The organism is Phytohabitans kaempferiae, from assembly GCF_042433955.1.
Lineage (GTDB): Bacteria > Actinomycetota > Actinomycetes > Mycobacteriales > Micromonosporaceae > Phytohabitans > Phytohabitans kaempferiae.
On sequence record NZ_JBHLUH010000060.1, the window covers coordinates 226,014 to 283,684 of the forward strand.

The following is a 57,671-nucleotide window of genomic DNA, read 5'->3' on the forward strand; positions in this document are numbered from 1 at the left end:
TTGCCCGTCGTCGCGGCCCAGACGAGCATGTCCTCGGCGCGGACCAGGCTCGGTCCAGACCCGTGCACGAGCACGTCGGCGGCCGCGAGCGCCGCGTCGAGCTCCGGGGTGGTCGCGCCGTCCGGACGGAGTTCCCCGTCGACGATGTCGACCTCGGGGAAGGCCGTCGCGAACATGTTCCGCTCGCGCTGGTCGATCTGCACCGGCCAGAGGATCAGCCGGGCGCCGGGTGCGTGACGAGCGATGGCTCGCAGGGCACCAGGCGAATGTGCCACGTCACCGATGTTGGACGTCTGCCAGGACGATCGCAGCAGGATCGTTGGTCCGGTGCTGTCCTGGTCGACCACCTGATCTCCTCGGCTCGTGGTGAGGGCTTGATGTCACGTTGCATCAAACGTCAGCGACAGTCGGTCTGTCAATGGGAGATCACGGAACGACGACTAGGTTGTTTCGCGGTGCAGGATGTGTGGCGGCGGGTCCTTGATCACGTACGACTCGAAGGTCTCCCCGTCGATCGCCTTCGCGGCGAGCTTCGTGCCCGTGTAGCCCAGCTCGTACATCGGCATGCGCACCGCGCTGATCGCCGGGCTGACCTCGGAAAGCATGTCGATGTCGTGGATCGCGATCACGGCCAGGTCGTCGGGCACCCGCAGGCCGGCCGCGATCGCTCCGCCGACCAGACCGATCGATGTCGTGGCGTTGTTGACGACGATGGCCGTCGGCCGGTCACGCAGGGCTGTGAGCTGCTTGACGGCCTCGCGGCCGGCGTGTGCGGTGTAGTCGGTCTCGATCACGTAGTCGGTCCGTGGCTCGATGCCCGCGGCGCTCAGCGCCGCCTGATATCCATCGAGCCGGCGAAGGTTGTTGTGGCGGAAGCCTTCCAGCGGCTGGAACGTGGCGTGCGCGTGGAACCAGCCGCCCAGGTAGCCGATGCGTGTGTGCCCGCGCTCGAGCAGGTGCTCGGTGGCGACCCGACCGGCGGCGACGTCGTCTATGGCCAGCCAGGGCTGGGCGAGGTCGGGCACCTCGTCGAGCACGACGATCGGCGCCTGTCCTCGGAACACCGACCGCACGCCGGCCGAGTCGATGCCCGAGCTGGGCCGCAGGATGGTGCCGTCGACCTGGCCGTGGCCGAGGATCCGCTCGAGCATGCGTGAGCCGTCGACCAGCCGGGTGGCCTCGGCGAGCATGATCACGTATCCGCTCTCCTCGGCGGCGTCGTGGATGCCGTCGAACATCGGCGCGAAGACCGGGTTGCTCAGCTTGGGTGCGACGACCGCCAGGACGCCCGAGCGGGACGTGCGCAGGGAACGCGCGGCGAAGTTGGCGGTGTAGCCAAGTTCTTCGATCTTGGCGAGGACCTGGGCGCGGGTCGCTTCGCTCATGCGCACGTGCCGGCTTCCGTTGAGGACGGCCGACACCACCGACGGGGAGACGCCAACAGCCGCGGCGATCTCCTTCACCTTGACCATTGCTCGGATCCTATTCGTTCCGTTCACTTCGGGGCCACAGCGCTTGCGCGGGGCCCCACCCTTGACACGGATAGGTCCTGGCTGCAAGCTGATGCAGCGTTACATCAACGCAACGCCCACGTTACCAGGGAGCCCTGGCGATGGCCCCTGCGCGGACCCCCTCAAACCTCCTGACGGCGTCCCCCCACCACCGCATCAACGAGGAGGATCATGGACACGAACGGCACATCCGATGCGAACCTGACCCGCCGGACGCTCATGGGCGTCGGCGTATCCGCGATGGCGGGTCTCGCACTGGCTTCGCAGGCCGCGGCACCGGCCGCGGCGCAGCCCGCGCCCGCCGCAGACACCCTTCCGCCGGTCGACCCGTTCGACCCGCAAACCCTGGTCCGAAGCCAGTTCGACCCCGCCGAGCAGCGGCTCGCCCGGTACCTGGTCACGCTCCCCGACCTCGCCAACAAGATGGACACCGAGAACGAGGCGACGTTCGGCTGGTTGACCGGCGGGTACTGGCGAACGCCGCTCGTTCCGTACAACGCGCGGATCCAGGAGAGCGTCTACACGATGGCCTGGTTCTACACCCAGCAGCGGGAGTGGAACCCCTACTACCGCGACCCCGCCTTGCGCGACCGGATCTACGCCGCGATGCGGTACTTCATCTCGCTGCAAGGCGAGGACGGTTGGTTCCCAGCGTGGAGCTATGTCGACCGCAACCGTGACGTGACCGCGTACGCCCTGCTGTTTCTCGGCGAGGCCGCCCTGCTGATGGAGAAGGTCGGCTGGGCGGACGACATCCGGTCGGAGGTGATCGGTTCCCTGGTCCGCGCCGCGGACTACTTCCTCGACCCCACGAACGAGGACGTCTGGATCATCGGGCCGGAGTTCTCGAACCAGGTCATCCCCGGCCTCATGGGCGTCTGGATCATCAGAAGCCTGATGCCCAGGCGAATCATGGACCGGTATCACGAACGGATGACGTTCTTCGTCAAGCACGCACAGAGCCAGGACGCGGGCTACCTCTACGAGGGCGGTGGTTTCGACGCGCACTACGCGCTCTACGTCACCACCCGGATGCTCGCGCGGCTCTACGAGCTCAACGGCGACGAGCGGCTCAAGCGGATGCAGCTCAAGCACTTCGACTGGTGCCGCTACAACTACCTGTGGGAGCCGGACGGCGCGGGCTTCACGGTCAACGGCATCTCTACCCGGCTCTCCATGCGTTCCCTGCCCGCCCTGCGGTCCAGCGACGAGAGCAGCTATCCCGACCTGCTCAACGTCTTCGCCCGCGACAGCTCGGTCGCCGTGGCGTTCAACTGGCACCGCGAGCACGTGAACGAGTTGCGCACACGATGGGCGGTGGAGACCCAGCCACTGGCCCCGCTCGGCAACCCCGTCGACCCGATGAACATCTGGTACGCGGCGAAGAAGCAGACGTTCCCGACGTACGACCAGCGGATGCGCGCCATCCGCGCGTTCCCGTACTTCGGCAACTCGTCGTTCGTCGTCACCCGTACCGACGAGCGGTTCGACCAGCACTACGTCTTCGTCAAGCGGCCCTCGTTCTACTTCGCCAGCCACCATGGAAACGTACCCAAGGGAAGCACCGTCCCCAAAGGACCGTCCTTCTTCTACCATCACACCACCGGCGCCTTCGTGGCGACGCAGATGGCCACGAACAGCACCTGGGCCACCCGCCTGCCCAACGGCTTCGTGGACGCCGAGTCCCGCGTCTTCCGGATCCGAGGCGTCATCTCCCAGACGCGCCCCTTCGACTACACCTACTACGCCTACCGGCCCAGCGGCGGATTGGTCGCGAAGACCTTCCGCTTCGAGGCCGAGCAGCTCGCGGTCGACGTCGAAACCGACAGCTCCTCTTTCGTCGAACGGCTTCCGCTGGTCGTCGGCCCGCACGACAGCCTGAGCTGGCTCACCCAGGCCGACCCCCTGCCGGTACGGGTGGGAACCGCGGTCGAGGCGGTCGGTATCCGGATCGAGCGTCCCGGCGGCACATTCGAGCTCCGCCTGGCAGGGCCGACGCGGCTGCTGCTGTCGGCGACGCAGACCACGCTCTTCAGCGGCGCGCAGCAGCGAGTCATCCACAACTTCGACATCTCGTCCACCGCGGCGAATCTCACGTACACCCTGCGGATAACCCCGCGATAGCCATGGCACACCGGCAAGGAACAGTCGTCGGCGTCGACATCGGCACGTCGAGCAGCAAAGGCGTACTCGCTGGGCCGGACGGCACCGTGCTGCGGTCGGCGGTACGGCAGCACACGGTACAGCGCCCGGCGCCCGGCATGGTGGAGATGGACGCGCGCGTGTGGTGGGACGAGTTCGTCTCCATCACCCGCGAGCTGCTCGGTGGCGCCGAACACGACGTGACGGCCGTCGGCGTCTCCGGCATGGGACCGTGTGTACTGCTCACCGACCGGGACGGCGAGCCGCTGCGACCGGCGATCCTCTACGGAGTGGACACCCGCGCGGGCGCCCAGATCGAGCGGCTCAACCGGGAGCTGGGCGCCGAGGCGGTGCTCGAGCTGTGCGGGTCGGCACTGTCGGCGCAGGCCGCCGGGCCCAAGCTCGCCTGGGTCGCCGACGAGGAGCCCGAGGTGTTCGCGAAGGCGCGGCGACTGTTCCTGCCGAGTTCGTGGCTGGCGTTCCGTCTGACCGGGACATACCTGCTGGACCACCATTCCGCCAGCCAGTGCACGCCGCTCTACGACAGCGTCGCGCTGCGGTGGTACGACCCGTGGCACCAGCTGATCGCGCCCCACATCGAACTTCCGCCGCTGCGGTGGCCGGGCGAGCCCGCCGGCACCGTCACCGCCGAGGCCGCCGCGGCGACCGGCCTCCCGGTGGGAGTTCCCGTGACGACCGGCACGGTGGACGCGTGGGCCGAGGCGCTCAGCGTGGACGCGCACGGCGTGGGCGACCTGATGCTCATGTACGGCACCACGATGTTCCTCATCCACACCGTGCCGGAGCGGATCACACATCCGGCGCTGTGGGGCACGGTGGGCGCGCGGCCCGGCACCCGCAACCTGGCCGGCGGCATGGCCACCTCCGGCGCGGTCACGCAGTGGCTGCGCGAGCTGCTCGGTTCCCCCGACTACACCGAGCTGCTCACGGCCGCCGACGCCGCCGGCGTGGGCGGCAACGGGCTGCTGATGCTGCCCTACTTCGCCGGCGAGCGGACCCCGATCCTGGACCCGCACGCGCGGGGCGTGCTCGCTGGCCTGACCGCGTGGCACACCGCCGGAGACCTCTACCGGGCGGCGCTGGAGGCTACCGGGTTCGCCGTCCGGCACAACATCGAGACGATCGAGGCCGCCGGCGGCGACGTGCGGCGCGTGGTCGCAGTCGGCGGCGGCACCCAAGGCGGGCTCTGGACCCAGATCGTCTCCGACATTACCGGCCTGCCACAGGAGATCCGCGAGGTATCGATCGGTGCGTGCTACGGCGGTGCGCTACTGGCCGCCCAACTCGTCACCGACGTGTCCATCGAGGACTGGAACCCGGTGGCACGGATCGTCACGCCGCGCCTGGAAACCGCCGCCGAGTACGGCGACCGCTACGACCTCTACCGCCGGCTGTATGCGAGCACGGCCGACATCGTGCACGCGCTCGCCCGCCGGCAATCCAGCAGTCACGAGGAGCTGACATGACCGCGTACGCGTTCCCACCCGCCACCGAGCCACGGGCCGGCGAGCCCGACACTGTGTACCTCGTGGCAAGCGGTGACCTGCGGCAGTCCGCGAACGTCACGTGCTGGCCAGCGCAGCAGCGGTTCGAGGCGGATCTGACGGCCGCCGTCGGGAAGCTCGGCCGGTCGGTGCGCCGCGCGCACGACCCGGACCCGGCCAAGGAACACGGGTTCATCGACAGCCAGCGCGCCGGGATAGAGGTGTTCGCGCGGATCCCGCGCGACGCGCCGGTCATCGTGGCGGAAGCGGTCTGGCAGTACTCCCACCATGTGCTGGCCGGACTGCGTAGCCACGGCGGGCCCATCATGCTCGCCGCGAACTGGAACGGAGAGTTCCCCGGACTGGTCGGTCTGCTCAACCTGACCGCCAGCCTGACCAAGGCCAGGGTCGAGCACGCCACGCTCTGGAGCGAGGACTTCACCGACGACTGGGCGGTACGCCGCCTCGAAACCTGGCTCACCACCGGCCGGCTCACGCACGACACCAGCCACGTCCGCGAGCTGCCCGAGCTGCCCGACACCGCGGAGGTGGCGCTCGGCCAAGCGCTCGGCCGGCAGCTCATGACAGACAAGGCGATCATCGGGGTCCTCGACGAGGGCTGCATGGGCATGTACAACGCGATCATCGACGACGAACTGCTGAACCCACTCGGCATCTACAAGGAGCGGTTGTCGCAGAGCACGCTTGTCGCCGAGATGCGCACCGTCAGCGACGCCGAGGCGGGCCAGGTCCGCGCGTGGCTCGACAAGGCCGGCATGAAATTCCACGTCGGAACCGACGAGGCCACCGAGCTAACCGAGGCACAGCTGCTCAGCCAGTTCAAGATGTACATCGCCGCCCTGCGCATCGCCGACGACTTCGGCCTGGACGCGATCGGCATCCAGTACCAGCAAGGGCTCAAGGACACCGTCCCCGCGTCCGACCTGGCCGAAGGCCTGCTCAACGACGGCAACCGCCCACCGGTGCGCAGCCGCGACGGCTACCGCGAGCTGTACCCGGGACGGCCGCTGCCGCATTTCAACGAAGTGGACGAGGGGGCTGCCGTCGACTCACTGGTCACCAATCGGGTCTGGACGGCGATGGGCCTGGACCCCGCCACCACTTTGCACGACGTGCGCTGGGGCGCCGACTACGACGGCGAGTTCGTCTGGGTGTTCGAGATCTCCGGCTCGGTCCCGGCAGTACACAACGGCGGCTACGACAAGTCGTACAGCATGCGACAACCGCCGATGTACTTTCCGCTCGGCGGCGGCACCCTCAGCGGCGTGGCCAAACCCGGCGAGATCGTCTGGTCCCGAGTCTTCATCATGGATGGATCGCTGCACGTCGACCTCGGCCGCGCCACCGTACGCGAGCTGCCGGCTGCGGAAACTCAACGCCGGCTCGACGCGACCACTCCACAGTGGCCAATCATGCACGCCGTGCTGCATGGGATCAGCCGCGACCAATTCATGGCCCGGCACAAGGCAAACCACCTCAACGTCGCCTACGCCCCCGACGCGCGGACCGCCGATCGGGCGCTTCTGGCCAAGGCCGCTCTCTTCCACACCATCGGCCTCACCGTCCACCTCTGCGGCGAGGTACACATCTGACGACGCCTACGGCGGCGCGCCCGGGCGCGAAGGTGCCTTCTGAGCTGGGAGGATGGGAGTTGCTGAAGCTTCCATAACCCAAACCAGGGGTGAGATCACTGCCGCTTGGATCTGGTAACACGTTTACCGGCACCCCGTCAGGGCGGCTCGGGCGGGGGGTGTAGGAGTTGTGCCAGAGTTGGCGATCGAGTCCTCGGTGGCGATGAAGCTCTCGGTCACGAACTTGAGGCCGTTTTCCGCGTAGAGGAGGTTCGTCACCTCGTAGCCCTGCGACTCGACGATGACCGACTCGTTCGTCACGTACGCGAGGAAGCCGTCGACGTCGCCGGTGAGCAGCGGTGACGGGTCGTACTCGACGGGCACGAAGTGCCGCCGGCCAAGCTGAACGTGCCGAGGCTGCGCCACCTGCCGCCGTTTGTCCGCTGGTCGACGTTGATGGTGTGGGGGCGGTCGCTGGCGACGACGAGGTGTGGCGCCGAGCTGTTGTAGCCGGAGTTCGCCGGATACCAGACCTCCACCCGGTACGTCCCGGCGCTGGGAATGGTGCCAACGAACCACGCGGGGTCGCTTGCCGCGACGGGGTCGGCGTAGCGGTGGTCGGTGCCGTAGCGCTCCGCCGAGTAGCTCGACGTACCCCGGCTCGTGCTGGCGCTGGTGGGCCCGCCGCCGGCCGGCCCGACGGTCTTGCCGGCGCTCGCCGCCCCTTCGTGGTGAAGCCAGTCCAAGGCGGCGGCGTAGTAGGTGCAGGTATCGCCGGCTCCGGTGTCGGTGTAGGACGTCGAGCGGGTGTCTTAACGATGCCCCGACTTTCATGACGCCCTGCTCTGCGTCACAGGTGGCGGACAAAGATGTTTGCAGGTTGTGTCGTCATATGGAAGGAAAGTTTCCAGGCGTCGACACCCGACCAGACCGGCTACCAGCATCGAGACAACGATCACCACGAATCCATTCCGTGGGAGGCTCGGCGGCGGCGGATTTTGCCAGGGCCGTCCCGGCGGCGACCGCGCGTAGTCGTGTTCCCGTCAGTTACGTATCAAGGCCGGTGGAGGCGGTGGCGACGATCGGTGGATCGCCGCTATGCCCCGCTCACAATGGTTGTCATCCAAAGAGCTGATCATGAAAGACGTTCGCGCGATGTCCACAAGCGACCGCTCATCTTGAATGGTGGTCCGGCATATGAAGAGCGGGGGGTGTGTCGTGGACGGATCACCACGGATCGGGGGCGGCGTGACGGAAGGGCCGGCGCGATGAGGGCCGGCTTCCTGCTGTTCCCGTTCTCGGTGGAGCACCAAGGGGCCATCCAGGCCCCGTCGATCACCACCGAGGACATCGGGTACACGGCGGCGCCGGCGCCCGGCAGCCCGTACCCGCAGGCGCTCCGGCTGGGCTTCCGGCTGGCCGGAACGACCGTCCCGCAGATCCGGCCGCTGCTGCCGGGGAAGCTGCTGTTCATCCCCCGACGCCACGGCGCCAGGCACGACCCCGGATCCCGATGACGTCCAGTTCACCGCCGCCGCCTACGCCGGCTGGCGGACCCTCGGGACACTCCGGCTGGAGGTCGACATGGCAGCGGTGGCCGCGCTCGGCCAGTTGAACACCGGCTTGGAGGTGGTGCCGAACATCCTGTGGTACGGCCCGATGCGCATCTCCCAGGAGTTCCTGTTCGACACGCTCCGAAACGGGCTGCGCAAGGAACGCGTCGGCGGCACACCCTCGATCGGGCCGAACGACGCCCGGTGGCCGAAGCACGCGGTGGCGGCCTTCCTCGCCGGGCGGTACGAGCCCGCGCTACGGGCCGGCGCCAGCGCCGCGGCGGACGACCGGATCGCCCACGCGATGCCACTGGTGCACCCCACCGGCGCCGACAACACCGTCTCGCTGGTCATCACGGCCGCCTGCCGGCGCAAGCCCAAGGACGGCGGCGAGGCCGAGCTCAACCAGGTCAGCGCCGGGGTGAGTGAGGACGACCCGGCAATCTACGCCGAGATCTCGACTCCGTCCGCCACGGCCTGACCCTGCCCTGGAGCTCCGGCCCGGTCGAAGGCAACGTCAACCGCATCATTCTGTGGAATCAGAGATGTCGATGTCATGTGGTGGATCGCCGATGAGTGTTGGCAGGGCGTCACGCCAGGCGGTGTTCTTGTCGCGGCAAAGCCGATGGAAGCTGGTGAACCAGTCGTGTTCTGGCGGCGACAGTTCTAGCGACCAGGTGCCGAGGACGCAGCTGTATCGCGCCCGCCAGCCGTCGCTGCGTTCGAATAGGCGGCTGCCGCTGAGCTTGCCGCCGCGCGAGTGTTCACGGGTGGCGAAGCCGTGCTCGTGCAGCCATGCGGTGGCGCTGGCAACGTCCGCGGGTTCAGGCAGGAGGCCATTGGGGTCTTGGTCGGAGGTGGTGGCGGCTTCGATGGCTGCCGCGGCGTCGGCGTCGATGAGGGTGAAACTGCCGTCGTCGTCTGGGCGGCTCACCGCGACATGGCGTGTTATGCCGTCCGGGAACCGGAGCGTGAACATCGGGTCCCAGTTGTGGATGTCTCTGAGATCTTCGAGTGCGTCCAGGTCGCGTAGCCGAGCGTGGCTGGCGTCGGTGCTAACGTGCACTGGCCACGGCCCGATGCTGAGGGTGCTGTTGAGCTGCCATTCCAGGTCGGCCTCCACGCCGACCATCATGCATTGCTGTCGCGTGGGTAGGGGCGTCAGGCGCTGGGTGGAGGCAGAACGGTCAGGGGCAACGGTTTGCCGGGTTCGGCGCGTACCTGGTTCGGCGTCGGGCCGGCTGGGGTGGCGACGTTGACAAGGGCCATGGACAGGTTTCTGGGGTTGTAGAACTGTTCCCAATCACGTTCCTGGGGCGAAGCGTCGTACCTGTTCTTGCAGCTCGTGCAGGGTCACTCGCTATTGAGACCATCCTCGGCACCGTGCGGGCGTTCTCCCGCTCCCGCGTGCGACACGCCCACCTTTGCGGCAGCAGCGGGATGTCGGTGGTCCCGGTTAAGGTTTCTGCCGTACCTCTCCGGTATCCGACTGGCTTCACGCCACCCACCGAGAAGGAGTAGAGCCGCATGGGCTCTCGAAGTCTGCTGCGCCGCACCGTCGGCGAGATCCTCCAGACCGACAGCAACCTCTTCGTCGCCGAACTGGAGCAGGCGTTCCGCCTCCAACTGGGTACCCGCCCGGACGCGAGTGAGATCCGCTCCTGGCACCGCAGCATCCCTACCATCACGCAGGCTCTCGCCGCCGAAGGGCTCCAACAGGTTGTAGTGCTCGTTGAGCTGCGCAGTCCGCTCACGAACAGCCGGATGGACCTTGTCCTCGTGGGCTCGCACCCAGCCGACGGCCGGCCGAGCGTCGTCGTGGTGGAGAACAAGCAGTGGTCGAAGGTTGAACCAGTACCCGCCTCCGAGCTCGTCAAAGTACCCGGGCTGCCCGCCAATTGGGAGAGTCAGGTACACCCGGCCAACCAGGTCTGGGCATACTGCAACACTCTCACCAACTACCTGCCGGCCCTGGAGAACGCCCACGTCTACGGCATCGTCAACATGCACAACGCCTCCTCGGAGGACCTCCATCAGATCCTGCCCGCGGTACAGGGTCTTGATTCCGACGTGTGCCAGAATGTCCGCATCTTTGGCGACGACCAACGCGACGACATGGCCCGGTTCTTCCGCGCGGTGCTCTCCGCGACCGACGCGGCCAGCAACGCCGACTACCTGCTCAAATCCCCGGCGCGGCCTACCCGGGCGTTGATGTCCGCGGTCAGCGACAGCGTGCTGCGCCGCAACGTCTTCACTCTGCTCGACGACCAACGCCTGGCGTACGACCACGTGTTGCGGGCGGTCCACGAGAGCCAAGCCAACGACCACAAGGAGATCATCCTGGTGATCGGTGGCCCGGGTACGGGCAAGAGCGTCATCGCTATCGAACTCCTCGGCGCGCTTAGCCGGCTGAACACGAGCGCGGTCCACGCCACCGGCAGCAAATCATTTACCCAGACCCTGCGCGACCAGCTTGGCACCACCAATCGGAGGGCCAAGCAGGTCTTCACCTACTTCAACAACTACGCACACGTGAAGCCAAACGACATCGACGTCCTCATCGCTGATGAGGCACACCGGATCAGGCAGAACTCCAACACCCGCTTCACACCACGCGACCGCCGATCCGACATCGCCCAGGTCGAGGAGCTGATCCGCGCGGCACGCGTGCCAGTGTTCCTACTCGACGAGAACCAGATCGTCCGCAAGGGTGAGGTCGGCTCCATCGACCTGATCAGGCAAGCCGCGCAAGCTCGCGGGATCAAGGTCACAGAGGTACACCTCCGCGACCAGTTTCGATGCGGCGGTTGTCAGGAGTACGTCGACTGGGTCGAAGACCTCCTCGGCCTCACCATCAACGGGCCGCAGGTATGGAAGCCGCAGGACAGCTTCGAGCTTTGGCTCGCCGAGACGCCGGAAGCGATGGAGCATCACCTGAAGGGGAAGCTTGACCAAGGACTCCAGGCCCGGATCGCCGCCGGATACTGCTGGCCCTGGAGCGACGCCCGCCCCGACGGCAGCCTTGTGAACGACATCGTGATCGGCGACTGGCGGCGACCCTGGAATTCTCGCGCCGACCGGACGCTCAACGGAATCCCCCCGGCCGACCTCTGGGCCACCCACGAGGGCGGATTCCACCAGATCGGCTGCGTCTACACCGCTCAGGGCCTGGAATACGACTACGCCGGCGTCATTCTCGGTCCTGACCTCGTCTGGCGCTCCGGTGCCTGGACCGCAAACGCAAAGGCGAGCCACGACAGCAAAGTCAAGGGCGCCCAAAACTTCGACCAGCTGGTCCGCAACACCTACAAGGTCCTCGCCACCCGAGGTATGCGCGGAGCAGTCCTCTACTCAGTCGACCCTGAAACGCGGGCCATGCTCGCTGGCCTCGGAATCCCCAAGATCTAAACGACCTCGCACCCGGGCTTGAGCGGCGGCGCTCTGACCTTCAGGGTTCATGAGGCCGAGGGCGTTTCAAGTCAGGCTCATTTGCTGGTCACCCAGTGCCGTGGCAGGGCCCGATGGGTCCTGCCACGCGCGGATTGTCGTCGGTGGCTTCTGTGACCGAACGTCGCCGTGTCGATCCCGGCGACGTCCTGGATGCTGGCGTCTCAGATCCTCTTGAATGAGGATGGACGAGCGTGCTCGGCCTGCTCTGTTCGAGGCGCCTTGCGCGGATGCGGCGAGAACTAGCAGCGCCTTTCCGTCCTGGGCCGAGGCGCCGCCACTGGATCGGTCCTGCTTACAGTCTTGCCGGAAGCGGTCGGCGAGGTGATCAGCGTCCGGCTAGGCAGGGATCGTGGACGGGTAGGGCAGCACAGGCGATGCTCCCGGTCGGGGCATCGGATCTTGGTCGACTGCTGTCTCACCTGGAGCCTTACCTTCATCGATATCCGGCCCCTCTTGCCGTACCAGCAAAGTCGGGTTGTAAATGGCTCGATGAGGGCCGCCATGAACAGCGCAGCGAAGGCGAGGTCCCCGGTAGCGGCGGGTCGCAAGCGCACTCGCCAGCCCCAAGGACGGTGCTCGAACGTCGCTGGCCATTGCTTTTCGCCTCCGACACTCCCGAGTCACACGGTCGTGTCACCGGTAGGCGTCTTGGCCTGCTTGGCGCGCTCCAGTGCCTCGGCGATCGCGGCGAACTCGCTGAGCGCAGCCTCCAAGTCCTCGACGATCTCCCGCACGATCACCTCAGGGGGCAGCAGCGCGTCGGTGTCATCGAGGCTGGGGCTCTTGCGCCAGATGATGTCGAGGTTGACCTTGTCATTGGCCAACAGTTCGTCATAGGTGAACGAGCGAAACCGCTGTTGTCCGACGCTCGGCGTGAGTACGTGGGGGGTAGGAGCGCGTCGTTCGGCGTGAGCGGGTTGTGGGCGGCCCTGATGGCTCAGTTGCCGTTTTTCGTGTGCGACATCAACGTGAGCGGGTCTGGTAGGCCAGCGGCCCTCCCGGTCTTCTTTTGGCGGAGCGTCCGGGAGGGCCGCGGTGTGGTGCTCGGAGGCACCGATGCTCACGGTAGGCAAGGACGCGGGTGAGGTCGGGCCGATACCTCAGGTGCTGGACGTGGCCACCTGTTGATGTGAGATGGTTCCCCGCAGGATCGTCGCGACAACCCTGTGGGAAAACCGATGTCCGGCGAATGGCGTGTTGCCGCTGCGGCTAAACCGCTTGTCGGGATCGACTACCCAGTTGCCGCCGCTGTCGACGAGGCAGAGGTTCGCGGGCGCACCGACCTCCAACTGGCGACCGTGCAGATGGGCGATCCCGGCGATCGCGGCGGGACGGTGTGACATGCAGGCGGCGATGTCACCCCAGCTCATCGCGCCACCACTCAGCATCACCTCGGCGACGACGGCCAGAGCCGTCTCAAGTCCGGTCATGCCGACCGGGGCGGCGGTCCACTCCTGTGCCTTGTCCACCATGGGATGCGGTGCGTGGTCGGTGGCGACGACGTCTATCGTGCCGTCGGCGAGGGCGGCCCGCAGCGCGACGACGTCTTCGCGGCTGCGCAACGGCGGGTTCACCTTGAACCTCGTGTCCGCTTCGGCGGTCCGGGCGTCGGTCAGCATGAGGTGGTGCGGCGTCACCTCGGCGGTGACCCTGATTCCTCGCTGCTTGGCCCAACGAATGACGTCGACGGTGCCGGCTGTGGAGACGTGACACACGTGTAGCCGAGCGCCGGCGTCGCGAGCCAGGAGGCAGTCCCGCGCCACGATGACCTCTTCGCCGACGCTGGGCCACGGCTGTACGCCCAACAGGCGCGCTGCCTCCCCCGCGTTGGCCTGCCCAACGCCGGCCAGATCCTGGTCCTGCGCGTGTTGTGCCACGACACCGTCGAGGGCGGTCGCGCGCACGAGTGCGGAACGCATGATAACCGGGTCGGATACGCAACGCCCGTCGTCGGAGAAGATCCGCACCCTTGCCCGCGACTGGGCCATGCCTTCGAGGTCGGCGATTTCGGTCCCCGCCAGCCCGAGAGTGACGGCCCCGACGGGCATCACGTCACAGTGACCGTCGCGCCGGCCCAGGTCGTACACGTGCTCGACGCGTTGTGGTGTGTCGGCGACCGGGTCGGTGTTGGCCATGGCGTGGACCGCCGTGTATCCGCCCCCGGCGGCGGCGCGGGTGCCGGTGGACACGGTCTCGGCGACTTCGCGACCGGGCTCGCGCAGATGGGTATGCAGGTCGACGAGACCGGGCAGGGCGACGAGCCCGTCCGCGTCCAGCACCGCGTCGGCCCGCGTTCCCGGCAGCGAGCCCATCTCCACGATGATCCCGCCGCGGATGAGCAGATCGGCCGGGCGGCCGCCGAGGATGCGAGCGCCGGTGACGAGGAGGCTGCTCACGCGGCTCGCGCCGTCCGCACGCGAATGCTTCTCGACTTCGCGTCCATCAGCAGCATGCTGGCCGCCAGGGCGTCGATCCCGGCGACGATCTGGGCCGGCTCAGTCCACTCGGTGTGGACGTGGCTGAGGCCGGACCGGCTCGGTACGAAGATGAGAGCGCTGGGGACGACAGCGTTAATCATCTGACAGTCGTGGCTGGCGCCGCTCGGCATCGTGCGATACGACAAGCCGAGGTCACGACACGCGCGTGTGGTCAGCTGCCGCAGGCGGGCCGGGAGCACGACCGGCGAAGTGTCGGCGAGCAGCCGCAGGTCGACGAGGACATCGCGACGGGCTCCGACCGACCGTGCCGCATCGATGATTTCAGCGGCGACGGCCCGCTGCCGATCGCTGTCCACGTCCCGCACGTCCACCGCGAACGTCACTGTCCCCGGGATCGTCGTTATGCTGCCCGGCTCCACGACCAGGCGGCCGACGGTGGCCCGGGTGCCTCGGCACTGCGGCCGGTTGGCCAGCTCCTCGACGGTGAGCACGACCTCGGCTGCGGCGGCGAGCGCGTCCGAGCGCAGGTGCATCGGCGTGCCGCCGGTGTGCGACGCCTGCCCCCGTACGGTCAACTCCAGCCGGGTGCTGCCGGAGACCACGTCAACGAGGCCGATGGACGTGCCTGCGGTCTCCAGCACCTGGCCCTGCTCGATGTGCAGCTCGACAAAGCCGGCCCAGTCCTTGCCGTCCCACGCCGCCTCCGCCAACCGGTCCGGTGACAGGCCCACGGCGCGCATCGCGTCACCGAGCTTGACGCCGCCGGCGTCCTGTAGCTCGTCCAGCGCGGCCGTTGTCAACTGTCCCGCAGCGGCCTTGCTGCCGATACAAGCCTGACCGAAGCGGGCGCCCTCCTCGGCGGCGAACACCACGAACCGGAACGGATGCGCGTGCTCGATGCCCTCGCCCACCAGGCGCCGGGCCACCTCGACCGCCGCGACGACGCCGACGATGCCATCGAACCGGCCGGCCTCGGGCACGCTGTCGAGGTGGGAGCCGGTGCCGATTGCCGGTAACCCGGGGACCTGACCCGCCCGCTCGGCGATGGTATTGCCCACCGGGTCGGTGTACACCTGCAGTCCGAGCTCCTCGAACCAGCCGGCCACCAGGCGGTGCGCCTCGCGCTCGCTCTCGGTGTACGCCAGGCGCGTCACCCCTGGACCCGAGCCGGTCGTTATCTGTGCGATGCGCTGCAGGCGCTGCCACACCTCGTCCGGGTCGTTTCTCACCGCGCCGCCTCCCCCTCGTGCAGGAATACGGCGTCGGCGGTGCCGGCGATCTCGGCGGTCACCGCGGGCGTGCGAACCAGACCCGCGACAGCAGCCAGCGTGGTCCCGGTCTGGGCGAGCAGCGCCGACAGTGGCACCAGCTCGCCGGGTGACTCGAAGGCGCAGGCGACCACCGCCACCCGGGCGGACGGTGGGAAGGTGCCGCTGAGGTAGAGCAAACCGGAGACCGACTCAAGGCGGACCACCGGCAAGCCCAGTTCGGCGGCCAGCACGAAGCCCAGTACGACGTCGTCCGGCCGCTCCCAGACCAGCAGGTGGCTGAGCTCCCGGTGACGCAGCAGGTCGCCGAGCGCGCGGCCCAAGCGGTGCGTGCACCTCGTGTCGGCCAGCAGGTCGAACCGCGGTGCTTGCCCGTTCCCGGCGAATCCCGCCATGGCGAGGTCATCGTCGACGGTGCCGTCCACGGGGCGTAGCGGGCGCAGGTCGTCAGCCGTCAGCACCGGGCGAAGCCGGTATCCCCCGGCGGCGACTACCTTCGCACCGCCACGCCCGAGATCCAGCGCGCACACCACAGTGTCCACCCGGGCACCCACCGCTCGGATCGCGTTCGCCGTGTCCCGGGCGGTGTTTCCGCTGAGGACGACATCCTCGATCACCAGCACCCGCTCGTCGGTGTGGATCTCACCGTCCACGATGGAGTATCCGTCCGAGCCGGCCCCCGGGTGCAGTGTCGCGAAGGGCAGCCCAGTCGCGAGGGCGACCGCGGCGAGCAGCGGCGACGCGCGTCCGGCGAGCCGGTCGACGTCCGGCTCCACCAGCGCGGCCAGCTCGCTGGCGAGCCGGCGCAGGATACTGGGCCTGGTGAGAAAACTCGCGGTGTGCAGGTACCAGTCGGGCTGGCCGTCCTCGATGCCGGCGCCGGCGGCCAGCAAATCGTGCGCGAGCTCCCGGCGGTGACCGGCGTCGTCCTGCTTACGCAAGGTGTATTGGAGTTGGCCAAGCATCGGTTCCATCCTTTGAAAGGTGCGTGCGCGCCCGGGGTGGGCGCGGTCAGTCGGCCGCGGCGGCGACCTCGACCGAGGTCCGCCGGGAGGGGACCGGGTGTGGCCGGCGCATGCCGTCGTGGATCCGGCGGGCGGTGCGCCGGACCGCCTCGATCACGGCGGACCGGCTCTCCAGTGTGGAGATGCGGTCCGCGGGTGCGGCCAGGGTGACCGCGCCGAGGATCGCGCCCGAACCGTCGAAGACCGGTGCGGCCGCCGCCCAGACCCGGTCGTCAAGCTCGTCGTCGCAGACGTCGTATCCGCGCTTGCGCACCTGCTCGAGATGCTCCAGCACGTCGTCGATGGTCTGCGGGGTGCCGGTGGTGTAGCGGGTCATCCGTTGGTTGCCGAGCAGCGCGTATATATCCGACTCGTCGAGGAAGGCCAGAATCGCCCGCGCTGACGCCGCCGCGTGCCAGGGCAGGTGGTGTCCGGTGTAGACGGATAGGCGGAGAGGGCGGCGGCTCTCCACCATGCTCACGCAGACGGCCCGGTCGCTGATCCGCTCGGTGAGGAACACGGTTTCGTCGAACCGGTGCCCTAGCTCGCGCAGGTATTGGTCGGCCAGCTCGGGCAGGCGGTGCGGGCGGCCGCCGACGGCGAGGTCGAGCAGTCCGGGCCCGGCGAAGTAGCGCCGGGTGGTGCTGTCCCGGGACAGGTAGCCCTCCTCCGTGAGCACGGCGAGGAGGCGATGGATGGTCGCCGGTGCCAGCTCCAGCTCGGCGCTGAGATCTGCCAGGGACTTACCGTCGTCGGCGGCGGCGACGGTGCGCAAGACCGTCAACGCCCGGACTACGACCTGCATGTGCGTCCTTCCGTGACACGGAAGGTCAACTTCCGCATTATGGAATTTACAACGAGGACTCATCCTCGCTACGACGATGACCACCGTCAAGTGTGGAGTCCGCGGGTAGCAGCGGATACTGCACGCGCACGGTCTCGGCCACCACCGCTCGCACGTGGTCCCGTACGAGAGCAAGGTGCGCAGGGTGGGCCTTGTAGGCGTCGAAGCCGGCCTGGTCCGCGAAGTCGAGGATCAACGCCGCGTCCCGGTTGCCCGCCTGGCACCCCATGTCGAAGCCGCAGGACACCTGCCGAATCGAGGGGATTTGCCCGGGCAGCCGGGCCAGCGCAGCAAGAAACTCCGTTCGCCGGGTCATCGATGCCGCTTCATGGAAGCGAAACAGCGCCACATGACGGAACACCCTGGTCTCCTCTCTCCCAGCGACCCGCAGCACGTCGCACCGCCTGGCGAGATTCCCAAGTCAGGGCCTAGATCACCCCTTGACAGCCGCGAGCCGGGCTCACCATACTCCATTTTCATCACACGAAACTGATTTTCTCCACATGGAATTTTCCGGCCCGCTGGATGCCGAAAAGGGGTCCTACATGCGTCTGAAAGGCATGCTCCCGGTCGCCGTCACCGCAGCGCTGTTGTTGAGCGCCTGCGGCGATGACGCCTCAACCGCCACGGTCCCCGAAGGGGGGACCATCAAGGTCGGCATCGAGGCCCCGTGGGACCTCGCCTACGTGCCGACGTCGCTGGCTATCGACAAGATGAAGGCCAAGGGCTACACGCTGGAAGCGGTGCAGTTCTCCGAGCCCGACGCGATGGCTCAGGCGTTGCAGTCCGGCCAGATCGACGTCGCTACCAACAGTGCCGGCCAAGTGCTATCAGCCATCGACGCCGGGCTGCCGGTCAAGGCGTTCCTCGGCCTCACCGATCCCACCTTCGTCATGGTCGCCAAAGCGGAGCTGTCCACCTGCGCCTCCCTGAATGGCAAGAGGGTCGCCGTGCAGGGACAGGCGGACTTCATCGCGGCCTCCACCGCACAGTGGTTGGCCAAGAACTGCCCTGGCACCAAGCCGGACATCGTGGTAATCCCAGGATCCGAGAACCGGGCCGCCGCCCTGCTGGCCGGCCAGATCGACGCCTCAGGCCTGCACATCTTGCGCTTCCGGCAACTGCAGAAGGAGCAGCCGGGCAAGTTCGTCGCGATCGACGGCTTCGGCGCGCCGGAGAAGGTCACGTCCGGATGGTTCTACGCCAAGACCGAGTGGCTGGACAACAACAAGGATCTCGTCAAGACCTTCGTCGACGCGTACAGCGAGACCGTGGACGACATCTATGCCAACCCGGAGAGCATCCAGGATCGCGCTGTCCAGCTCATCCCGGACGTCGACCCGACCCTGCTGCGTGAGGTCGTCGGTGAGTGGGCCGAGCTGAAGGCGTGGCCAGCCAAGGAAGGCGTGCAGCGGGACGTCTTCGACGCGACGCTCACCTTCTACAAGGGATTCACCACCTACAAGAACGTCAGCGGCTACGAGCAGAGCATCTATCCGCCCAGCTGACGTACGAACGGACAGTGACCGGCCAGCGGACAACGAAGGGACGACCGTGCGAAACGGACCATTGGCGGTCCCACCTGCCGCCCGCACCCAGTCAATGGGCAGGGTCGCGCTGCGGTTGGGCTTCCTCGCCATCGTGCTGGCCGTCTGGCAGATCGGTGGCGACGACTCGACCCGGCTCGGGCTACCCACCCTTACTCGCACGCTGTCCTCGGCCTTGGACCTGACGACGACAGGTGAGTTACCCCGCGGCCTGGCGCAGAGCAATCTGGCCATGGTCGCGGGCTACCTGCTGGCCCTGCTGGTCGCGGTGCCGCTCGGGCTGGCGATGGGAAGCCTCGGCTGGGTCGGCCGACTCACCCGCCCGTACCTGGTCGCCCTCATCGCCATTCCGATGATCGCGATCCTCCCCCTCATCCAGGCAATCTTCGGCCTCGGACTGGGCTCCCGGATCGTCGTGGTGTTTCTGTTCGCGTTCGTCTACATCGCACTCAACGCCGAGGTCGGCGCCCGCACCGTACCCCCGCAGCTGCGGGAGATGGCACACAGCTTTGGCGCCAGCCGGAGCCAGGTGCTACGCACCGTGGTCCTGCCGCACGCGTTTCCGGTGATCATGGCGGGGGCCCGGCTCGGCCTGGGCCGCGCCATCACCGGCATGGTCCTGGCGGAGCTGTTCCTCGTCAGCTCCGGCATCGGCAGCGTGCTGTCGTTCTACCGGACCCGCTTCGACAGCGGAGCCGTCTTCGCCATCATCCTCGCCCTAGTACTTGAGGGAGTCGTCATCATGGCCCTTGCACGCATGCTGGAGCGCCGCCTCGTCCGGCATGGAGACGGCCGGTGAGCGGCGGGACGGCCATCGAGCTGCGCGGCGTCGGCAAGCTCTACCACGACGAAACCTCCGGCCGGCAGGTCCACGCGCTGTCCGAGGTGGACCTGACGGTACGCACCGGTGAGTTCGTGTCGCTGATCGGCCCCAGTGGCTGCGGCAAGACGACCCTGCTGAAGATCCTGGACGGGTTGCTGCCCCACGATCAGGGCGAGGTACTGATCAACGGAGCCCGTTCGACCGGCCCGGGTCCGGAGCGCGCCATGGTCTTCCAGTCCTTCGCGCTGCTGCCGTGGCTGAATGTCTACGACAACATCGCCTTCGGGCTGAGGATACGCGGTGTCACCGGCAAGCAGGCCGAGGCGACGGTGCGCCACTACATGGACATGGTGGGCCTGCGCGGGTTCGCCGACAGCTACCCGGCCCAGCTCTCCGGTGGCATGCAGCAGCGGGTGGGTATCGCCCGCGCGCTCGCCGTCAACCCCGCGATCCTGCTCATGGACGAACCGTTCGGCTCGCTCGACGCGCAGACCCGCAACCTGCTGCAGGTCGACCTGGAACGGATCTACGAAGCCGACAACAAGACGGTCGTCTTCGTCACCCATGCCATGGACGAGGCTGTCTTCCTGTCCGACCGCATCGTCATCATGAGTCCACGGCCGGGTCGCATCCACGAGCTCATCGACGTGGACCTGCCCCGCCCGCGCAACGACGAGACCCGGCGCGACCCACGCTTCATCGAACTCTCCTCCTACGTGTGGGACACCCTGCGCGGGATGATCGTCCGGGAGCCGGCACGGCCATGACGACCACCGCAGAGCAGACCGGCACCCGCCAGGACGCCGCGCCGGCCGCGCCCGCCGCGCCGCGCTGGCACGAGCACCTGCCGTCCATCGCCACCCTGCTCGGCCTCGCGGTCGTCTGGGAGATCGCCGGCCACACCCTCGACTACGCCTACCTGCCGCCGCTCAGCGACGTCTTCGTCCGCCTGTGGGAGCTCGTACTCGACGGCACCATCCCCCGCGAACTTGGCGCGAGCCTCACCGCGCTGGCCGTCGGCATGCTGATCGCGGTGGTCGCCGGCGTCCTCATCGGCCTGCTCATGGGTGCGTTCCCCCTGGTCAGATACACGCTCGACGTGTACGTCGACGCGGTGATGGTGGCGCCGGTGGTGGCGTTCGTACCACTGTTCATCCTGCTGTTCGGCCTGGGCTTCCAGACGCGGGTCGCCACAGTGGTCCTGTTCGCGATCTGCCCGATCATCGTCAACACGGCCGCCGGTGTGCGCAGCGTCGACCGCAATCTGGTGACGATGGCCCGCTCGTTCCAGGCCACACCGGCACAGACGTTCTGGCAGGTTCAGCTCCCCATGGCGTGGGGACACGTCCAGGCCGGACTTCGCCTCGGCGTGGCCCGCGGCGTGGACGGCGTCATCACCGGTGAGGTGCTCATCGCGGTCGTCGGACTCGGGGGCCTGATCACCCGGTTCGGCGACGCGTTCAGCATGGACCGTCTCTACGCCGTCGTGTTCGTCATCGTCGCGCTCGTCGTGCTCTCCACGCGCCTGGTCGACCTCGCCGGCCGGCTGCTCGTGCGCGGACGGCACGAACGATAGCCCGCAACCGACCACCTCTCCGTAACCCCACCGCAAGGAGAACGATGAGTAGCCAGGACGAGGCTTTGAAGACGGTTGCCGGCTGGCTGGACGAGCACCGGACGTTGGGCACGTCGCTGTCCGACCGCATCTGGGAGCTGGCCGAGCCGGGCCTGTGCGAGCAACGATCCGCCGAAGCGCTGTGCGAAACGCTGGCGGACAACGGCTTCAGCGTCGAGACCGGTGTCGCGGGGATGCCGACCGCCTTCGTCGCCCGATACGGCACCGGGTCGCCGACGATCGCGCTGATGTGTGAGTACGACGCCACGCCCGGCGAGTCCCAGCTTCCGGTGCCGTATCCCGCTCCCGTCTCCCCCATCGCGGCGGGCTTCACGGACCTGCACAACGGAATCGGCGCGGCCAGCGTCGCCGCCGCGGTCGCGGTGCGGCAGGCGATGGCGGAGCACGGACTCCCCGGCTCGATCACGGTCTTCGGCACGCCCGCCGAGAAGCTCTGCGTCGGCAAGCCTTTCCTCGCCCGGGACGGTCACTTCGACGGCCTGGACGCGGTAGTGGCCTGGCACCCCCGCCCGTACTCCACGGTGGAGTGGGACGACGGCCCCGGCTGCTACCAGGCGGAGGTCTACGACTTCGGGGGCACCAGCACATACGCCTCCAAGCCCTGGACCGGGGTCAGCGCACTGGACGCGCTCACCCTGATGAACGTGATCGTGCAGTTCCTGCGCGAACACATCCCGCCGGCGTACCGCGCCTCGGTGAACGAACTGGTCTCCTCCGGCGGGCAGCACCCGACCGCGCTGCCCAACCACGCCCAGGCGTGGTACGTGCACCGGTCGCTGACCCGGGAGGGCATCGACCACGTCGCCGCCGCGCTGGACCGGGCGGCCAGCAGCGCGGCCACCGCGCTGGGTGCCACTTACTCCCGGCGGGTCGTCGCCGCCACCCGGCCCTGGCTGCCGAACCACTCCCTCGCCCGAGCCGCGTACCGCGGCCTGGAGCGCGCCGGTGCGCCCGCGTTCCCCGCACCGATGCGCGACCTCGCGGCGCAGGTGCTGCAGCGGCTCGGCCGCACGGACATCGACCCGCCGTTCGACGAGACGCTCACCCCGCCGCAGTCCCGTATCACCCGGGAGTTCGCCGGTGGGGCCGACGACGTCACCGAGTTCTGCTGGCACGCGCCGACGGCCCGGATCTACGTCGCGTACGGCATCGCCGCGTCCGGCCTACCCAACTGGGCACAGGGCCTGTTCTCCGGGACACCGGTCGCGCACCAGACCGTGCACACCGCGGCCAAAGCCATCGCGTTGACCACAGTGGAGCTGCTGACAAGCCCCGAGGTGCTGGCCGAAGCCGCCGCCGAGTTCCAGGAGCGGGTCGCGCAGGCCGGTCCCATGCCACCGCTGCTTGACCCCGACACCCGCCCGCCGGTGGACCCGGGCAGCGCCCCGCCGTACGTGCGCGAACACCTCGTCGCCCAGATGGGTCGCGCGACGGAGGTGCCGGCATGAGGATGACCGGAGGCGACGCGCTCGTCCGGCAGCTACGGCTCGAAGGTGTGACCACCATTTTCGGGGTGCCGGGTGTGCAGCTGGACCACGCGACTGACGCGCTTGCCAGGTTCGGTGAGATCCGGTACGTCATGACCCGGCACGAGCAGGGCGCGGCGTACATGGCGGACGGATACGCCCGCAGTTCCGGCGAGGTCGGTGTCTGCATGGTGGTCCCCGGCCCGGGGCTGCTCAATGCCATGGCCGCGCTCGCCACGGCGTACTCCTGCTCGTCGCCGGTGCTGTGCATCAGCGGCCAGATCCCGTCCGACATGATCGGCCGCGGGTACGGGATCCTTCACGAGATTCCCGGCCAGTCCGACTTGCTGGGTTCGGTGACCAAGTGGCACCGGCTGGCGCGCCGGCCGGCCGACATTCCCGCGCTGGTCCACGAGGCGTTCCGCCAGCTGCGTGGCGGCCGGCCGCGCCCGGTGGCGCTGGAGATTCCGCCGGACGTGCTCGGGGCCAGCGACGACATCGAGCTGGTTACCGTGCCGGAGCCCGACGATCCGCGGGTCGTACCGGATCCGGCTCTGGTCCGGCGGGCGGCCGGCCTGCTCGCGCGGGCCGAACGGCCGGTGATTTACACCGGCTGGGGTGTGCAGAACGCCAACGCCGGCGAGGAGTTGCGCGCGGTCGCCGAAGCCGTTCCGGCACCGGTCGTGATGAGCCGCACCGGCCTCGGCTCGCTGCCGGACCGGCACCCGCTCGCCGCCTCTAAGCTCGCCGGCCGCCAGCTGATGCCGGATGCCGACGTGGTGCTCGCTGTGGGCAGCCGGTTCATGGGGTTTGGCGGTAAGCCGCTGCCCGTGGCGGCCGGGGCGGCGGTCATCCAGATCGACGCCGACCCGGCGAGCATGGGCCCGCCCCGCGCCCCGCGTGTGGCCCTCCACGGCGATGCCAAGCTCACCCTCGCGGCGCTGCACGCGGCATTGGGTGCGACCGGCCCGGACCGGTCCGGCCGCGACCGGGATGCGCTCGCCGCCGCCGTCACCCGCGCCCGTGGCTGGGCCGACGACCAGGTCCGGGAGGTCGAGCCGCAATACGGCTTCCTGCGGGCGATCCGGTCCGCGCTGCCCGACGACGGCATCCTGGTCAGCGAGCTGACCCAGGTCTCGTACCTGGTCCGGGTCGCCTTTCCCTTCCACCTGCCGCGCACCAACATCACCCCCGGGTACCAGGGGACGCTCGGCTACGGGTTGCCCACCGCGCTCGGAGCGAAGGTGGCCAACCCCGGCCGGGCTGTGGTCTCGCTCAACGGCGACGGCGGGTTCGGCTGGTGCCTGCAGGAGCTGGCTACGGCCCGCAAGTACGGCATCGGCGTGGTCAGCGTGGTGTTCAACGACTCGGCGTACGGGAACGTGCGACGCACCCAGCGGGACCAGTTCGCCGAACGGTACCTGGGCACCGATCTGGTCAACCCGGACTTCGTGGCGTTGGCTGGCGCGTTCGGCCTGGCCGCGTCCAGGGTGGAGGGTCCGGATGCGCTGGCCGACGCGCTGCGCAAGGCCATCGCAGCAGACGAGCCCACCCTCATCGAGGTACCGGTCGGCGAGATGCCCGACGCCTGGCACCTGCTCGGATAGACGGGAAGACGCTGTGATCGAGTACGACACTCTCTACATCGACGGCAAGTGGGTGACGCCATCCGGGCAGGACCGCCGGATCGTCATCGACCCGGCCACCGAGCTGCCCATCGGCGAAGTGCTCGACGGCGACGCGACGGATGTCGACCGGGCGGTGGCTGCCGCCGTCCGCGCGCAGGAGCCGTGGGCGGGTACGCCGGTCGGGGAACGGGCCGACCTGCTCCGCGCCGTGGCCGCCGCGCTTCGGGCTCGGTCGGACTGGCTGTTGGACCTGCTCATCCGCGAGGTCGGCACGCCGCGTGGGCTCGCCGAGGTGATGCAGTTCGCCGCCGCGGTCCAGGTGTTCGACGACGCCGCCGACCTTATCGGGCAGGTGACCGCGCCGGAGCCGCTCGGCAGCGCGCTGGTCACCGCCGAGCCGATCGGCGTGGCCGGCCTGATCACGCCTTGGAACTACCCGCTCTACCAGGCCGCGCTCAAGGTCGCTCCGGCCCTGGCCGCCGGCTGCGCGGTCGTGCTCAAGCCGAGCGAGCTGGCTCCGCTCAGCGCGTTCACGATGGCCGAGGTGATCGACGAGGCGGGCGTACCCCCGGGGGTCTTCAACCTCGTGCCGGGTGTGGGTGCCGTGGCCGGCGAGGCGCTGGCCGGGCATCCCGATCTGGACATGGTGTCGTTCACCGGCTCGGTGCGCGCCGGGCAGCGCATCGCCGCGCTGGCCGCGGGATCGGTCACCAAGGTCGCGCTGGAGCTTGGCGGGAAGGGCGCCTCGATCGTGGTCGACGGCGGCGACCTCACCGCCGCGGCACAGCACGCGGCGGCGAGCTGTTTCGGCAACGCGGGGCAAACCTGTGCCGCGATGACGCGGCTGGTGGTCCCCCGGGACCGGCTGGCCGAGGCCGAGTCGGCCGTGCTCGAGGCGGCGGCCCCCTACGTCCCCGGTGACCCGCTGTCGCCGCGGACCAAGCTCGGCCCACTCATCTCCGCCGAGCAGCGCGCGCGGGTGCGCCAGCACATCGCCGCGGGCATCGCCGAAGGCGCCGACCTGCTCGTCGGCGGCGTGGAGACGGACCTTCCACCGGCCGGGTTCTACCTTCCCGCTACCGTCTTCTCCGCCGTCCGGCCGCAGATGACGATCGCGCAGGAGGAGATCTTCGGCCCGGTACTGTCGATCATTCCTGTCGACAGCGAGCGGGAAGCGGTCGCCGTGGCCAACGGCACCCGCTACGGCCTGACCGCCGCGGTGTGGGGTGAGCCCCAACGCGCTCGGCGGATCGGCGCCAAGCTCCGGACCGGGTCCGTGATCGTCAACGGTGCCCGGATCAATCCGTCGGCCCCGTTCGGCGGGCGTAAGCAGTCCGGCTACGGCCGCGAACGTGGGCGGTTCGGGCTGGAGGAGTACCTCACGTCCAAGGTCTATCACCTCTGAGGCCGGCACCGGCCCACCGCGAGCCCTTCCGACACACCCCACGACGCAGGAAAGACACGACCCATGCCTTGGCCTGACCTACGGACCTTTCTCGCCGCCCTCGAGGCCGACCGCGACCTGCTGCGCATCGACGAACCCATCGATCCGCGGTACGAGGCGGTCGCGCTGACCCGCCGCAGCTCCGACGTCGAGGGTCCGGCCCTGCTGTTCACCCAGATGAAAGGCAGCGAGTACGGGTGCGTGAGCGGGCTGTTCGGGGCCAGCCGGCGCGTCGCCCGGGCGCTCGGCCACGACTACCCGTACCTTCTGCGTCACTTCGCCGAGCTTGAGGCGCGCCGCCTCGAGCCGGTGACCGCCACCGGGCCGGCGCCGTGCCAGGAAGTGGTACGCCAGGGCGCGGACGTAGACGTGCGCACGCTGCCGATCCTGCACCACTACGAGCTGGACGCCGGACCGTACGTGACCGCCGGGCTCCAGGTCGCGCGCGACCCTGGCACAGGCACGCACAACGTCTCCATCCACCGGATGCTGCCGTTGGGCGCCCGCGAGCTGACCGTCTTCGCCCCGCCCGGCCGGCACCTGCGCACCATCATCGACCGCACCCACGAGCAGGGCCGCGGCGCGGACATCGCGGTGGTGATCGGCGCCGAGCCAGCCACGCAGATCGCCTCACAGGCACGGGTGCCGTACGGCGTGGACGAGTACGAGGTCGCCGGCGGGCTGCGCGACGAACCGGTCGAGCTGGTGCGTGGCGTCACCGTCGACGTCATGGTGCCGGCGACCGCCGAGATCGTCGTCGAGGGGCGCACCGTCCCCGGAAGGCTGGAACCCGACGGCCCGTTCGGTGAGTACCCCGGCACGTACAGCGCCGCCAAACCGGCGCCGGTCATGCAGGTCACGGCGATCACGAGCCGGCGCGGTGCGCTGTACCAGAACACGCTGACCGGCGTACCCATGACCGAGAACCACTGGATGATGCAGCCGAGCGCGACGGCGATGGCCTACCGCGAGGCACTGCGGATCACCCCGGAGATCCACCGGGTCCACGTGACGCCGGGCGGCACCGCACGCCACCACATCGTGGTCTCGATGACCAAGCGTCACCCGAGCGAGCCACGCAACGTCATGCTCGCCCTGCTCGCCGCCCCGCTGGGCGCCAAGCTCGTCACCGTCGTGGACGCCGACATCGACGTGGAGGACCCGGTCGACGTCGAGTGGGCGGTCAACACGCGGATGCAGCCGGACCGAGACGTCGTGATCGTGCCCGACCTCTACAGCCCCACCCTGGATCCGTCGGCACCGCACCCACGCGCCAGCGCGAAGATGGGCGTCGACGCGACCGCGCCGCTGGGCCAGGAGCGGCTGATGTACGAACGACCGCGCATCCCCGGCTTCGACAAGTGGTCCCTCGACGGATACCTCGACCGCGCTGGGCTCACCCGATGACCAGGACCGTGGCCCGGGTCGGTCTCGTGGTGCCGGCCGACAACGCCGTGATCGAGCCGGAGCTCTACTCGGTCGGTGTGGCTGGCATGAGCTTCCACGCGTACCGCATCACCGAGACCGAGCCGTCCCGGATGCGCGCCCAGGCGGTCGACTTGGCCGGCAGCTTCGGCGAGCTTGGGCTGGACGCGGCGGTCTACGCGTGCGCCGAGACGAGCTTCGAGCCCGGCATGCGGGGCAACGCCGGGCTCGCCGCCGCGCTGCAAGAGATTAGCGGCATCCCGGTCACCACCGCGACCACGGCGATGCTCGCCGCGGTGCGCCATCTTGGACTGTCCACAATCGGCCTGGTCACCCCGTACCGACCCGCTTCCGGCGTCCAGTTGGAGCACATGCTCGCCGCGCACGGCCTGAAGGTCGCATCCCGTGTGCACCGCGACTTCGCCGGATCCAGCGACGACCCGCGTGTGTGGTACGAGACCAACCGTCAGCCGTCCACAGTGGTCTACGAGTTGGCGCGCGGGCTGGATCTCACCATGGCCGATGGCGTGCTGGTCAGCGCGACCAACCTGCGCACGCTCGACGTAGTCGAGCGGCTCGAAGCCGAGCTGGGCAAGCCGGTGGTGACCTGCAACCAGAGCATCCTGTGGTGGAGCCGGCGCATGCTCGGCCTACCCGATGCGGTGACCGGACACGGACGGCTGCTGCGGAGCCAGCCATGAAGCTGGCCGGACGGGCAGCACTGGTCACCGGCGCCGACGGGGGCCTCGGCTCGGCGATATGCGCGGCGCTGGCCCGCGAGGGCGCCGCGATCGCCGCGCACACCTGGGCCGCCGAGCCGCCAACCGAGCTCGTGCGAAGCCTCACCAACGCCGGCGCGGACGTCCTGCACGTCGCGGGGGATGTGCGCCGCGCCGTCGACGTCGACCGGTTCGTGGACGCGACTCTGACCCGGTTCGGCCAGCTCGACATCCTGGTCAACAACGCCGGAATGATGAACACCACGCCCCTGCTCGACCTTTGCGAGGACGACTGGGACGCTGTGCTGGACACCAACCTCAAGGGGTACTTCCTCGTCGCGCAGCGGGTGGCCCGGCACATGGTGACGCGCCGCTACGGCCGCATCGTCAACATCTCATCCACTCGGCAGGCGCAGGCGTTTCCCGGCAACGGCGCCTACGCCACAGCCAAAGGCGGCGTGTTGATGCTGACCCGGATGCTCGCGCTGGAGTTGGCGCCGCACGGCATCGCGGTCAACAGCATCGCACCCGGCACGGTCCTCACCGACCTCAACCGTGCCTACCTTTCCGATCCCGAGTTCCAACGTGAACGCATCGCCCGCATCCCGGCCGGACGCCTCGGCCGTCCGAGCGACGTGGCCGAGGCGGTCCTGCTCTTCACCGGCGCCGAAGCCGACTTCCTCGTTGGCGCCTCCCTGACCGTCGATGGTGGACAGACCCTGTGGTGACAACCGAATGCTGATACTAGGACGAAACGACATCGACGCCTTGCTCACGATGGAGCTGGCGATCGAGGCGGTCGAGGCGGCGGTCCTCGCCTATCGGTACGGGCGGGTGGATCTGCCGCCCCGCACCCACCTGCACGTGCGGGAACCGTCCGGTGAGGTGCTGGCCATGCCGGCGGTGCTACAGGACGAGAGCCTCTTCGGCGTGAAGATGTGGTCGCGCGTGGAGCCGCCAGGCGCGCCGGTGCGGACCACCGCGCTGATGATGGTCGTGGACGCCGCCACCGGCCGCGAGGCGCTGCTCGACGCGGACGCCATCACCGACGTTCGCACGGGGGCGATGACCGCGGTGGCCGCCCGGCACCTCGCCCCGCCCGACGCCACCACGGTCGGCGTCATAGGCACCGGCTTGCAGGCACGCACGCAAGTGCTCGCGCTGGCCGCCGTGCTCCCAGCGCTGAGCCGGATCCGGGTACACAGCCGCACGCCGGCCCGCCGCACCGGTTTCGCTGCCGCGCTGGCCGCCGAACCCGCCCTGGCCGACGTGCGGGTCGAAGCCGAGTCGTCGGCCGAAGCCACCGTCCGCGAAGCCAACGTCGTGGTGGCGGCCACCACCGCGACACAGCCGGTTATCCGAGACGAATGGGTGGACGGCACCGCGCTGGTCTGCGGAGTCGGCACGCACGAGCCACACGACCGCGAGATCGAGGCCGCGACAGTGGCGCGTGCCGGTGTGGTGGCCGTCGACACCAAGCCAACGGGCATCCACGGCGCCGGTGACATCTCGCTGCCGATCGCGGACGGGCTCATCGCCGAGTCGTCCGTGCTCGACCTAGGAGACCTGGTAGAGCATCCACGCGCGCGGGGCGAAGGCGTCGCGGTGTTCAAGAGCGTCGGGTTCGCGGCCGCCGACCTCGCGGTCGCCGCCCGCCTGCTGGCGCAGGCCGGTGATACCGGCGCCGGCGTGAAGGTGGACCTGCGCGGCAAGGGATGACGAGGTGTCGACAGCATCACAGAGTTTGCGCAAGCGGCGGGAGGCGGCGATCAGACAGGCACCCCCTCAACACCAGACCAACAAGCTCATGGCGGCGAGAACCCGTCCCCCACCAAACTCGGGGAGCCAGTTTCACTCCCCAGCAGAGATCGTCTCAGAGGCCCGTGTCAAGTAACTGGATCGGCACTGTGTCGGGGCCGGTCCAAGCGTAGGAGCCGGGCCAACCTGACGCGCTGGTCTTCGGTCATCGGCGGCGCTTGCGCCGCCAACGCCTGGATCTCGTCCTCGATTGCCAGGTCGAGTAGGTATCGGGCCATCGGTAACGTCCCCCTCGCCTCCGGATGGCCCGTTACGTTCTCGTACGGGTTGTCGAGGCTCAGGGCATCGTCAGATCGCGGCTCGCCGGCCGGTGGCCCGTGGCCGCTCGAACTGCGGCCGTGCTGGTCACGCATAGGACGACTCACGGACGATCATGATGTCACCGTACGTCCGTGGCACGATCGAGCAGGTGTGCCACGGAGAACCTCTGCTCGCTCACGCGACCCAGCCCAGGGGCAGCTCGACACTGCCCTCGTAGCTGCAGGTCACCTCCGCCGAGCCCGGCGATGTCCACGTCCCACGCGATGTGCGGGCTATCGGCGTGGTCGCCCGTTCGGCACAGGGCACGGGTGTCAGAGGAACAGCTTGCATCGATGCGGAATCCGGCCGCCGACTCTGGTTTTCGGGGGGTTTTCGGGGGACGATTCAGAACTCCATAGACAAGGACAAAAGCCCTGACCGCGTTTCCGCTGGTCAGGGCCTATCTTGTCGGGACAGCCGGATTTGAACCGACGACCCCTTGACCCCCAGTAGTCCCCTGGGTCAGCGGCATGCTCACGCACGCTGCCCAGGTCACCGGAAGCCTCACGCGGAGCGCGGAGCGATCAGATCGTCGATGGCAAGGTCCGCAGCAGCGTACGGGACAGTAATGCGCTCCCCATGGAGGTATTCGACCCGCGTCCGGTACCCCGTCGAAATGGGCCCGGAGTGCTCGTAGATTGCCTCCTGCGTAACCACCCAGTAGACCGGGTAACCGGCCTGACCGTAAAGCTTAGCCTTGACGTTGAGATCCTGGATCATGGTCTCGTCGGCGACCTCGACCACGAGCAGCACGTCGGAAGCGTCCCAGACCGACAGCCTTGACCCGATCGATCCAATCGGATCCGCGTCCGCCCGACGCACCCAGCAGTCAGGGTCGGGAAGCGACTCCCCCGTCGGCAGCGTCGCGGTCGTCACTCGTACGCCGGACCGGGGCAGCAGCGCCAGAAGCTGGCCGACCGTGTCACCGTGCCACGAACCGATCACCACTGGCCAGATCTCTCCTTCAACGAGCTCCACCCGGTGGTCGAAGGCTCCCGCTTCCGATGCGCGCACGAACTCGCTCTGGCTCCATCGGTAGGCGAGCACGGGCTGGGTCATGGGTCCGAGCCTACCAACCAGCCCGATCTGCGGGTCGGTGACAAGACCAGGCTGCCGCCAGGGCTCCCCCATCGCGGCGCTGCGAAGAGCCTGCGCGCGCCGGCAACGGCCCAGAGGGTGTCGCACCGGCATGGCAGCATGCGCGGGTGCGCATCGAGTCAGTCTTCCGCCATGTGCCAGCGGACATGTTGGCCTTCACGACCACCGAGCGGGCGGACCTCAACACCGCGATCATGCACCTGCTAAGCGTGGTCAACGAGCGACTCGCCACCGCGCTCACCTTCGACGAGGTGCTCGCCGGCCTGCCTGAGGTCGGCTGGTGTGACCCGGTGAGCGACGCGGAGTTGGCCGACCGGCTCACTACCCTAGTCGGCTACGGCCTGCTCGACCGGGCGCGAAACCACAGCGCCCAGTACTTCCTCGGCGGACGAGTACGAGCGCAAGAACCTGCAGTACTCGTTAACCCGAAAGGGTGAAGCCGCGTTCGAGGGGTGTACAGCACGGACTCCATCTGCTCTCTGCCACCGGCGCGCTGCGGACGGCAGGCTCGACCCCATCGCCGACCGGCTCGACGAGCTGTACCGGCTGACCGGCGACTCGGCCTCGGACAACCGCCGGATCTACGCCGCGCTGAGCGAGCTGGAAGGCCACCGTCAGGCGCTGCGCACCAACACCATCGCGTTCAACGGTCAGCTGGCCCGGCTGCTGCGCGACGAGGATCTGGCCACGTTCCACGAGGTCAAGCGAGCGACGGTGGCCTACCTGGAGGAGTTCATCACCAACCTCGACCAGCGCAAACACACGACCGCCGAGGCGACGGGCTGGGTGGAGCGGCAAGGCGTGACAGTCTTGCAACATCGCGCGCTGGCCGGCGCCGACCTGCCGCTCTGCCTGGGCAGCCGAATCCGGCGCCCCGCTGGCTGGAGCAACGGGCGGTCCGGCGGCAAGGGCGGCGCGACTGGTTCCTACCCGGGCCGCCGACTACTCCGGAACCAGCGCCGCGCTCGGCATCTTGCTCGTCCTTGATCTAACGCCGCACCCGACCGGCGTCCGCCACCTCTCCGAGTGCGCCTGGGTCACCCGTCACCGCCCCGCGAGCAGCGACGTCGACCGGTACGTCCTTGTCGGCGTCGTGGTCGGCAACCGCAGTGCCCCAAGCGCGTACTCGCGAAAGCGAGGTCGTACGTGGCAGTAACAGGGCCATCAACCCCTCCCGCACTGGGAGGGGTTGTGATATCTCTCTCCGGACGCTGATGCCCGCCGTTTGCCTCCCGCGATCCGCGTCTCCGCCGGCAGGAGACACGAACGCTGTCCCGGCCCGGCGAGTGGGCCGGCGGCGGCACGTTGAAGCCAGTGATGCACGGTGCGAAGTCAGGCGCCAGCATCACGCAGGAGCGCTACCCGAACAGCTCTTCGAGAACCCCCTGGCCCGCGATGAGACCTCCTCGTCGGGGTAGAAGTCCCGACAGATACGCAGCGCGTCATCAACGGTGTGGACGTCGGCGAGCACGCCGAGGCTGCGCAGATCGTCGATGTCACGGGTACGCGCGGCCAGCGCCTTCATCGCGAAGATGTGTTCGGGCGAGGCGGCCATGATCCTCAAGTTCGGGTGATCGAAAAACGCGCCGCCTTCCCGGGTCGTCCTTGCCAGAGACATAGACGCTAGCCTGTTCGTTGAGCCACCACAGCGGCAGCCCAAGCTCCCTCCGCAACGGCTCGCGACTCCTCCAACACGACACCGTGCGGAACGAACATGGCATCGACGTCCCGCGTGACGCGGCCCGCGTCATAGGCGAGCGCCATCGCGGCGCCGTCCACGACGAACAGGTCCGCAACGACGCGACGACGGGCCAGCCGTTCACCCAGAGCGGTGAAGGCGCGCTCCAGATCTGCGCGGCCCATGAGGACCCCATCGGCATCCGTCATGCCGCCTTCAGATCATGCGCGGACAAATAAACGCCATGCTTACGGAACGCCGCCGGTGCTCGGACCAGCGCGTCGGCGCGCTGGATGGCGAGCTCGGCGGGAAACCAGGCCCGCCTTAACACCCGCGGCTCCGTCCACTCCGGTGGAGCGAGATCATGCTGAGCGCACAGGTGCTCGGCCAACGCGGCGAGCAGGGCATCCCACCGCTCGTCTCCCACGGGTGGCGGCTCAGCCTGGAGGAGGTTGACCTGGGGTATCAGCCGGCTCCCAGCGATACTCCTCAAGGAACTCCCACACCAACTTCCACAGCACCCGCTCATCTGCGGTCGCTGACAGGTGCTGGCCGAGCGCTTGCCAAGCTCATCGGCTCATACCTGACCACCACGTGTCGGATCCTACCGGCCTCATCCGATCATGAGGGCCAGCAAGCCGCTGGTGCCGCAGCAGGATTCCGATGCTCGCGCGACCTCCCGGCTCCGGGCAGGGAAGGCATCGAGCGCAAGCACGTAGACACAGAGGCGCCTATTTGTCCGGAGATAGCCCTCCGTCAAGGAGTCCAGACAACGAGCGAGACAACGCCGTCGGCTACGGTGTAGCTGGACAATACAGGGCAAATACGGCAGGACATCGAGTCACTAGACCGCCGAGTCAAGGGTTCCAACGCGGCATACTCGCCGACGAGGTTGAAGCCTCGCGATGCCCGGGAGGCTCCCGCAAGTCTTTGACGCGGAAACCCTCTCGCTGTCGGGACGGCCGGATTTGAACCGATGACCCCTTGTTAAGACCGCCAGACCGGCGAATGATCAAGGCTGAAGGGCGGTACGTCGGCGTGGAGGCTGCTGAAGGCGCGGCGGACGATCGCGCGGCCGTCCTTTTGATAGCGTTCTATGAGCCCGTGTGGTCTGAGGCCAAGCGCCACTGATGCTCGGGCGATCGAGAGGTCCAGCTGCCAGGTGTTGTCTTGGAATGCGTTCCGCAGCTGGGCGTGGTATGCGGTGCCCTCCGCCCAGGTCAGGAATCCGGGCTGGTCATCCTCAGACTGCCCGCGGACCGCAAGCTCGCTCGTGCGCCCGGTCGGGCGTCCTGGCAGGTCCCAGTATCCGGTCCTTTCTACGTGGGCCAGCCGGTCCAGTAGCGCGAGGACACGCTTTCGGCTCTCGTCGTCGTCGACCTGATGTCGGGTGACGAGACGCTCCAGAGTGAGCGCCACTGTCGTCAGGGTGTTGATTCCATGTGTCGGGAGATCCAGTAAACGTTCAATGGGCGTGAGCGACGCCTGGGTTCCGCAGCGCCGCAGAAGAGCCAGTGCGCAGAGCCAGTTCGGTGCGACGGCGGACCAGTGCTCTGGTATCGGGCGAGCCGGCTGCGATCCCGGCCGCCGGAGGGTCCATTCGTAGCCTCGCCCATAACCGTATTCAAGGGAATTGATCGCCGCGATTAGGCGTGGCTCTGCGGCGGGCTCGCCCCACATGGCGGCGATGCCTGCGGCGAGCCAGCTCACGAAGGGTCGCTCATCGTCCAAACGCGCGAGCACCGCTTCGTGGGCGAGCGACTCGTGGCGGTAGAGCCACCAGAGTGGCTCGCCGGGCTCTGTCCGGTCGAGGGATTCGAGCGCGGTGCGGAGCGTCAGATTGTCCGCGGTCGCATCCGTTGTTGTCATCGGGCTGCCGCCGAAGGGGTAGGCGCCGAATGCCAGGCTCGGCTGGGCCGCGCGTCCCATAGCGCCGGAAGCCTCGAGGTGTGCGCGGATCGCGGCGTAGTCGATCTCCAGGGCGGCGCGACCTTGCCGGGCTGATTCGGCCGCGGCGTAGCCGGCTGCCTCTCCGATCCGTTGCATGTCTCTTTGCATGCGCGCGACGTACTGCATGTCCTGTGTGGCTCCCAGGCATCGTGACGCGATCCACACATTGGTCAGGCCACGGGGCACGATCGTTCGATAGCTCACCTCGCATGCCATGGGCAGCGCATGTTGGCGGTTCAGCCAGCACCAGAACACGGCTTCGTCGCTCTCGAACTCGTAGTCGCTAGCGTGGCTGTCGTAGTGCGATCCGATGTAGCCGATGGGGTCGTCGCAGCTGACGCGGCTGATGAGGTCATCGAGGGTCAGCATCCGTTCGGTGATCACCTGGCGCCCCTGTCGCACGCCGAGCATGGGTGCGACATAGGTGGGACGGCTCAGGTTGTCGTACCGATCGACCAGATATTGGCGGATACCGGCGAGACGAGCGCGGCTGACGTCCTCGGGATCCGTTGGATCGCAGAAGCCGGCGTCGAAGTTGACCATCGCCATCCGGGGGCGCCCTCTGTCGTCGGCGAGGCGGCCGGAGGACTGCGAATATGCGTGCAGCATGCCGTCGGCTGGTCGACCGAGGGTGAACTCCGCGCCGGCGAGTGCGCAGAGGTCTCCATCGCCTGTTCCGTCGACGAATGATCCTGCTTCGATGCGAGTGATGCCATCCACGTCCGCGATGAGGGCGGCGACGAGTCGATCGTCGGAGCGCTCCACACCGAACAGAATTGCGTCCAGATAGGCGTCAACGTTTTCTTCCGCGAACCACCTCTCGAGGACGACCAGCTTGGCCCATGGGTTGAACGGGCCGTCGCCGAACGGCCCCCCACGTAGTTCTTTCATCAGGGCCCTGGTCCGGGCGTCCAGGCTTTTCTGAAGACCGCCGGACACTCCGAACCAATAGCCGTGGATCCCGCCTCCCGTTCCGATACCGCCGATGAAGGACTGAGCCTCCACGGCGACGACCTGCGCCCCCGCACGTGCGGCCGCGATAGCCGCCATCGCGCCACCGGTGCCCGCGCCAGCGATGCAGACGTCACTGCGGATGAGGCGGTCGGCGGTCGGTATCGACGCGGGGACGGTCGACCGGTCGGGAATGCCATCTGCTCGCGCACCGGCGAGACATTGGGCCGCTGCTCGCACACCGAGCATGTGACGGTCGGCCAGAGTCGAGATTTCGGTGGTGACGAAGGACGCGGATGCGTTCACGAGGTTCTCCGGTCCGCACACATCGGGGCCGCCGGCCGAGAAGCGCGCGACCGGTTCTATGCTCCAGTGGCTAAGTGACATGTGCGCCGTGGCATCGCCTGATCGTTCCTCGAGATCGACCAACGCCGAGAGGAGCCGATCCCGCATGGCAACAGGGCTCTCCGGAACTTCGACCGTGAGGAGACGTTCGGTCGGCCACGTTGTCCGCTGTAGTCCGTCGCCAGCCGTGTCCCAGGCCGGATGCTGAAGTGCCATCGTGGCGAACCTCGATACCGGCTGACGCGGCGAGGCGGCGAGATCGACCCGCATGACGAGCGAGCCCGTCTCTGTCGCGTCGATCCATTGCCGGGCGCGGACCCGGCGGAGACCAGCTCGCGTGGCGACGACAACAGCCGTGACTAACCCGTGGTCGATCTCCACCCCGACAGGCCGGGCGTAGTAAAGGACAGCGACGCCTGCCCGCATGATCCGATCTGTCGCGACCACCTCTGTGATCGCACCGTCAAGCCAGCCGTCGGCGCCCCCGCCGCGGACCGTGACCTCGCTCGCCAGCGAGCGCCACTCCGGCTCGTCGCACTCGCCGCTGACCGGAAACAGGCCACGACCGGACTCCCAAACGAGATCGCCCCGCTCCCCGACGAGGAGCACCGCCCGGCCCGCGTGGGCGAGTGCTAGAGCGGCGGCGTACCCAGCATGCCCGGTGCCAAATACAGCTACGTCATGAACAGCGTCGATGACCGCCACGACTCGTCATCCCTCCCTGGGTCAGCGCCAAGCACCAGCCGGCGCGCATGTAATCGTTCTTACACTAGTTCAAGAAAGTGTGCTTTGCTCTTCGAGCCCGCGCGTCCCCGCTAGTCGGATGGATGTCGATTGTTTGGGGCAGCGTTGAGTAGCGTTCGCGTGTACGGGTGCTGGGGCGCCCGAGTAAGGGCAGCGGCAGGTCCGGTCTCGACGATGCGTCCAGATCGCATTACCGCGATCCGATGGGAAACATGCCGCACGACGTCAATGTCGTGGGAGATGAACAAGTACGCCAGGCCGAGACGGTCCTGGAGGCTGATGAGCAGGTTCAGCACCTGTGCCTGGACAGACAGGTCGAGAGCGCTGGTGGGCTCATCGCAGATGACGAGGCTGGGTTTGAGGATCAGTGCCCGGGCGATGGCGATGCGCTGGCGTTGTCCGCCGGAGAACTGGGATGGGTATCGGGTTGCGGTGTCGGTGTGAAGACCGACCTGTTCGAGTGCGGCCGTGACTCTGCTTGTGAGATCGCGGCCAGACAGGCGTTCATGCACTCTGAGCGGCTCGCCGAGGGTTTGGCCAATCGTACGCGAGGGGTTCAGCGAGCCGTAGGGGCTCTGGAAGACAACCTGGATCTGGCTGGCCAGAGTTCGCCGACGGCGGCGCGGCGTCCGGGTGACGTCCTCGCCCCGGAAGAGGATGCGGCCCTTGCTCGGCGTCACGAGACCGAGAATGGCGTTGCCGACCGTGGACTTGCCGGACCCGGACTCACCGACGATCCCGAGGGTCTCCGCTGGGTTGACATCGAAGGTGACGCCATCGACGGCCTGCACATCTCGACCGCGGTGACCGGCCCTGAAAGTGACGCCCAGTTCCTCGACCTCAAGCAGTCTCGAGGCGTCCATAGACGGGCTCCTTACTGACGGCGGCATGGTGCAGGCATCGTGATCGCTGCCCTGGTCCAGCGGGGAACATCTCGATTGATCGGGCCGTGCATTCCGGGCCGGAGAGTGGGCAGCGGGCGGCAAAGCGACATCCCGTCGGCCAACTCTCCGGGTCGGGGACGCTGCCGGGAATCGTTGGCAGAGGAGCCCGGGGCGCGGTGCGACCTGGCCTGCAGGCGAGCAGGCCGGCCGTATACGGGTGCCGCGGAGCGTCGGTGAGCTGCGCGACGGTACCCGACTCAACCACCTGGCCCGCGTACATGACGTAGACGCGCTCGCACATGCGTGCGATCACTTCCCAGTCATGGCTGACCAGCACGACCGCCATCCCACGGTCACGTTGCAGGTCGCGCAAGAGATCGAGGATTTCGGCTTGCACCGTGACATCGAGCGCGGTCGTGGGCTCATCGGCGATGAGAAGGTCAGGATCTCCCGACAATGCCATCGCGATCGACACTCGCTGTGCCATACCTCCGGAGAGTTCATGCGGATAGCGGCGGGCGACGGACGTGGGATCGGGCAATCGCACGCTCGCCAGGAGTTCGAGCGACCGGGCCCGTACGACCCGGCTAGTTCCGCCGTGGTGCCGACGCACGAGTTCCTCGACCTGCCTGCCGACAGGAAAGACGGGATCCAGGCTACCGACTGGTTCTTGGGACACGAGTGCGATTCGAGAGCCGCGCACGTCGCGCCACGCTCGTGAGGAGTAGCCCGTGAGGTCGATTCTGTCGAAGACGACGATGCCCGAGGAGATCTGTCCGCCCTCTGGCAATAGCCCCAGGACAGCTCGTCCGGTCATGCTCTTGCCGCAGCCCGACTCGCCGACCAGCCCGATGGTTTCTCCCGACCCGACGTCGAATGCCACATCCTCGATGATCCGAACTGGGCCCGCAGTGCCAGGCAGCGTGACCGTCAAGCCGCGCACTGACAGGAGCGAATCGGCGGGCAGGGACACCGGGGTGGTGTACACATGACGGGACGGCGTGGAGGCACGCATGCCCCGCCGACGGGCTCCGCCCGAGAGCGGGCGCTCCCGCTCCTCCCCGACGTCGCGGATCGCGTCTCCGATCAGCGCGAAGGCGAGGATCGCGCAACCCACCACCACACCTGGAGGGATGAGCAGCCACGACTGACGAGCGATGACCTGGGATGCCTCCGAAATCATGCCGCCCCAGGTGGGCGTCGGCGGTTGCGCGATCAGCCCGAGGAAACTCAGCCCCGCCTGGGTCAGCAGTGCGGCCCCCGCGGCGAGCGAGGCCTGCACCAGCACCGGGCCAGTCACGCGCGGCAGTATCTGACCGAGCACGATGCGCCAGCTCGGCAGCCCAGCGACTCGCGCCGCCGACACATACAGCTCGTTGCGTACGGCGAGCGTCGCGGCTCGGACAACACGGGCGATGCTCGGGAAAGACAGGATCCCGACCGTGATCATGGCGACCGTGTTGTTGGCCCCGTAGATCGCGAGGACAACGAGCAACACGACCATGCCGGGCAGCGCGATCACCAGGTCCACGACCCAAGACACCGCTCGATCCGTCCAGCCTCCCGCGAAGCCAGCGATCAAGCCCGCAGTAACCCCCAGAAGCAAGAACGTCGCGACGGCTAGGACGACGCCGGTGAGACTGACCTGGCCGCCCAGCATAAGGCGGGACAACACGTCTCGCCCGAGCGCATCAGTTCCCAGGAGGTGCTCGCGGCTGGGCCCGGAGAGCACGTTGTTCATATCGGTCTTGAGCGCGTCGTACGGGGCGAGCCAGGATGCGCTGGCCGCCGCGAAGCTTAGGAACCCCAGGTACGCCAGCGCGAACACCGCTAGCGGCCGGCGTACGAACCCGTGGATCATGGTACGCCGCGGGAGCGATCGGGCCCCTCGCTCAGGCGCGGGCGGTTCGTTCGAAGGGGGAAGACTCGAGATGGTCACGACACTCTCGCCTTAGGATTGAGCCAGCCGTACGTCAGGTCAACGAGCAGATTGCCGACAACAACAATCAACGTGAATGCGATCACGATCCCCTGGACCATCGGCAGATCGTGTCGTGTGATGGCCGTCAGCGCCAACGAACCCAGGCCCGGCATACCGAACGTCACCTCGATCACGACCACTCCGGTCATCAGCCCGACAAACAGCAGCCCAATGACCGTGACGACCGGAATAGCCGCATTCCGCAAGGCGTGGCGGAAGATGATCGACGCCTCAGTAGCGCCGTTTGCCCGCAGCGTGTGCACGAAGTCTCGCGACAGCGCGGACAGCATCCCGTCACGCGTCTGCTTGGCGATGGTCGCGACCGCGCTCGACGTCAACGCGGCCACTGGGAGGACGAGGCTCGCGAGCCAACCTCCGACTGACGTCGTCAGCGGGACGTACCCTGTGGCCGGCAGGATCCGCCACTCGACCGCAAAGACTGACACGAGCACGAGCCCGAGCCAGAAGGCGGGAGTCGCGAAGCCGATCAGCGACAGCACGTCAACGGCACGGCCGAGCAGTCCACCTCGCACCGCGCTTACGACGCCCAATGCGACGCCTACGATGGCGGATACAGTAGTTGCCGCCACCGCGAGCGAGACGGTCACGCCCATCCGCGCCGCGATCTGGTGCCCAACATCGAGGCCGCTGATGGCGGACACGCCGAGGTCGCCGCGGAGTGCTCCCGCCAACCAGTCGAGGTACCGCTCGTGCATCGGCTGGTCCAAACCGAGACGGTGCCTGAGATAGTCGTACGACTCTTCGGTGTAGTTGTCACCGAGGATCGTCTGCGCTGTATCGCCGGGCGCGAGCTCCTGAAGCACGAAGGTCAGGATCGACACCGCGAAGATCAGAGGGACCGACAGGAGCACCCGCCGGAGGATGAGTCTTAGCATGAGTATGCCTTCTGCCCAGCTGCATCGGCCTGGCCTCGTTCGCGGGACCGCGAAGGCACCGGGTCGAGGGCCACACCGACGCAGGGTGATTGGATGCCCTTGCTATTCGGCTGGCCGGAACTCGACCGGGTTGGGGTTGAGCCGTCCTCCGGAGACCTGGATCCCTTCGATCGACTCGGAGGAGAGAAACACCAACGGTCGCACCGTCACCGGCACGAACCAGCCAAGCTCGACAATGCGAGCGACCAGCCGGCGCTCCAGTGCTTCCCGGGCCTGTGGATCGGCGGCGGCCGCCTCGCGGAATAGACGCGCTACCTCCTCGTCGGAGCTGCCGAAGGGATTGAACTGCGTGGCTCCAGGCAGGAACAGATTAGGACCTGTCCGCTGCAGTTCCTGGAAGCCGTAGCCGATTCCGTACGCGGGGAAGCGCCGGCTGCGCATCTGCTCAAGATACTGGTCGCCCGAACCCGCGGCGGTGATCGCGACGTCGACCCCGATCTCGCGCAGGTTGTCGGCCACCGCTTGGACGACCGCATCGGTCGTCGAAACGGAGACCACAGCCAGCGAGAAGCCGTCAGGGTAGCCGGCTTCGGCCAGCAGCTCACGCGCTCGCTCGGGGTCATATGGGTACCGCTTCTCCTCGTTGTACCCGGACTGGCCGGGTCCGACGATCTGCTCGGTGGCTGCGCCATGCTCGCCGTAGATGCCGCGTGCGATGCTCTCCCGGTCGACGGCATAGTTCAATGCCTGCCTCACCCGCACATCGGCCAGGGCAGGGGCCACCTCGCCGTTACGGTCCGCCAGGGCCAGACCGAGGAAGACGGCTGGGATGCTCGTCGCCTTCAAGCCGGCCTCCTCGGCCGTGATGATGAGGTTCGGGTCCTGTGACTGAATGAAGTCGACCTGTCCGGTCTGCAACGCCGACAGTGCCGTGTTGGAGTCGGGCAGGACGCGTACGACGATCTTCTCCCAGACGATGCGTGCGGGATCCCAATAGTCGGGGTTGGGGACGTACGTGTAGTGATCGTCGCTCACGGTCTCTGCCGGATCCAGCTTGTACTGGCCCGCACCGACGGTCTGCGTGGCCAGGATCGAGGGGTCGTCCAAGGCAGTTCGACCGACCATGTAGCCGGGCAGCTCACCCAACACTCGCGGGAGCAGCGGGGTCGGCTCGGACAATGAGAGCCGTACCGTCAGGGAATCGACGGTCTCTATCGATTCGATCGCCCGAAGCTGCGTGGCGGGCTGCCCGCCCAACTCGCGCGTCCGTTCGAGGTTCGCCTTGACGAGGTCAGCCGTCAGCTCCGAGCCGTCGCCGAACACAACACCGTCACGGAGCCGTAGCTCGAACTGTAAGTTCCCCGCGCCGAGGAACTTCCAGGACGCCGCTAGCCCAGGCGCCGGGTCGCCGCTCGCTCCGACGTAGATGAGTGGCTCGTACGCGATCTGCGCATACACGAGATTGCCGGACGCCTGCGCCGGGTCAAGGCTGACGGGCGGGCTTAACCACCCGATCCGCAGAGAACGTACCCCCTCGTCAGCGCGGTCAACGGACGTGCACGCCGACAGCGACAGAGCCGCTGTGGCGAGAACGGCTGCGCCGCGCACCCACCTCCGCATCGGCAAGCGGGACTTCAGGTCGCGAGTCGGGGGATCGGGAAGACCCGCCATATGATCGAACCTCCTGAATATCAAGTCCGGGTAAGCCGTCACGCTCCCGGCGAGCACGCGTGGCCCGCGTGAGTCGTCCCGGCTCAGCAACGGCCCGAGTGGAACCCGCGCTGCAGCGACGAGCATCGAGGGTGAGCTGAGGCCCGCCGTCGACGCCAGGGTCAACCTTCGCTCGAGTACCGCAACATCCTTGACACGCCGATGTAATCGTTATTACATGCATCATGCACACCGGCCTGCTGGTAGTCAAGGCACCGTGTCATCGGTCGTCAGGTGTGTGGGTCAGAGAGTGAAACCGTTCTTACTGCTGATCATAGGGGAGGTCTCGTGACCGAAAAAAACGTCGTGACAACGAGCGATAGCGCTGCGGAGGCGGCGCTGGAGGAGGGCGAGGGCGTCTTGCGAATGATGCCGACCTGGGTGCCCCGCTCCTTCTGCGTGCCGGGTCGCCGCCTGCGCCTGCATCCCGACGACTATTTCGCCTACGGCGGAGAACGGGGAGGCATCGATGAGCGATGGTTGAGCTCGTCCACAAGAGCCGACAACGGCCCGGCTACGGGAGAGTACGAGGGCGTCAGCCTCGTACTCGGGACGGACGGGCGGCACATTCCGTTCGACACGGTCGTCGACAACCTCGGCGGCACGCTCATTGGGGCGCGGCTGTGGAACCGGGACGGGGGATGGACGGTCTACAGCAAGTTCTTTGACAACGCTGGGCCGCTGCCGTTCCATGTTCATCACGACGACGAGGCTGCGGCCCGTGTCGGCAGGCGCGGCAAACCGGAGGCATACTACTTTCCACCGGAGCTGAACAACCACCTGGGACTCACGCCGGTCAGCTACTTCGGACTGCGCCCTGGCACGACGCGCCAGGAGTTGGCCGATCGGCTACGGACCTTCAGTACCGTGGGTGACAACCGCGTCACCGAGCTTTCGCAGGCATACCGTATCGAGCTGGGTACGGGGTGGGACATTCCACCGGGCGTGCTGCACGCGCCCGCAAGCGTTCTCACGTACGAGCCACAAGCGGCATCGGACGTCTTCGCCATGTGCGAGTGCTGGACGAGTTCGAGGACGATTTCGGCCGATCTGCTCTGGAAGGACGTCCCTCCGGCTGAGCGTGGAAACGTCGACTACATCATCGACCTGCTCGACTGGGACCGCAACACCGATCCGTTCTTCGCCCAGAACCGCTTCATGCGCCCACTGCCAGCTTCTGAAGGCGACGGGTACCGCGAGGAGTGGATCGTCTACCGCTCCTCGGCCTTCAGTGCGAAGCGCCTGGTCGTGCAGCCCGGACGCAGTGTCGTCGTGACGGACCCGGCCGCATATGGTGCCATCGCGATAGCTGGCCGGGGCCGCTTCGGGGTCTGGCCGCTGGAGACACCAACCGTGGTCCGATTCGGAGCCCCTACTCAGGACGAGTTCTTCGTGTCCGAGTCGGCGGCACTCACCGGGGTCCGGATTGCAAATGAAAGCGAGACCCAACCGCTGGTCATACTCAAGCACTTCGGTCCAGAGAACCCTGATAACGCGATGAACGTCGACCCCGCCTGACCTCCACAGACCAGAGCAGCGTCGCTCCAATTACTCGCGCAAGGGCTCACGGCGGCGGCTCAGATGACCGGGCACATATGAACGGCTAGCTCCACTCGACCGTGTTCCATCACCTACGACCCGGCGGCCCAGATATGGTCGCCGACCTCGGCTATCTGGGCACCGACGCGATCACCGGACACCGCAAACCCCGCGGCGCCGAGCTCGGCGGCGTGCGACGCGCCTGCAACCAAGCGATCAACAGCACCCGCGCCGGTGTCGAACGCGCCATCGCGCACCTGGCCAACTGGAAAATCCTCGACACCGGCTGGCGCGGACGCCTCACCGACTTCCCCGACCTCCTACGCACCGTCGCCGGACGGAGATCTACCGAACCTGGGGATAAGCCCGTTCTGAATAGCGCTTCAGACCTCAGCTTACGACCGAGTCATCTGGCTGGCCAAGGGCTCCTGACTCGCTGGCAAGTTCATCGGTCGCGGACGAACCGATCTCGTACGTGGCAGCGAGCATCTCGAAAACCTCAAGGTCCTCGATTGTCGTGTGGAGCACGCCGTCGGCATCGATCTCGAATGGCACGATGCGCTCAGAACCGATCGCATGCAGGTCACGGAAGCGGGCGTGAGCGGGAGGGCTCACTCGCAGCGAGACCTGCGGCACCGGTAGCGCAGGAAATCGCGAAGGGTGGTTGAGCACGCAAACTCGGACCCGGGACACCTCGTGGTCATGGAACGCCGTGAGCCAGACTGACGGCGGCGCATCTGCGGCTACCCGAGGTTCACGGCCGAGAAGGCTGCGCACGAGCGCCACAAATAGCTGCGGAGCCGCGCTCAGGGAGCCCTCTGCCGTCGCCTCGATGTCCATCGCGCTGTAGACAGACAACCCAGCGCCGAATCGGTTCGCAAGGACTGCCGGCTCGGTCGTGTCTGTCCACGGAGGCGAGTTGTGAATACTGGCCCAGCGCTCGTCATCGCGGTTGCCACGGCCATCGCCGTAGGGCAGGCTGACCGTAGCGAGAATCCTCGTACCCTCTGCGGCTGTTACCCGTAGTGCCGTAACGGACCGGTCGAACCCAGCCTGGTTCACGTCCGGCTCACCGTGGGCAACGTATGCGACCGGGGCGATCGAGGCCGCCAATTCTGCGGTGTTCGGCTTGAGGTAGGTAACGGACGCAGTATGCTCGTCCCCGAATCGACAGCCGAACACGTCGGCGAGCAGAAAGTCGGGATGCCGGGTCCCGCGCGTCGTGACTCGGGAGCTGTTGCCGCTCGCGTACAGCCGGCCGCCTTCCGCAACATAGCGGCGAAATGCATCAATCTCTTCCTCGTCCATGCGGAGGACGTTAGGGAGTACCACGACAGGGATGTCGGCGAGTCGTCCGAGATCAGCCCGGCTCAGCACAGTGAACGGGATGTGCGCGGACTTGAGGGCGCGCACCGTGCCTTCGACGGCTGCGGAGTGTGGCGAGGGTTGGCCCGACATCCGGAAGCTGCCAGCCAGCTTATCGAGTGGCAGGCCATTGTCGGCGAAGTCCACAGCGGCGGCCTGGCTTGCATAGACGCCGACCTCCGCGATCATGTCGCCGACACCGAGGAACTCACGGTACGGCTCCATAGCGGCGAACACCTCGGCGAGGCGCTCGTAGACCGGGGCGCTCACGCTGCCGTCTGGAGCTACAGCGTCGATCGCCATGAACTGGCCTCCGACGGCCGTCGCTGCCAGGGCGTGTGCCTTCTGCTCCTGCACCGGCATGAGAAGGCTGGCCCCGCCACCGTATGCGGACACCGCCTTCATGTATTGCATGACTGAAGGTGTCAACCGTTGCAGCGCGGGCAGCACGCTCTGGTGATGGAAGTCCCCACCCAGGAGATCTCCGGCGTGCATGAGATCGTGTCCGGCCCCCGCCCACCAGTCGAACTTGATGATGCCCCCGTTCAGAAACACAGGAATGTCACAATGGGCGCGAACGCGCTCACGGAGCCGGACGAATGCCTCCAGAAGCCACCGCTCGCGTGCTGCCTGAAACCGGCACCACTCGGCTCCGAACCAGTCCACTCGTTCCGGGATCTCCGCCGACCACTCGGCCCGGTACCGCGCCCGGCAACTCTCGCAGACGCACACGCTCGTCCAGAACACCATGTCGAAGAAGAATGCATCGAACTCGTAGGCACCCGCGAGCTCGTCGACCTGTCGCAGCATGAACTCCATCGCCTGGGGGTTGTTCGGGCATACGACGCCGTACCGGCTTCCGGGCCCCGCCATGCCGCCCCGACTCGAAGGCTCAATGCGCCACTCAGGATGTTCTCGATATGCCCATCCGTTGAACACGGGCCCGCTGTAATACGCACAGGCGGCGATGCCACGCTCGCGGAGGAGGCTCACCTGATCTGCGACGATGTCCCGCCCACGCAAACCCGCGTGCATCTGCCCGCTCACTGTCGGCCAGTAGCAGAGACCGACGTGGGAGTTGCAGTACACCATAACCGCGTCCACTCCCGCGGACGCGCACCCCGCCACGAAGCTTGCGGGATCGAATCGCGTCAGGAAGCGCTCATCCCAGTCGGGGATATGCATGTCCAGCAAGATGTGACGTTGCGACCGCAGATAGCGGTCCTGCGACCCCGCCCGCTCAGCGCCACCAGTCCCGGCTCCCGCTCGTACCGACCCCATCGTCCTCGATCCAATCCCGATGTGTAAACGTTCTTACAACCCTGCCACAACCAGGGCGCGGGACTCAAATCACGGGTCTCTCGCCTGACGCCTGTGCGCGTAGCGAGTCAGGAACCAGACGTGCTTGCCCGCACGACGAGCGCGGGTGCGAGCAGTACCTGGCGGGGAGTGCCGTTTTCGTGACTCAGCAGATGCACGACTTCCCGGCCGAGGTCTCGCAATGGCTGCGCGATCGTCGTCAGACCCAGCAACGCCGCCACGGGCACGTCATCGTAGCCGGTGACCAGGACGTCCGCAGGGCAACGAACACCGAGATCCCGCAGCTCCAGGATCACTCCCGAGGCGACATCGTCGTTCGCGCATGCGATGGCATCGGGCAGGTCGCCGCGCTCGACCAGCCGACGAGTGAATGCCCGTCCGTTACGTGCGCTCGGAAAGTCCAGGTCCTCTACCGGCCACGCCTCAATGCCGTGCACCTCGCACGCCTCGGTAAACGCCGTCGACCGGTCCTTGATGCTCGAGAGGGCCGACGTGGCGCCAGCGAAGACGGCGGTTCGCGCCCCGCTCGACGCCAGATGGCGGACCAGCTGGCTCATTCCGGCGCGCTGATCAACACCAATGAAGTCGAGCTCGTCGACCGCTCGCCGTTCGAGCTGCGCGACCCGCGTGGACCGTGCCGCCGAGCGCAGCGCAGGCGCGCTCCCCGTAGCGTGCACGGGACATACCAGCAACGCGTCAACCCGGCGACGCAGAAGCGTCTGTAGTCGTTGCGCCTCCACGGCGACATCGTTACTCGCATCACAAAACACTACGTCCAGCCCTGCCTCCGCGAAGCCCTGCTCCGCCGCCTGGACAACCGCAGGGAAGAACGAGTTGGTTATGTCGGGAACCAACATCCCGACGGAACTCGACGAGCCGCTGCGAAGGGACGCGGCGAGTGCATCGGGCTGATAGTCAAGATCCTTGCAGGCTTGGAGGACCGCCCGGCGCGTCTGCTCAGCGACCCGGTCCTTACCGGTAAGCACCCGACTCACCGTCGCAACCGAGACACCGGCAGCCTGCGCCACCTCCCTGATCGTCACGGTCACAAGCAGATAGTAGCCCGTAACCGTTTACTGACCTTTTGGAGTCAGGGTCCTGGTCTGGTCATGGTGGGTGTAGGCCGGTTGCGGTGAGGAAGCCGTTGATCAGGGTGGGTTGGTACTGCATGCTTTTGAGTCGGTTCTTGGTGATCCGGGCGAGTTCGGTGATGCCGCCGGGGGCGAGGTTGGCCATGGCGCGTTTCAGGCTGGACCAGACGCTTTCGGCCGGGTTGAGTTCTGGGGCGTAGGCGGGCAGGTGGTAGACCCGCAGCCAGCGGCGGGCGGTGATGAGGGCTCGCATTCTCGCCGACTTGTGCGCGGGCAGGCGGTCCCAGACCAGCAGGATGGGGCCGCCGAGTTGTTGGTGCGCGGCGTCCAGTAGTTCGGCGAAGTGGGCTTCGTTAAAGCCTTTCGGCTCGCCTTTACGTCTTTTGTGAGCATGATTCGGTAGATCAGGCGGGGACGGTGGCCGGCGCGGTAGGCGGTGATACCCGCGACGGATACTTTCCGGCCGCCCCGGCCAGCGACCCGCACGATCGGGTATGGCCACGCGGGGCCCAGGTACGGCCCCGGGCTGGTCTGGGCGACAGTCCGGACTCGTCGATGAAGCAGATCCACGCGCCCAGCCTGCGCGCGACTGTTTTACCGCGGGCCACTGGTACCGGCGCCAGCGGGCGATAGCCTGCTCGTCGCGCTCGGCCGCTGGCTGGCTCGGTTGCTGCGCGGTGAACCCGGCCCGCCGCAGTACCTGCCACACGGTGCAGACCGCGACCGTCACATGGAACATCCGGCCGATCAACGTCCGTACCCGCGCCAGGGTCCACCGCTGGTCCTCGACCCACCCGGCCGCCGCTGGACCCTCGTGCAGCTTGGCGATCAGCTTTTGAACCTGCGACTCGGACAGTACCCGCTGCGGCCCCGGTGCACCTTTGGACACCAGCGCGCGGTCGCCGCCAGCGACCCACGCCCGCCGCCACGTGTGTGCGGACTTGGTGGAAATCTCCAACGCCTCGGCGACGTCGGGTGCGCTCATTCCCGCGGCGAACATCTTCGCTGCCCGCAGACGGACCTGTTCCCGGCGGGCGCGGGCCTGTGGCCCGGTTCCGCCGCCATCGCCGTATCGCATACTCCTATCAAGACACAAGGAGTGAACAGGATGGAATCGCTCAAAACGGCGATGTGGACACAGGAGGGACCCTGACCATGAAAGGTCGGTAGATTGTGACGTATTGCCTTGACGGCGAGCATGCACGGACCCGACCGGAAGCTATGACCGCGCTCGACGAGCGCTGGCACGCGGGCCGAGCTCGCGCTCGCCGACATCGGCGCCGGCGAGACCCGCCGGCGACAGGATTGGGGGTTAACCCGAAAGCGCGACCATCGGGTTGTCCCGACGAAACCCGGGGGCCGGCAGCAAAGACCAGCGGCCCGCGGTCCGGCAGGCTGATTGACACTGGCGCCAGGCTGGCGCGGGCATGCCCACGACCCCCACGGGAGAATCTGCAATGACTCGGCAACCGACGACCGTAAGGATCGCGCGGTGGAGCGTCCTCCATCCATGGCGGGCCATCCTCACCTGGCTGCTGTTCGTCGCCATCTGCGTACTCGTGGGCGGCGCGGTCGGCACCCGTACGCTGACGCCCACCGAGGCCGCGGTGGGCGAGTGGGGGCGCGCCGAGGAGATCCGCTCGGCCGGTGACCTGGGCGAGCGGCCGGCGGAGCACATCCTGATCACCGCACGGTCCGGCACGCTCGACGCCACGCGGGCGCAGGAGGCGGCAACCGCGGCAGGCCAGCGGCTGGGCGGGCTGCCGGAGGTGGACGCCGTAGGTACGGCGGTGCCCTCCCCCGACGGCACCGCCATGCTGGTCCAGGTGCAGATGCGCGGCGAGGTCGCCGACGCGGTGACCAATGTGGAGCCGCTACTGCGCGAGACGGAGGCCGTGCAGCAGGCGTACCCGGACCTGCGGATCGAGCAGGTCGGCACCGGGTCGATCAACAAGGCGCTCGGCGAGACTCAGGAGGAGGACTTCAAGTTCGCCGAGTTCGTGAGCATCCCGCTGATCCTGATCATCCTGCTCGTTGTCTTCGGCGCGCTGATCGCCGCCTCCATTCCGCTGCTGCTGGCCCTCTCCGCGGTGGCGGCCGCGCTCGGCCTTGCCTCGGTGACCTCGCACCTGGTGCCGACGACCAGCTCGCTGAGCAGCATCATCCTGCTGATCGGCCTGGCTGTCGGCGTGGACTACTCGCTGTTCTACGTCCGTCGGGAACGTGAGGAGCGCAGGGCCGGGCGGGACGCCCGCGAGGCCGTGGAGACATCGGCCGCCACCTCCGGACACGCCGTCGTCGTCTCCGGCCTGGCCGTTATCGTCTCGCTCGCGGCCCTGTACGCGGCGGTGAATGCCGACTTCTCCTCGACCGCCACCGGCGCGATCCTGGTGGTGGCGGTGGCCGTCCTCGGCTCGGTGACCGTGCTCCCGGCGATCCTGAGCAAGCTGGGCCGGTGGGTCGACCGCCCTCGAATCCCGCTGGTTTGGCGCTGGCGGGAGCGGCGCGCGGCGACCGGGCGCAGCGTCTGGTCGACGATCCTGCGGCCGGCCCTGCGCCGCCCGGCGGCGACGCTCACGGTCGCGGTCCTGGTGCTGCTGGCGCTGGCCGCCCCCGCGCTGGGCATGAAGCTGCGCCTGACCACCCCCTCGGACCTGCCCCGCTCGATCGAGATCATGCGCTCGTACGACCGGCTCGTCGCGGCGTTTCCGAGCACCGGCAGCGAGCATGTGGTGGCCGTCGAGGGTCCGGCCGACCGGCAGGGCGAGGTGCGGACGGCCCTCGAGGGCCTGGCCCGGCGTACCGCCGTCGACCCGTTGTTCGCCCACGACCGCGAGCCGGTCCTGCGGACCTCGGCGGACGGCCGGGTGAGCACGCTGACCATCGGCGTGCCCGCCAACCCGGGCACGCAGGAGGCCGAGGATTCGCTGCGTGCGCTGCGTGAGACGCTCCTGCCCTCGGCGCTGGACCGCATTCCCGACATCGAGTACGCGGTGAGTGGCCAGACCGCCGCGGACCACGACTATGTCGCGGAGATGACCCGGGACCTGCCACTGATCATCGCCATCGTCCTGGTACTCACCTTCCTGGTAATGATGATCACCTTCCGCTCGGTCGTGGTGGCGACGCTCTCGATCCTGCTCAACTGCCTGTCGGTGGTCGCGGCGTTCGGCATCCTGACCGCCGTGTTCCAGGGCGAGTGGGCCGAAGGGCTGCTCGGCTTCGAGTCCAACGGCGGCGTGGTGGCGTGGTTGCCGCTGGTGCTCTTCGTGATCCTGTTCGGACTGTCCATGGACTACCACGTCTTCCTGGTCAGCCGGATCCGCGAGGCGGTGCTCCAGGGCCAACCGACCACGGTCGCGGTGGAGACCGGCATCGTCCGCTCCGCCGGCGTGGTGACCAGCGCCGCCGTCATCATGGTCGCGGTGGTGTCGGTCTTCGCCACCCTCACCGCGCTGGAACTCAAGCAGCTCGGCGTGGGACTCGCGGTGGCGATCCTGCTCGACGCCACGATCATCAGGGCGGTCGTGCTGCCCGCGGCGATGACCATGCTGGGACACCGCAACTGGTGGGCGCCCCGGTTCATGCGCCGCCGCGAGGAGACGCCGGCGGAGGCCACCGAGTCGACCCCGACCGAGCGGGTCGACACCACGGCGTGACAGCGGCCCGTCTCCTGGATCTCGCCGCGCATTACCGAGATCCAGGAGACGACTCAGCCGTCCGCCCCGGGCGGCGGCCGCGACAGAGGTGGAAGACTCCATTGACAGGCAACGAGGAGGGGGTCCCTACCGTGCGGCTGGCCAGGCGCGGCGTCCTACCCGCGCGGTTCGGCCACGAGCTGGCTTACGCGATCGGCAGCGGGCCGATCGTGGCCGCCGGTGTGGCGTTCACGGTGCTCGGACTGCTCGCGTCCGCGGTGCTGGCGGTGGTGTTCGTCGGGCTGCCGCTGCTGGCGGCGGTCGTCGCCGGTGCGCGGCAGCTCGGCGGCTGGGAGGCCGACCGAGGTCGCAGGCTGCTCCGGCTCGACCTCGGCCTGCCCGCTCCCCCGCCCTCGGCAGATGGATTCTGGCCACGGCTGCGAGCCAGCGTCAGCGACCCGGCAGGGTGGCGCACGATGCTGCTCTTCGTGCTCAAGCTCCCGATCGCGATCGTGGCGTTCTGCCTCGCGCTCGGTGGCTGCGGCGTCGGGCTCGTGCTGGCCACGTACCCGAGCTGGTTCTGGCTCGGCAGCCCGACCAGGTACGAGGACGGCCCGGCCCGCAGCGCCACGAAAATGACCATCGGTGACCTGTACCTGGACACCTGGCCGGAGGCCATCGCGGTGGGCGCGCTCGGCCTGTTCCTGCTCCTGCTCACACCGTGGCTCGTGCACGCGGTGCTGGTGCCCGACCGGCTGCTGGCCAAGGCGCTGCTCCGACCGACCCGGGCCGAGGAGCGGATCCGCGTGCTGGAGGAGGCACGCGACTACGCCGTGGACGACTCGGCGGCGGCGCTGCGCCGGATCGAGCGAGACCTGCACGACGGCGCTCAGGCCCGGCTTGTGACCCTCGCGATGGACCTCGGCCTGGCCAAGGAGACGCTCGACGGGACGGGCGGGGAGAGCGAGGTACGACAGGCCCGCGAGCTGATCGACATCGCGCACGAAAACGCCAAGAAGGCCCTGATCGAACTCCGCAACCTGGCCCGCGGCATCTACCCGCCGGTGCTCGACGAGGGGCTCGGTGCGGCGCTGGCCAGCCTCGGCGACGCCTGTTCCCTCCCGGTGAACGTCTACGTCGACGTGCCGTTCCGCCCGTCGCCCGCGGTCGAGACGATCGCCTACTTCTGCACGGCCGAGCTGCTGACCAACGTGGCGAAGCACAGTCGCGCCCAGCACGCGACGATCCGCGCGACGCAGCGGTTCGACATGTTGCGGCTGGAGGTGGGCGACGACGGGGTGGGCGGCGCCTCCTTCGGCGGGGGCACCGGACTCTCTGGCCTCGCCGACCGGCTGCGCACCGTCGACGGGCGGATCGCCCTCAACAGCCCGCGCGGCGGGCCCACCCTCGTGACCGTGCACCTGCCCCTGCGGGCTTAGGGTATTTCACAGGGCATGCCCGGCCTGCGGCTCGACCGACCCCCTATGAAACACGCCCTGACCGGAGGCTGCGATGCGTGTGGTACTTGCCGAGGACTCGGCCGTCCTGCGAGAGGGTCTGGTCCGCCTGCTGACGGCCCGAGGGCACAGCGTGGTCGGGCAGGTCGGCGATGCCGGTGAGCTGGCGTCCGTGGTGGCCGAACAGGATCCGGACATCGTGGTGGTGGACGTCCGCATGCCGCCCACGCACACCGACGACGGGCTGCGCGCGGCGCTGGACCTGCGCCGGCGCCAGCCCGGCCTGGCGATCCTGGTCTTCTCCCAGTACGTGGAGACGCGCTGCACCCGGATGTTGCTGGCCGGCCGGGCCGACGGGATCGGCTACCTGCTCAAGGACCGGGTCGCCGACGTCAGCGAGTTCCTCGACACGCTGGCCCGGGTCGCCGCCGGTGGCACCGTGCTCGACCCGGACATCGTGACCAGCCTGATGAACGCCGGAGATCAGCTCCACGACTTCGATACCCTCACTCCGCAGGAGCGCAAGGTCCTGGCCCTGATGGCGCAGGGCCGGTCGAACACGGCCATCGCCAAGGCGCTGCATGTCTCGCCGGGGGCCGTGGAGAAGTACGTCACCGGCATCTTCACCAAACTGGACCTACCGCCATCACCCGACGATCATCGCCGGGTGCTGGCGGTGCTGCGGTACCTGGAGCCCAGTCGCGCGGAGGACTGACCCGGAGGTCAGCCGCGCGCTTCGGTGTAACGCAGTGGCAGGGTCTGCACCCCGAACAGGCCCGGGGCGGCGAGGTAGTCCGGCTTGCCCGCGAGCGCGAGGTCCGGAAACCGGTCGAGGATGATGTTGAGTGCCAGCCGTGCCTCGAGCCGGCCCAGCGGCGCCCCGATGCAGAAGTGGATACCGTGCCCGAACGACATGTGCGGGTTGCTGGCCCGGTCGATGTCGAACACGTCCGGGTTCGGGAAGCGCTGCTCGTCCCGGTTGGCCGAGATGATCCACGCCACGACGAGCGAACCGGCCGGCACGTCGAGGTCGCCGACCGTCGTGTCCTGGCGGGTGAGACGGTGGGTGAGCGTGACCGGCGGGCGGTAGCGCAGCACCTCCTCGATCAGGTCCGGAAGGCGTGACCGGTCGGCCCGCACCGCGACGGCCGCGGCCGGATTCTCGTCCAGGCTCAGCAGTGTGTTGCCCAGCAACATCGTGGTGGTGATGTGGCCGGCGAAGAGCAGGTCCGCGGCGAAGCTGAACACCTGGTTGTCGGTCAGCCTGGTGCCGTCGACCTCGGCGTTGGCGAGCCGGCTCATCAGATCGCCGGTCGGCTCCTTGCGGCGCCGCTCGGCGTGGTCCGTGAGGTACTCCTGCATCTCCCGGACCTGGTCGGCGACCCACTCGTTGATCTGGAACTCCGCCTCACCGACCTGCGCCTCCGCGGTGGCCGTGATCGCCGCCTCGGCCCACCGGCGAAACTTCGGCTGGTCGGAGATGGGGATGCCGAGCAGCTCGGCGATGACCGTCACAGGGAGCGGGTTGGACAGCGTCTCGACGAACTCGAACTCGCCGCCGGAGACGTGGTCGAGCAACTGGTTGGTCACCTCGACGATCCGCGGCTCCAGGCTGGCGACCGTCTTCGCGGTGAACGCGTCGGTCACGACCTGGCGAAGCTTGCGGTGCCGGGGCGGGTCGGTGGTGGCGAGGCTGCCCTCGATGAAGTTGGGCACGTCGTCCGGTACGGCGGCACTCATGTCCGAGGAGAAGGTCTTCGGGTCGGCCAGGACCTTGCCGGCGTGCTCGTGGCTGAACACGTGCACCGCGCCGCCCTCTTCATCACGCCAGACTGGGCCGTGCGCCCCCTTCTCGCGCAACCATCGAAGCAGCGCGGCGCCACCGTCCTCTGTGGTGGGAGGTTGTTCCGCGGCGGTGGAGTGGTCGGTCACGGCAGCCTTTCCAGCTCGAAGACGACGGACGCGGTCAGGCTCGTGATGAGGTGCTTACGCACGCAGCGCCAGCCGCCGTCCGGGAAAACACCGTCCCACTCGTCCATAGTGGGCAGATACACGCCCATCATGTCGTGCCCCAGCTCGAAGCCGAGCGTGAACACCGGCACCTCGGTCGGGGCGATGTCCGATGTGCGGGTCGCGTCGCCGAGCAGGAACCGCTTCACGTTGGGGAAGAGGTCACGCAGGCGCCGCAGCGTCGCGACGCAGTTGTCCCGGGGCCAGAAGTCGTGGCCCATCATGAAGCAGGTGAGCAGATCCACGTCGGCGAAGTCGGGCCGAGGCTCCATCGACCGGACGTCCGCGGTCACAAACGCGATCCGGTCGCCGAGGCCGGCCTTCTCGGTGTCCGCCCGGGCCACCTCCAGCGAGTTCGCGGCGATGTCCAGGCCGAGACCGCGCGTGCCGGGGTACCGCTGGGCGATCTGCCGCAGCCGCTCGCCGCTGCCGCAGCCCATGTCCGCGACCCTGGTGAAGGTGAAGTCCAGACCCTCCATCGCCGTCCAGAAGGCCGGGTCGAAGCACATCGCGTTGATGTCGCGGCAGGCGAAGCTGATCGCGGGCGCGTCCCGGCGGTAGTAGTCGCCGACCCGCTTCTCGTTGCGCAGCACGTCCGGCATGTCGGTGAAGAGGTCCGAACAGCCGCGGCTCAGCCAGTGGAAGAAGGACTTGGTACGGAAGACCTCGGCGAAGTTCTCGCCTACGACGAAGAGATTGCCCTGCCGCTCTACCGCACGCACCGAAGCGAGCGCGACGAGCATCCCGACCGTGGACGCCGGGTGCAGGTCGTTCGCCGCGGCGAACTCCTCCGCGTCCAGCTTGCCGTGCTGGTTTAGCTCGTCGAGCGCGCCGAGTTCCCACGCGGCGCTGATCGCCCACGAAGCGACGGCCGAGTTGAAGATGTCTGCCGTGGCTCTGCGCTGTGCCTCATTGATGACCTGGGTGGTCACACCGTTACCTCCGGCTCTGGAGACTGTGGACTGTTTGTGGTTTCGTGAATCAGAGGAGGGGCCCGGCCCAGACCGTCGCGTCGCCCTGGCCGCACACGCACCGGAGTCGCTGTACCTAATATCGACGCCAGCGCACCACGGGAGCCAGGACATTAAGCCGACGCCGAAATGGCGTGTTCATCTGCCTCCAGGAAACGCGCCAGTTCCAGCGGTGTGCGGTACAGGTACATCTCCCGCACCCCGACCGGCAGGCGCTGGTCCCGCAGCATGCGGGCGATCCGCACCGCCAGCAGTGAGTTGCCGCCGAGGTCGAAGAAGTTGTCGTCCTCGGCGACCTCGCCGAAGATGGCCCGCCACGCACCGAGCACTATGGACAGTGGTCCCTCGGCGGGGCCGGTCGCCGCCTGTTCAGCCTCCTCCCTCGCGGGCGCCGGCAGGCGGGCCCGGTCCAGCTTGCCGTTGACGGTCAGCGGCAGCGCGCCGAGCACCGTGACGGTGGCCGGCACCATGTACTCCGGAAGCCTCGTCGCGGCCCGCCGGCGAACCTGCCGTGGGTCGCCCCCGTTGAGCACGACGTAGGCGTCCAGACGGGCGCTCGCCGGGTCGTCCGGGTCCGCCTGCCCGAGCACCACGGCCGCGGCCAGCACCACCGGGTCGTCCTGCAACACCGTGCGGATCTCGTCCAGCTCGATGCGGTGACCGCGCACCTTCACCTGGCTGTCGATCCGGCCCAGGTGCTCGAACCGGCCGTCCGGCAGCAGGCGGCCGCGGTCTCCGCTCAGGTACAGCCGCTCCCCCGTACGTTCGTCGGTCACGAACCGCGCGGCGGTCAGCTCGGGACGGTTGAGGTACTCCACCGCCAGGCCGTCACCGGCGACGGCGATCTCGCCGATGATGCCGGGCGGCAGGGGCCGCCGCCGCTCGTCCACGACCCGCATCGACCACCCCGGGATCGGGCGCCCCACCGACCGGGAGGCGGCGAGCGCCTCGGCCCGGGTGACGACCTGGGCGGTGACGTGCACGGTGGTCTCGGTGATGCCGTACATGTTCACCACCTGGCACCGTGACTCCGGATGGATGTCGAACCAGGTCGTCATGCGCCGGGCGTCCAGGGCCTCGCCGCCGAAGATGACCAGGCGCAGGGCGAGGTCGCTGGGGGCGGCCAGCTCCAGCTCGTGCAGCTGGGTGAACGCGGACGGCGTGTGGTTGAGCACGGTCACCCGCTCGTCCACCAGTAGCTGGCGGAAGTCCTCCGGCGAGCGGGTCGTCCAATATGGAACGACGATCAAGCGGCCGCCGGTGAGCAGGCAGCCCCAGATCTCCCACACCGAGAAGTCGAACGCCGCGGAGTGGAACCAGGTCCAGGTGTCCGCCGGCCCGAAGCCGAACATGCCCCGGGTACCGGAGAGGAGGCGGGCCACGTTCCCGTGCGGGATCACCGCGCCCTTGGGCTGCCCGGTCGACCCGGATGTGTAGATGATGTACGCGGGCGCCTCCGGACCGACCCGCACCACCGGCGGCGTCGCGGGAGCGCCCGCCGCCAGCTCGGCCAGCGCGTCGGGGCTGATCACCCGGGTCGCGCCGAACGCGGTGCCGTCCCGCTCCTCGGCCACCACCAGCGCGAGGCCGGCGTCCTCGGTGACGAACGCCAGCCGGGCGCCCGGGTTGGCCGGGTCCATCGGGACGTAGGCCGCTCCGGCCATGAGCACGCCGAGCAGGGTCACCACCAGGCCGGCGGAGCGGTCCAGGCACACGCCGACCCGGTCGCCCTCGCGCACGCCCAGCTCGCGCATCCCGTGCGCCATCCGCGCGGCCCGGTCGGCCACCTCCCGGTACGTCAGCGTGCTGTCCCGGTCGGTGAGTGCCGGCGCGTCCGGCGCGGCCCGCGCGCACCGGAGGAAGGCATCGTGGAGGCTTCCGGTCCAGATGTCCGCCGGCCGGGGCGTACGGCCCAGCGCGACCACGCGGT

The 57,671-nt window shown here is 68.2% G+C and carries 48 protein-coding genes and 1 pseudogene (2 of these 49 cut by a window edge); 24 read left to right on the forward strand and 25 right to left on the reverse strand.

What is annotated here, in order from left to right:
* Positions 1-347, reverse strand: partial view of a polysaccharide pyruvyl transferase family protein gene (locus tag ACFFIA_RS28650; RefSeq protein WP_377256355.1) — the beginning only. 955 nt of this gene lie to the left of the window's left edge; the window shows 347 of its 1,302 coding nt (coding positions 1-347); it begins with the start codon at positions 345-347; its stop codon lies beyond the left edge, outside the window.
* Positions 348-440: 93 nt separating this feature from the next.
* Positions 441-1,472 carry a LacI family DNA-binding transcriptional regulator gene (locus tag ACFFIA_RS28655; RefSeq protein ID WP_377256358.1) on the reverse strand — a complete coding sequence of 344 codons (1,032 nt, stop codon included), beginning with the start codon at positions 1,470-1,472 and terminating at the stop codon, positions 441-443.
* Between the two features lie 210 nt (positions 1,473-1,682).
* On the opposite strand from ACFFIA_RS28655, the gene ACFFIA_RS28660 reads away from it, so the two are divergent.
* The 3 genes from ACFFIA_RS28660 to ACFFIA_RS28670 are packed head-to-tail and all read left to right on the forward strand — an operon-like array spanning position 1,683 to position 6,771.
* Complete coding sequence (locus ACFFIA_RS28660; RefSeq protein ID WP_377256361.1) at positions 1,683-3,635, forward strand: hypothetical protein; 1,953 nt, start codon at positions 1,683-1,685, stop codon at positions 3,633-3,635.
* Positions 3,636-3,637: 2 nt separating this feature from the next.
* Positions 3,638-5,140, forward strand: coding sequence for an FGGY-family carbohydrate kinase (locus ACFFIA_RS28665; RefSeq protein ID WP_377256364.1), 1,503 nt, complete (start codon positions 3,638-3,640; stop codon positions 5,138-5,140).
* Positions 5,137-6,771 (forward strand): fucose isomerase, encoded by a 1,635-nt coding sequence (locus ACFFIA_RS28670; protein ID WP_377256366.1) that lies wholly within the window; start codon positions 5,137-5,139, stop codon positions 6,769-6,771. Before ACFFIA_RS28665 ends, ACFFIA_RS28670 begins: the two co-directional genes overlap by 4 nt.
* A gap of 123 nt (positions 6,772-6,894) precedes the next feature.
* Here the strand turns inward: ACFFIA_RS28670 and ACFFIA_RS28675 are convergent, their stop codons facing one another.
* Positions 6,895-7,176 (reverse strand): hypothetical protein, encoded by a 282-nt coding sequence (locus tag ACFFIA_RS28675; protein WP_377256369.1) that lies wholly within the window; start codon positions 7,174-7,176, stop codon positions 6,895-6,897.
* On the reverse strand, positions 7,068-7,496 hold the full coding sequence (locus tag ACFFIA_RS42550; RefSeq protein WP_446686985.1) for a golvesin C-terminal-like domain-containing protein: 429 nt from the start codon (positions 7,494-7,496) through the stop codon (positions 7,068-7,070). The genes ACFFIA_RS28675 and ACFFIA_RS42550 overlap by 109 nt, the downstream gene beginning before the upstream one ends.
* A gap of 522 nt (positions 7,497-8,018) precedes the next feature.
* Between ACFFIA_RS42550 and ACFFIA_RS28680 the strand changes: the two genes are divergently transcribed.
* Positions 8,019-8,267, forward strand: coding sequence for a hypothetical protein (locus tag ACFFIA_RS28680; protein ID WP_377256371.1), 249 nt, complete (start codon positions 8,019-8,021; stop codon positions 8,265-8,267).
* Between the two features lie 67 nt (positions 8,268-8,334).
* Entirely contained in the window at positions 8,335-8,784 is a 450-nt protein-coding gene (locus ACFFIA_RS28685) for a hypothetical protein (protein WP_377256374.1), read from the forward strand.
* Positions 8,785-8,829: 45 nt separating this feature from the next.
* On the opposite strand, the gene ACFFIA_RS28690 is transcribed toward ACFFIA_RS28685, so the two are convergent.
* Positions 8,830-9,426: a hypothetical protein gene (locus ACFFIA_RS28690; RefSeq protein WP_377256377.1), complete on the reverse strand. Its 597-nt coding sequence runs from the start codon at positions 9,424-9,426 to the stop codon at positions 8,830-8,832.
* 602 nt (positions 9,427-10,028) lie between these two features.
* Between ACFFIA_RS28690 and ACFFIA_RS28695 the strand changes: the two genes are divergently transcribed.
* A complete protein-coding gene (locus ACFFIA_RS28695; protein ID WP_377256380.1) occupies positions 10,029-11,711 on the forward strand; it encodes a DUF2075 domain-containing protein in 1,683 nt (560 codons plus the stop codon).
* A 662-nt stretch (positions 11,712-12,373) separates the two neighbouring features.
* Here ACFFIA_RS28695 and ACFFIA_RS28700 read toward each other — a convergent pair.
* From ACFFIA_RS28700 to ACFFIA_RS28725, 6 genes are all read right to left on the reverse strand, one after another.
* The gene (locus tag ACFFIA_RS28700) at positions 12,374-12,577 is read right to left on the reverse strand and encodes a hypothetical protein (protein ID WP_377256383.1); all 204 of its coding nucleotides are present in this window, start codon (positions 12,575-12,577) and stop codon (positions 12,374-12,376) included.
* A gap of 276 nt (positions 12,578-12,853) precedes the next feature.
* Positions 12,854-14,149, reverse strand: a complete 1,296-nt coding sequence (locus ACFFIA_RS28705; RefSeq protein ID WP_377256386.1) for a dihydroorotase — start codon at positions 14,147-14,149, stop codon at positions 12,854-12,856.
* Positions 14,146-15,420 carry a Zn-dependent hydrolase gene (locus ACFFIA_RS28710; protein WP_377256389.1) on the reverse strand — a complete coding sequence of 425 codons (1,275 nt, stop codon included), beginning with the start codon at positions 15,418-15,420 and terminating at the stop codon, positions 14,146-14,148. The genes ACFFIA_RS28705 and ACFFIA_RS28710 overlap by 4 nt, the downstream gene beginning before the upstream one ends.
* On the reverse strand, positions 15,417-16,424 hold the full coding sequence (locus tag ACFFIA_RS28715; RefSeq protein ID WP_377256391.1) for an orotate phosphoribosyltransferase: 1,008 nt from the start codon (positions 16,422-16,424) through the stop codon (positions 15,417-15,419). The genes ACFFIA_RS28710 and ACFFIA_RS28715 overlap by 4 nt, the downstream gene beginning before the upstream one ends.
* 46 nt (positions 16,425-16,470) lie before the next feature.
* Positions 16,471-17,268, reverse strand: a complete 798-nt coding sequence (locus tag ACFFIA_RS28720; RefSeq protein WP_377256394.1) for an IclR family transcriptional regulator — start codon at positions 17,266-17,268, stop codon at positions 16,471-16,473.
* 46 nt (positions 17,269-17,314) lie between these two features.
* Positions 17,315-17,668 (reverse strand): Dabb family protein, encoded by a 354-nt coding sequence (locus tag ACFFIA_RS28725; RefSeq protein ID WP_377256397.1) that lies wholly within the window; start codon positions 17,666-17,668, stop codon positions 17,315-17,317.
* A gap of 142 nt (positions 17,669-17,810) precedes the next feature.
* Between ACFFIA_RS28725 and ACFFIA_RS28730 the strand changes: the two genes are divergently transcribed.
* The 11 genes from ACFFIA_RS28730 to ACFFIA_RS28780 all read left to right on the forward strand — a co-directional run bounded on the left by ACFFIA_RS28730 (position 17,811) and on the right by ACFFIA_RS28780 (position 29,714).
* Complete coding sequence (locus ACFFIA_RS28730) at positions 17,811-18,815, forward strand: ABC transporter substrate-binding protein (protein WP_377256400.1); 1,005 nt, start codon at positions 17,811-17,813, stop codon at positions 18,813-18,815.
* A 115-nt stretch (positions 18,816-18,930) separates the two neighbouring features.
* The gene (locus tag ACFFIA_RS28735; RefSeq protein WP_377256402.1) at positions 18,931-19,653 is read left to right on the forward strand and encodes an ABC transporter permease; all 723 of its coding nucleotides are present in this window, start codon (positions 18,931-18,933) and stop codon (positions 19,651-19,653) included.
* Positions 19,650-20,444 carry an ABC transporter ATP-binding protein gene (locus ACFFIA_RS28740; RefSeq protein ID WP_377256405.1) on the forward strand — a complete coding sequence of 265 codons (795 nt, stop codon included), beginning with the start codon at positions 19,650-19,652 and terminating at the stop codon, positions 20,442-20,444. Before ACFFIA_RS28735 ends, ACFFIA_RS28740 begins: the two co-directional genes overlap by 4 nt.
* Entirely contained in the window at positions 20,441-21,253 is an 813-nt protein-coding gene (locus tag ACFFIA_RS28745) for an ABC transporter permease (RefSeq protein ID WP_377256408.1), read from the forward strand. Before ACFFIA_RS28740 ends, ACFFIA_RS28745 begins: the two co-directional genes overlap by 4 nt.
* Positions 21,254-21,297: 44 nt before the next feature.
* A complete protein-coding gene (locus ACFFIA_RS28750) occupies positions 21,298-22,761 on the forward strand; it encodes a zinc-binding metallopeptidase family protein (protein WP_377256411.1) in 1,464 nt (487 codons plus the stop codon).
* Positions 22,758-24,386 (forward strand): thiamine pyrophosphate-binding protein, encoded by a 1,629-nt coding sequence (locus ACFFIA_RS28755; protein ID WP_377256414.1) that lies wholly within the window; start codon positions 22,758-22,760, stop codon positions 24,384-24,386. The genes ACFFIA_RS28750 and ACFFIA_RS28755 overlap by 4 nt, the downstream gene beginning before the upstream one ends.
* A 13-nt stretch (positions 24,387-24,399) precedes the next feature.
* Entirely contained in the window at positions 24,400-25,812 is a 1,413-nt protein-coding gene (locus tag ACFFIA_RS28760) for an aldehyde dehydrogenase family protein (protein ID WP_377256416.1), read from the forward strand.
* A 63-nt stretch (positions 25,813-25,875) separates the two neighbouring features.
* Complete coding sequence (locus ACFFIA_RS28765) at positions 25,876-27,258, forward strand: UbiD family decarboxylase (protein WP_377256419.1); 1,383 nt, start codon at positions 25,876-25,878, stop codon at positions 27,256-27,258.
* Positions 27,255-27,977, forward strand: coding sequence for a maleate cis-trans isomerase family protein (locus ACFFIA_RS28770; protein ID WP_377256421.1), 723 nt, complete (start codon positions 27,255-27,257; stop codon positions 27,975-27,977). Before ACFFIA_RS28765 ends, ACFFIA_RS28770 begins: the two co-directional genes overlap by 4 nt.
* Positions 27,974-28,723, forward strand: a complete 750-nt coding sequence (locus ACFFIA_RS28775; protein WP_377256424.1) for an SDR family NAD(P)-dependent oxidoreductase — start codon at positions 27,974-27,976, stop codon at positions 28,721-28,723. The genes ACFFIA_RS28770 and ACFFIA_RS28775 overlap by 4 nt, the downstream gene beginning before the upstream one ends.
* A 7-nt stretch (positions 28,724-28,730) precedes the next feature.
* Positions 28,731-29,714, forward strand: a complete 984-nt coding sequence (locus ACFFIA_RS28780) for an ornithine cyclodeaminase family protein (RefSeq protein ID WP_377256426.1) — start codon at positions 28,731-28,733, stop codon at positions 29,712-29,714.
* A gap of 903 nt (positions 29,715-30,617) precedes the next feature.
* Here ACFFIA_RS28780 and ACFFIA_RS28785 read toward each other — a convergent pair.
* Complete coding sequence (locus ACFFIA_RS28785) at positions 30,618-31,172, reverse strand: Uma2 family endonuclease (RefSeq protein ID WP_377256429.1); 555 nt, start codon at positions 31,170-31,172, stop codon at positions 30,618-30,620.
* A gap of 146 nt (positions 31,173-31,318) precedes the next feature.
* Here ACFFIA_RS28785 and ACFFIA_RS28790 point away from each other — a divergent pair, with 146 nt between their 5' ends.
* Both ACFFIA_RS28790 and ACFFIA_RS28795 read left to right on the forward strand, forming a co-directional pair.
* Positions 31,319-31,648 carry a DUF2397 family protein gene (locus ACFFIA_RS28790; RefSeq protein WP_377256432.1) on the forward strand — a complete coding sequence of 110 codons (330 nt, stop codon included), beginning with the start codon at positions 31,319-31,321 and terminating at the stop codon, positions 31,646-31,648.
* On the forward strand, positions 31,620-32,198 hold the full coding sequence (locus ACFFIA_RS28795; RefSeq protein ID WP_377256523.1) for a DUF2397 family protein: 579 nt from the start codon (positions 31,620-31,622) through the stop codon (positions 32,196-32,198). The genes ACFFIA_RS28790 and ACFFIA_RS28795 overlap by 29 nt, the downstream gene beginning before the upstream one ends.
* Before the next feature lie 358 nt (positions 32,199-32,556).
* On the opposite strand, the gene ACFFIA_RS28800 is transcribed toward ACFFIA_RS28795, so the two are convergent.
* The 7 genes from ACFFIA_RS28800 to ACFFIA_RS28830 form a co-directional block, all read right to left on the reverse strand.
* On the reverse strand, positions 32,557-32,829 hold the full coding sequence (locus tag ACFFIA_RS28800) for a hypothetical protein (RefSeq protein WP_377256435.1): 273 nt from the start codon (positions 32,827-32,829) through the stop codon (positions 32,557-32,559).
* 5 nt (positions 32,830-32,834) lie between these two features.
* A complete protein-coding gene (locus tag ACFFIA_RS28805) occupies positions 32,835-33,098 on the reverse strand; it encodes a hypothetical protein (RefSeq protein WP_377256438.1) in 264 nt (87 codons plus the stop codon).
* Positions 33,099-33,876: 778 nt separating this feature from the next.
* Positions 33,877-36,840, reverse strand: a complete 2,964-nt coding sequence (locus ACFFIA_RS28810) for an FAD-dependent oxidoreductase (RefSeq protein WP_377256441.1) — start codon at positions 36,838-36,840, stop codon at positions 33,877-33,879.
* Between the two features lie 110 nt (positions 36,841-36,950).
* Positions 36,951-37,742, reverse strand: coding sequence for an ATP-binding cassette domain-containing protein (locus ACFFIA_RS28815; protein ID WP_377256444.1), 792 nt, complete (start codon positions 37,740-37,742; stop codon positions 36,951-36,953).
* Positions 37,720-39,624, reverse strand: a complete 1,905-nt coding sequence (locus tag ACFFIA_RS28820) for a dipeptide/oligopeptide/nickel ABC transporter permease/ATP-binding protein (protein WP_377256446.1) — start codon at positions 39,622-39,624, stop codon at positions 37,720-37,722. Before ACFFIA_RS28820 ends, ACFFIA_RS28815 begins: the two co-directional genes overlap by 23 nt.
* Before the next feature lie 74 nt (positions 39,625-39,698).
* Positions 39,699-40,640, reverse strand: a complete 942-nt coding sequence (locus ACFFIA_RS28825; RefSeq protein WP_377256448.1) for an ABC transporter permease — start codon at positions 40,638-40,640, stop codon at positions 39,699-39,701.
* 102 nt (positions 40,641-40,742) lie between these two features.
* Positions 40,743-42,248, reverse strand: a complete 1,506-nt coding sequence (locus ACFFIA_RS28830; protein WP_377256451.1) for an ABC transporter substrate-binding protein — start codon at positions 42,246-42,248, stop codon at positions 40,743-40,745.
* Between the two features lie 390 nt (positions 42,249-42,638).
* Here ACFFIA_RS28830 and ACFFIA_RS28835 point away from each other — a divergent pair, with 390 nt between their 5' ends.
* Positions 42,639-43,868 (forward strand): hypothetical protein, encoded by a 1,230-nt coding sequence (locus ACFFIA_RS28835; protein WP_377256453.1) that lies wholly within the window; start codon positions 42,639-42,641, stop codon positions 43,866-43,868.
* Positions 43,869-44,002: 134 nt separating this feature from the next.
* A pseudogene (locus ACFFIA_RS28840) lies at positions 44,003-44,137 on the forward strand (transposase family protein); the annotation flags it as partial.
* A 142-nt stretch (positions 44,138-44,279) separates the two neighbouring features.
* On the opposite strand, the gene ACFFIA_RS28845 reads toward ACFFIA_RS28840, so the two are convergent.
* The 3 genes from ACFFIA_RS28845 to ACFFIA_RS28855 form a co-directional block, all read right to left on the reverse strand.
* Positions 44,280-46,439 carry an alpha-L-fucosidase gene (locus ACFFIA_RS28845; RefSeq protein ID WP_377256526.1) on the reverse strand — a complete coding sequence of 720 codons (2,160 nt, stop codon included), beginning with the start codon at positions 46,437-46,439 and terminating at the stop codon, positions 44,280-44,282.
* A 203-nt stretch (positions 46,440-46,642) separates the two neighbouring features.
* A complete protein-coding gene (locus ACFFIA_RS28850) occupies positions 46,643-47,623 on the reverse strand; it encodes a LacI family DNA-binding transcriptional regulator (RefSeq protein WP_377256456.1) in 981 nt (326 codons plus the stop codon).
* A gap of 58 nt (positions 47,624-47,681) precedes the next feature.
* Entirely contained in the window at positions 47,682-48,743 is a 1,062-nt protein-coding gene (locus tag ACFFIA_RS28855; RefSeq protein WP_377256459.1) for a winged helix-turn-helix domain-containing protein, read from the reverse strand.
* A 379-nt stretch (positions 48,744-49,122) separates the two neighbouring features.
* Here ACFFIA_RS28855 and ACFFIA_RS28860 point away from each other — a divergent pair, with 379 nt between their 5' ends.
* From ACFFIA_RS28860 to ACFFIA_RS28870, 3 genes are all read left to right on the forward strand, one after another.
* A complete protein-coding gene (locus ACFFIA_RS28860) occupies positions 49,123-51,324 on the forward strand; it encodes an MMPL family transporter (protein ID WP_377256462.1) in 2,202 nt (733 codons plus the stop codon).
* A 101-nt stretch (positions 51,325-51,425) separates the two neighbouring features.
* Complete coding sequence (locus tag ACFFIA_RS28865; protein ID WP_377256465.1) at positions 51,426-52,742, forward strand: sensor histidine kinase; 1,317 nt, start codon at positions 51,426-51,428, stop codon at positions 52,740-52,742.
* 73 nt (positions 52,743-52,815) lie between these two features.
* The gene (locus tag ACFFIA_RS28870; protein ID WP_377256468.1) at positions 52,816-53,475 is read left to right on the forward strand and encodes a response regulator transcription factor; all 660 of its coding nucleotides are present in this window, start codon (positions 52,816-52,818) and stop codon (positions 53,473-53,475) included.
* An 8-nt stretch (positions 53,476-53,483) separates the two neighbouring features.
* On the opposite strand, the gene ACFFIA_RS28875 is transcribed toward ACFFIA_RS28870, so the two are convergent.
* The 3 genes from ACFFIA_RS28875 to ACFFIA_RS28885 all read right to left on the reverse strand — a co-directional run.
* Positions 53,484-54,692: a cytochrome P450 gene (locus tag ACFFIA_RS28875; protein ID WP_377256471.1), complete on the reverse strand. Its 1,209-nt coding sequence runs from the start codon at positions 54,690-54,692 to the stop codon at positions 53,484-53,486.
* On the reverse strand, positions 54,689-55,702 hold the full coding sequence (locus ACFFIA_RS28880) for a class I SAM-dependent methyltransferase (RefSeq protein WP_377256474.1): 1,014 nt from the start codon (positions 55,700-55,702) through the stop codon (positions 54,689-54,691). The genes ACFFIA_RS28875 and ACFFIA_RS28880 overlap by 4 nt, the downstream gene beginning before the upstream one ends.
* Positions 55,703-55,854: 152 nt before the next feature.
* A protein-coding gene (locus ACFFIA_RS28885) for an amino acid adenylation domain-containing protein (RefSeq protein WP_377256477.1) crosses the window boundary here: on the reverse strand, positions 55,855-57,671 show its 3' portion. It continues 949 nt past the right edge of the window; the window shows 1,817 of its 2,766 coding nt (coding positions 950-2,766); its start codon lies beyond the right edge, outside the window; it ends in the stop codon at positions 55,855-55,857.

Coding starts and splice junctions, on each gene's coding strand:
- ACFFIA_RS28870 (WP_377256468.1), top strand. CDS start 52,816: ATGCGTGTGGTACTTGCCGAGGACTCGGCCGTCCTGCGAGAGGGTCTG.
- ACFFIA_RS28670 (WP_377256366.1), top strand. CDS start 5,137: ATGACCGCGTACGCGTTCCCACCCGCCACCGAGCCACGGGCCGGCGAG.
- ACFFIA_RS28820 (WP_377256446.1), bottom strand. CDS start 39,624: ATGATCCACGGGTTCGTACGCCGGCCGCTAGCGGTGTTCGCGCTGGCG.
- ACFFIA_RS28815 (WP_377256444.1), bottom strand. CDS start 37,742: ATGGACGCCTCGAGACTGCTTGAGGTCGAGGAACTGGGCGTCACTTTC.
- ACFFIA_RS28655 (WP_377256358.1), bottom strand. CDS start 1,472: ATGGTCAAGGTGAAGGAGATCGCCGCGGCTGTTGGCGTCTCCCCGTCG.
- ACFFIA_RS28750 (WP_377256411.1), top strand. CDS start 21,298: ATGAGTAGCCAGGACGAGGCTTTGAAGACGGTTGCCGGCTGGCTGGAC.
- ACFFIA_RS28805 (WP_377256438.1), bottom strand. CDS start 33,098: ATGACGGATGCCGATGGGGTCCTCATGGGCCGCGCAGATCTGGAGCGC.
- ACFFIA_RS28775 (WP_377256424.1), top strand. CDS start 27,974: ATGAAGCTGGCCGGACGGGCAGCACTGGTCACCGGCGCCGACGGGGGC.
- ACFFIA_RS28730 (WP_377256400.1), top strand. CDS start 17,811: ATGGAATTTTCCGGCCCGCTGGATGCCGAAAAGGGGTCCTACATGCGT.
- ACFFIA_RS28785 (WP_377256429.1), bottom strand. CDS start 31,172: ATGACCCAGCCCGTGCTCGCCTACCGATGGAGCCAGAGCGAGTTCGTG.
- ACFFIA_RS28665 (WP_377256364.1), top strand. CDS start 3,638: ATGGCACACCGGCAAGGAACAGTCGTCGGCGTCGACATCGGCACGTCG.
- ACFFIA_RS28845 (WP_377256526.1), bottom strand. CDS start 46,439: ATGCATATCCCCGACTGGGATGAGCGCTTCCTGACGCGATTCGATCCC.
- ACFFIA_RS28685 (WP_377256374.1), top strand. CDS start 8,335: ATGGCAGCGGTGGCCGCGCTCGGCCAGTTGAACACCGGCTTGGAGGTG.
- ACFFIA_RS28715 (WP_377256391.1), bottom strand. CDS start 16,424: ATGCTTGGCCAACTCCAATACACCTTGCGTAAGCAGGACGACGCCGGT.
- ACFFIA_RS28855 (WP_377256459.1), bottom strand. CDS start 48,743: ATGCGATACGGCGATGGCGGCGGAACCGGGCCACAGGCCCGCGCCCGC.
- ACFFIA_RS28860 (WP_377256462.1), top strand. CDS start 49,123: ATGACTCGGCAACCGACGACCGTAAGGATCGCGCGGTGGAGCGTCCTC.
- ACFFIA_RS28660 (WP_377256361.1), top strand. CDS start 1,683: ATGGACACGAACGGCACATCCGATGCGAACCTGACCCGCCGGACGCTC.
- ACFFIA_RS28720 (WP_377256394.1), bottom strand. CDS start 17,268: ATGCAGGTCGTAGTCCGGGCGTTGACGGTCTTGCGCACCGTCGCCGCC.
- ACFFIA_RS28800 (WP_377256435.1), bottom strand. CDS start 32,829: ATGTCTCTGGCAAGGACGACCCGGGAAGGCGGCGCGTTTTTCGATCAC.
- ACFFIA_RS28825 (WP_377256448.1), bottom strand. CDS start 40,640: ATGCTAAGACTCATCCTCCGGCGGGTGCTCCTGTCGGTCCCTCTGATC.
- ACFFIA_RS28680 (WP_377256371.1), top strand. CDS start 8,019: ATGAGGGCCGGCTTCCTGCTGTTCCCGTTCTCGGTGGAGCACCAAGGG.
- ACFFIA_RS28755 (WP_377256414.1), top strand. CDS start 22,758: ATGAGGATGACCGGAGGCGACGCGCTCGTCCGGCAGCTACGGCTCGAA.
- ACFFIA_RS28770 (WP_377256421.1), top strand. CDS start 27,255: ATGACCAGGACCGTGGCCCGGGTCGGTCTCGTGGTGCCGGCCGACAAC.
- ACFFIA_RS28745 (WP_377256408.1), top strand. CDS start 20,441: ATGACGACCACCGCAGAGCAGACCGGCACCCGCCAGGACGCCGCGCCG.
- ACFFIA_RS28780 (WP_377256426.1), top strand. CDS start 28,731: ATGCTGATACTAGGACGAAACGACATCGACGCCTTGCTCACGATGGAG.
- ACFFIA_RS28765 (WP_377256419.1), top strand. CDS start 25,876: ATGCCTTGGCCTGACCTACGGACCTTTCTCGCCGCCCTCGAGGCCGAC.